Consider the following 57,098-nt stretch of genomic DNA (forward strand, 5'->3'; position numbering starts at 1 on the left):
GCCGTGGCGGGGGCGCGCCGCGGGAGGGGGCCGCCGTGCTGGAAGTGGATCGGGCGGCCGTAGCAGAAGCCGGCCTCGGGGTGGGCGTCCAGCAGAGCCGCCGCGCGGCTCAGCGCGCCCGGGACCAGGCGGTCGTCGGCGGAGAGGAGGGCGCAGTAGTCGCCGTCGGCCCACTCCAGCAGGCCCTCGTTGTAGGTGGCGATGTGTCCGCGGTTGGTCTCGTGGACGCGGACCTCGATGCGTTCGTCCTGCGCGGCGAGCTTGCGGGCGGCTTCGGCCGAGTCGTCCGGGGAGGCGTCGTCGATGATCAGGACCCGGACGTCGACGCCCGGCTGTTCGTCGAGCACGCTGCGGACGCAGTCCTCCAGGTAGTGGCCGTACTTGTAGCAGGGGACGACGACGCTGACGCTGCTCATGTCGGTGGGGCCAATCCCCGGGCGGCGGGGAGCCGGCGCGAGGGCCGGCTCCCCGCCGCCCGGTGGGTCGGAACGGAAGGGAACGATGGTGCGGCTTCAGGTGCGGGTGCGGCTCGGCCGCGGCTGGGTCAGACGAACACCGGCAGCGTCAGGCCCGGTTCGAGCCGTCCCGGCGTCCAGTCGGCGAACCGCGCGAACTTCGGGAAGTTCGCCGTGCCCGCCCCCGCGTGGTGCGGCAGGTGGGGACGCGGGTAGCCGGTGCTCAGCAGCCAGGTGCGGACTGCCACCTCGTGCCCGTGCCGGTCCTGCGCGGTGAGCGTGATCCGGTAGGCGACGCCGTAGGCCAGCGGTCCGGCGGGCCGGAGGGTGACCTGGTGGGTGGCCGGGTTGTAGCCGATGACGGCGGAGTAGCTGTCGTCGTCGGGCCAGTCCCCGGCGGACGGGGTGGTGCTGATGTCCGCGTCGACGGTGGCCGGGTCGGCGGTGGCGGGCAGGGTCGCGGTGAGCGGGTGCGCCGCGTCCACGATCCGGTCGGGCCCGGTCGTGTGCGCGCCCTTGCCGGAGCCGGACAGCGGCGCGGCCGACAGCGCGAGGCCCCCGGGCGCCGGCGCCGTCGCCGGGACCGCGGCCCCGGCGACGGTCGTCCGGCTGGCCACGCCACTGGTCCCGCTCGGCGAGAACACCGGGCTCACCCAGTAGTTGGCCGAGCCGGACGAACCGGTCGGGAAGGCCGAGGTGCTGCCGTAGGCGTAGACGCCGTTCGACGCGCCGCTCGCGTCGGCGGGGGCGCTCAGCGGGTAGGCCAGGTGGGCGCCGCTGAAGTAGCCCTCGTCGGCCGCGTAGTTGCCGTGCGGGGCGTGGTAGGAGACCACGTAGGTGGTGTTGGCGCTGATCGCGACAGGGGTCGCGAAGGTCAGCGTCTGCCAGCCCGAGGCGGTCTCGTTCGTGAAGGTGCCGGTGGCCAGGAGCGCCCCGGAGGACGACCAGAGGGTGCCGGTGTGAGTGCCGGTGTTGCCGGTGCCCTTGTAGAAGGTGACGCCGGTGACGTTGCCCGCCACGGCGGCCTGGAAGCGGGCGCCCAGCTCGAGGGAGTTGGGGTCGGCGGTGGTGTCGGGCGTGCCCGGCAACGCGGTCGACGGCCACAGCGTGCAGGGGCAGTTGGTCGCGGGCGGGGTCGCGCTGGTGGTGAACGTCCAGGTGACCGGGGCTGTCATGGCGTTGCCCCACAGGTCGGAGACCTGCACCGACGCCGTGTAGACGGTGTTCAGGGCGAGCTGCGTGGACGGCGTGAACGTCGCCACGTTGCCGGAGGTCACCGCGGCGGTCCCCGGGACGGCGGTGCCGTTGGGGGCCTTGACGGTGAAGGCCAGCGTGCTCTGGTCGACGCTCTCGTTGAACGTGGCCGACACCGGGCTGGTGATGGAGACGTTGGTCGCGCCGGAGGTGGGCGACTTCACGGTCACCGACGGCGGCGTGGTGCTGGCCGTCGAGGTGTCCAGCACCACGTCCACCCAGTAGTTGCTGCCGTTCGAGGCGGTCGTCGGGAACGCGCTCGTCGAGCCGTAGTGGTAGACGCCGTTGCTGCCCGAAGCTCCGCCGCTCTGCAGTTCGGTGAGCGGCGCCAGGCCCGCGCTCTGGTTGGTGAAGTAGCCGCCGTCGTAGGAGTAGCCGCCGCTGGGCGCGAAGTAGGAGGCGACGTAGGTGGTGTTGGGCTTGACCGGGATCGGGGAGGCGAAGTTCAGCTGCTGCCACCCGGACGCGGTCTCGTTGGTGAAGGTGCCGGTCGCCAGCAGCTGGCCGCTCGCGCTCCAGAGGTTGCCGATGTGCGTGCCGGTGTTGGCGGTGGACTTGTAGAAGCGCACGGCGGTGATGGAACCGGGGCTGCTGGTCTGGAACTTGACGCCCAGTTCGACCGCGCTGCCGTCACCGGCGTTGACGGTGCCGGGAACGGAGTTGGCGGCGAAGACGGAGCAGGGGCACGCTTGCGGACCGACGGTGAGCGGCACCGAGGCGACCGCCCCCACGTTGGCGCTGTCGTCCTCGGCGCGGACCTGGATCTGGGCCGAGCCCTGCGCGGTCGGCGTCCACGAGTAGCTCCACGAGGTGAGCCCCGTGGCGGGGTTCCAGGTGGTTCCGCCGTCGGTGGAGACCTCGACCCGGGCCACGACGCCCCCGCCGTTGTCGGCGGCCGTGCCGGTGATCGTGACCGGCTTGAGCGCCGGGACGGTGCTGCCGGAGGACGGGCTGGTCACGGTGACGGTCGGGCCGACGGTGTCGGTGGAGGCGCTGGCGGCGACCAGGCCGCTCTGCAGGGTCACCGGCTGGAGGCCCATGTCGGCCAGGATGTTGACGGTGGCCTGCTGCATCCGGGCGTCCGCGGTGACCACGGTCTGGCTGGGGTCGGAGGTCGGGACGTTGGTCAGGCCCCAGGACCACTGGACGGTGCCGGATCCGAAGACCAGGGCGTGCGAGGTCGGATCGCGGAACTCCACCAGGCTGTGGGTGGCCAGGCCGTTGCCGTAGTTGTTGCCCCAGTCCTCGCGCAGCGTCCCGTTCTCGACGTCCACGGTCGTCGAGGAGAGGTCGATCTCACCGCTCGGGCGGCTGGCGTCGGCCACGTCGCTGTCCCACTCGTAGCCGAGCGTGCCGGTCGGGAAGACGGCGGTCTGGGAGGGGGTGAGGTTCGCGACGGAGGTGTTGCGCCAGATGCGCAGCTTGGCGTAGTTGCCTGGCACGGTGATCGCGTCGCTGCGGTAGCCGTTGACCTGGAACAGGCTGCCGGTCAGCGCGTTCTCCGGCTCGTAGGGCTGGTTGTAGTTGGCGCTGGCCGGGTCCATCCAGGTGCCGGTCCAGGTGCCGCTCGGGTCCGCCACGCCGTCGGGCTGGGGGAACTCCAGCTTGGTCATCTTGTAGCAGACCAGGGTGCGGTTCGGCGTGTTGGAGCCGTCGACGCTGGGCGCGAGCCGGGTCTTCCAGAAGACCTCGTTCCCGCTGAAGAACGCCTCGTTGACGCCCGCCTTCCGGGCGGCCAGGACGTTGTCGTACTGGGCCTGGTTCCAGTACTCGTCGTGGCCGTCGGACATGAAGACCTTGTGGTTCAGCAGCAGTGAGCCGTTGGTCGACACGTCCAGACCCGAGACGTAGCTGACGTCGTATCCGTTCTGCTCCAGCCACGAGATCATCTCGTACTCGGAGCCGTACACGCCGTTGTCGCCGCCGATGTCCAGCGGACGGTTGTAGCTCACCTGGTAGGCGCGTCCGTCGGGCGCGGGTCCGTTGCCCTGGTAGAGGTTCTGGCCGCCCCACATGTTGTAGGCCTGCCAGGTCTCGTCGGAGGTCTGCACGACCATGGCCGAGTGGCTGGAGTCGTCGCGGACCACGAACGGGTACGGCATCAGGCCGTTGCCGTCCGTCTGGTCGAAGTTGGCGATGTACAGGCCCGATACCGCGTCGCTCGGCACCGTCCAGCTGGCCGTGACCGGCCAGGCCCCGCAGTCGACCAGCCCGGTGGTGGCGCTGGTGTTGCAGGACGCCACCTTGGTGGCGTAGTCGGCCGGGTAGGTCTGCGCGGCCTGGGCGGCGGTGGACATCTCCCGCGCGCCGTCGCCGCCGTAGTAGCCGAGCCGGTAGATCTCGACGTGGTACGAGACCGGCGACTGGATCTTGAACTGGATGGTGGAGCCCGGCGTCACGCTCTCCTGGGTGGAGAAGCCCTGGATGTCGCCCCACGCGTTGGGCGAGAACCAGTCCGACATCGGCGTGCCGGGCTTGGAGTTCTCGCAGACGATCGGGTTGGAGCCGGTCCCGCACGGATCGGAGACCGCGTGGGCCGCCGAGCCGGCGGCCAGCGGCAGGAGCAGGGCGGCCAGCGTCGCCAGCACGGCGAGCAGGCCGAGCCGGATGCGGGCTTGACTTCGTATGGGTCGGTTGCTTCGGACGGTGCGTTTCATGGTTTCCCCGGGGTACAGCAGCTCGTGCGGCTTAACGCGGAGGCGGCGTCAGGGCCCTGACGCCGTCCGCGCGATGACGACGCCTCCCGGCGTCGCGCGACCAGTTCTCCTCGATGTGGTGCCGTCGTGCGGTACTGCTGTGGTGCGGTGGAGCGGGTGCTGCGGTGGTGCGGCTTTTGCGGTGGAGCGGTGGTGCCGTGGTGCGTCCGTGCGGTGGTGCGCCCGTCAGCCCAGAGCGCCGGTCAGCGCGTCCACGACGCGGGCCTGCTGATCGGCGGTCAGGTGCGGGTGGAGCGGGAGCGAGAGGATCTCCTCTGCGGCCCGCTCGGCCTGGGGGAAGGAGCCTGGGCCGAGGCCCAGACGGGCGAAGGCCGGGGTGAGGTGCACGGGCGTCGGGTAGTGGATCGCCGCGCCGATCCCGGCCGCGTTCAACTTGCCCACGACGGCGTCCCGGTCCGCGCCGGGTACGCGCACCACGTAGAGGTGCCAGACGTGTTCGTTGCCCTCGGCGGCGGTGGGCGGCACGACCCTGCCGTCCGCGGCGAGCCCGGCCAGCAGCTCCCCGTAGCGGGCGGCCGCGTCCCGTCGCGCCTGGTTCCACCCGGCGAGGCGGGCCAGCTTGGCCCGCAGGACCACCGCCTGGAGACCGTCGAGGCGGCTGTTGAAGCCGGCCAGGTCGTGCCGGTACTTCACCGTGCTGCCGTGGTTGGCCAGCGACCTCACCGTGGCGGCGAGTTCGGGATCGTCGGTGAGCACCGCGCCGGCGTCGCCGTACGCGCCCAGGTTCTTGCCGGGGTAGAAGCTCGTCGCGGCGATCCCGCCCTGGCCGGGCGTGCGCCCGTTCCGGCTCGCCCCCTGGCTCTGGGCCGCGTCCTCGACGACGCGGACGTGCGAGGGAAGCGCGGCGGCGAGCTCGGCGGCAGGCGCCGGCTGGCCGTAGAGGTGCACCGGCACGACGGCGCGCGTGTCCGGGCCGATGGCGTCGAGGGCGGCGTCCGGGTCGATGAGGTAGCTGTCCGGCAGGCAGTCCACCAGCACCGGCACCGCGCCCAGGCGCGCGGTGGCGCCGGCGGTCGCGATGAAGGTGTTGGCGGGCAGCACGACCTCGTCCCCGGCGGTGACGCCCGCCGCGCGCAGCGCGAGTTCGACCGCGTCGGTGCCGTTGGCCACGCCCACACAGTGCGCGACGCCGCCGAACGCGGCGTACTCCCGCTCGAACGCGGCGACTTCCTCCCCGCCGACGAACGCGGTGCGGGCGAGCACGCGGTCGAACCCGGCACGGATCTCGTCCGCGATCTCGGCATGCGCCGCGCCCAGGTCGACGAGGTGGATCTGGTCCATCGGTCGGTACTCCTGTCGTATGGGGGAGTTGCACGATCCAGGGGCGCGAGGAACCGCGCGGTCAACCACTGATGGGCGGATGGCCCTGGGCGTTCGGTGTGCTTCCTCCCTGGGTGGCTTGCCGCGCCCCGCGGCGGAGCCGCAGATCGGAAGAGCCTCGCGCCCCTGGGAGGTGCAACTCGTTGAGGACTGGCTCGGGAACCGCGCGGAGCCTCCGGGCCGGGCTGCCGATCCAGACCTCGCCCGCCGGGAGGTCGTCCAGCAGCAGCGCGCCCAGGCCCAGTTGCGACCACGCGCCCACGCTGACGCCCTCGCGGACGAGCGCGCCCGCGCCCACGTACGCGCCCACGCCCACCTCGACGCCGCCGCCCAGGCGCACGCCGGAGGCGATCGTGGCGAAGTCCCCGACGATGTCGTCGTGCGTCAGCACGACCTGCGGCATCACGGCCACATGCGCTCCGAGCCGCACCGCCGCCGTCAGCGCGCAGTGCGCGAGCAGCACCGAGCCGGGGCCGACGGACGCGCTGTCCGCGACCGCCGCCGTGGGGTGGATCACCGTCGCGTACCGCTGCTCCGGCAGCCCGAGGCGGCGGACCAGCCGGGCACGGCCGGCCCAGTCGCGCGGGTTGCCGACGCAGACCACCACGGGCGCGTCGGGGTGGGCGTGCACGAGCTCGCTGCCGCCGAGGACCGGGACCCCGTCGACCTCCGTGCCGTGGCGGGCCGCGTCGTCGTCCAGGTGGCCCAGCACCGCGTCGGGGCCGTCGGCGGCGCGCGCGGCCTGCGCGGTCTCCCGCGCGAAGCCGCCCGCGCCGACGATCAGCAGGCCCTTCACCGCGGGGCCTCGCGGGCCAGCGCCTCGACCACGCGGTCCTGCTGCTGCTCCGTCATGGTGTGGAAGAGCGGCAGGATCAGCGAGTCGCGGGTGATCCGTTCGGTGACGGGCAGGTCCGCGTGCGGGTGGTCCGCGTAGGCGGGCTCCAGGTGGGCGGCCATGATGCCGCGCCGCGCTGAGATCCCGGCCTCGGCCAGACCGGCCAGCACCGCGTCGCGGCCCTCGGGCCAGCCGTCCTCCGGGAGCACCCAGTAGGACTGGAAGGTGGTCGTCCCGTGCGCGGGGTCGCGGACCGGTCGCAGCCGCGGCAACTCGGCGGCGAGCAGCGCGTCGTAGCGGGCTGCCAGCGCCCGGCGTCGCCCCACGACCTCGTCGAGCTTGCCGAGCTGGACCAGGCCGACCGCGGCCTGGATGTCCGTCATCCGGTAGTTGAAGCCGACCTCCAGGTACTGCTCCAGCACCGGGGTGCGGCTGGCGTGGCGCTCGGCGGCGGAGGCGTTCATGCCGTGCTCGCGCAGTCGCCGCAGCCGGGCGGCGACCTCGGCGTCGTCGGTGGTGACCATGCCGCCCTCGCCGGTGGTGATCACCTTGCGCGGGTGGAAGGACCAGGCCGCGAGCAGCGCGCCCGCGCCGACCGGGCCGCCGGCCACGGTCGCGCCGATCGCGCAGGCCGCGTCCTCGACGATCGCGACGTCCCACTGGGCGCACGCCTTGCGTACGGCCTCGACGTCCGCCGGCACGCCGCCCTGGTGGACCAGGACGACGGCGCGGGTGCGCTCGCCGCGCACGGCGGCGATCGTCTCGGCGGTCAGGTTGCCCGTCGCCAGGTCCACGTCGGCGAAGACGGGCTCCGCGCCGACGTAGCGGACCGCGTTGGCGGTGGCGATGAAGGAGAGCGAGGGCACCACGACCTCGTCGCCGGGCCCGAGGCCCAATGCGACGAGGGACAGGTGCAGCGCGGTGGTGCAGGAGCTGACGGCGACGCCGTGGGCGGCGCCGACCCGCTCGGCGAAGGCCTGCTCGAAGGCGGCGACGCGCGGCCCCTGCGCGACCCAGCCGGAGCGGACCGCCTCGGCGGCGGCCTGCGCCTCCTCCTCGCCGAGCCAGGGCACCATGACCGGGATCCGGTCCTGCGCCCCGCTCATGCCCCGGCCTCCGCCACCGCCGCTGCCGCGTCGGCGGCGCGCTCGGCGCGCCACCAGGCGACCAGGTCGGCGAGCCCAGTGCGCATGTCGATCTCGGCCCGGAAGCCGAGCCGCTGCGCCGCGTTCTCGATCTCCGCGAGCCGCCGCGTCACGCCGTTGACGGCGCGGGCCGGGCCGTGGACCGGGGCGAGGTCGGACCCCATGGCCTCCAGCAGGCCCTGCGCCAGCTGGAGCAGGCTGGTCTCGCTGCCGCTGGCGACGTTGAAGACCTCGTCGGTCAGCTCCGACTCCGCCGCCAGCAGGTTGGCGCGGGCGATGTCGCGGACGTCGACGAAGTCCATGGTCTGGGTGCCGTCGCCGAGGATCAGCGGGGGCTCGCCGGACTCGATCCGCTCCATCCAGCGGATCAGCACCTCGGTGTAGAGGCCGTGGATGTCCATCCGCGGTCCGTAGACGTTGAAGTAGCGCAGCGCCACGTAGTCCAGCCCGTACATGGCGTGGAAGCTGCGCAGCATGCCCTCGTTGAAGGCCTTGGCCGCGCCGTAGAAGGTGTCGTTGTTGTAGGGGTGGTGGCGCTCGGTGGTCGGGAAGGTCTCGGCGAGCCCGTAGACCGAGGCCGAGGAGGAGGCGACCAGCTTGCCGACGCCGGCCTGGACGGCCGCCTCCAGGACGTTGAAGGTGCCGTCGACCATGACCTCGTTCGCCAGCCGCGGCTCCTCCGCGCACTGGGTGATCCGGATGGCGGCGAGGTGGAAGACCAGCTCGGCGCCCTCGGTGGCCTTGCGGACGGTGTCGGCGTCGCGGATGTCGCCCTCGACGACCTCCACCACGCCGCTCGGCAGCGCGGTGGCCAGGTTGGCCATCCGCCCGCGCACGAAGTTGTCGAGGACGGTGACCTTCTCGGCCCCGTGCTGCACCAGCAGGTCGACCAGATTGGAGCCGATGGTGCCCGCTCCGCCCGTCACCAGGATCCGCTTGCCGCGTACGCTGCCCAAGTCGCTTTCCTTCATGAGGTGTTACCGGTGCTTTCGGTTCTGTTGCGCTGACTGCCGTCCAGTGCCCCGGCAGCCGTTCAGTGGCCCGTGCGCAGGCCGACGACCGCGCCGTGGAAGGCGAGGCTGCGGGACGCCGCCTCGAGGATGTCCAGCACCCGCAGGCCGGCCCGGCCGTCGGTGAGCGGCGGACGGCCGGTGGTGATCGCGTCGGCGAACTCCTCGACCATCGCGCGCAGCGCCTCCCGCTCGGCGAGCGCGGGCGCGACCATGTCGCCGGTGCGGTAGGAGACGAGCATGTCCCGCCGCTCCTCCGCGCCGATCTCCTGCGGCGCGGCGAGGTCGACGCCCCGGTCGAAGACGGCGATGCGCTGCGCCGGGTTGAGGTCGTCCCAGACCAGGGTGCGCTTGGCGCCGCCGACCATGGTGGTGCGCACCTTGGTCGGGGAGAGCCAGTTGACGTGGACGTGGGCGATGGCGCCGGTGCTCAGCTGGAGCGTCAGGTAGCCGATGCAGGCCTGGCCCGCGCCGATCGGGTCGGCGCCGTGGGCGGCCACCGCGACCGGCTGGACGTGCTCGGGCAGGATGAAGTCGAGGATGGACAGGTCGTGCGGGGCCAGGTCCCACAGCACGTCGATGTCCTTCTGCACCAGGCCCAGGTTGATCCGCACCGAGTCCACGTAGTGCAGCTCGCCCAGCTCGCCGCCGAGGACCAGTTCGCGGATCCGGGCCACGGCCGGGGTGTAGCAGTAGGTGTGGTCGCACATCAGGGTGAGCCCGCGCTGTTCGGCCTCCTCGACCAGGCGCAGACCGTCGGCGTAGGTGGCCGCGAGCGGCTTCTCCACCAGGACGTGCTTGCCCGCCTTGAGCGCCGCGAGGGCGACGTCGAGGTGGGTGCCGGCGGGGGTCGCCACGGCCACAGCGTCGATCTCCGGGTCCGCGAGCACCTCGCCGAGGTCGGCGGTGGCCTGGACGGTCGAGTAGCCGCCGAGGACCCGGCGGGCCCGGTCGACGTCCAGGTCGCACAGCGCCCGCAGCCGGAACCGGTCGCTGCCCTGGAAGTTGCGCACCAGGTTGGGGCCCCAGTAGCCGGCGCCGACGACGGCGACGCCCAGTGTCCGGCGCTCGCCCTGCGCCCCGGCGCTCACCGACGCTCCGCTCCGCTGCGCTTCGCTCTGCCGCGCTTCGCTCTGCTGCGGTTCGCCCTGCCGCGCTTCGCTCTGCTTCACCTGGGCGCTCCCCCTCGTCCGTCCGGATGCCGTGCTCTGCGATGAGTCCTGCGTGTGGCGCATCAGTAGGCCCCCGTCCCGCGCACCACGGCCGGGCCGGTGCGCCGCAGGATGTCCGCGTCCAGCGCGAGGGACCAGTTGTCGACGTAGGCCAGGTCCAGGCGGACGGCCTCCTCCCAGGGGAGGTCGGATCTGCCGCTCACCTGCCACAGGCCGGTGAGGCCGGGCTTGACCAGCAGCCGGCGTCGGATCTCGTTGGTGTAGCCGTCCGCCTCGGCGGGCAGCGAGGGACGCGGGCCGACCAGCGACATGTGTCCGGCCACCACGTTGATCAGCTGCGGGAGTTCGTCGATCGAGTAGCGGCGCAGCGCCGAGCCGACCCGCGTGATCCGCGGATCCGCCTTGATCTTGAACAGCAGCCCGTCGCTGTTCTGGTTGAGCTGTTCCAGCTTGGCTCTGCGCTGTTCCGCGTCCGTGTGCATGGTGCGGAACTTGAACATGGTGAAGTGGTTGCCGTACTGGCCCACGCGGCGCTGCCGGAACAGGGCCGGGCCGGCGCTGTCCAGCCTGACCACCAGCGAGACCGCGAGCAGCAGCGGCGCCAGGGTGAGCAGCATCGCAGCCGCCAGCGACCGCTCCAGCAGCTCCTTCGGGAGCCGCGCGCTTCGGCCCAGCTCCGGTGCGCGGACCCCGATCAGCGCCATGCCGTCGGCCACCCGCACCGAGAGCCGGGACGCGGCCACGTCCGTGAGCAGCGGCGCGACCAGGAAGTCGGCGCCCGCCGCCGCGGCGCTCCAGGAGAGCCGTCGCATGTCCGCCGCGCCGATCTGCGGCGTCGGGACCACGACGACCGCGCCGCTGTCGGTGTCGTGCAGGGCGTTCGGCAGCTCGTGCAGACCGCCCCACACGTGTTCGGCCCACGGGCCGAGGGCGCCTGCCTGCTCCGGGTCGGTCAGGCACAGGCCCGCGACGCTCAGGGCACTGGTGGGCGTCCCGCCGAGCCGGGGCAGCAGTTCGAGCAGCCCCTCCGCCGAGCCGATCACGACGGCGGCCCGGTGCCGCCGCTCGGCGGCGAAGCGCCGCAGCAGCTGTCGGCGCAGTACGAGTCGCACGGCGACCGCCACCAGGGCGACCGGGAGCGCCGCCACCATCATGGAGTGCAGGAAGTCGTCGTCCCGCAGCAGCAGCCAGTAGCAGCTGACCGCGACGGCCGGCAGCGCCACCGCGCCGCGCAGCACCCGGCGGAACTCCTCGGGCCCGGCGCCGAGCGTGTCCGGGTCGTAGGCCCGGTAGGCGCCCATGGCGAAGAGCCAGGCCGGCGGAAGCCCCAGGACCAGGGCCCAGTGCCGGTGCTGACTGTGGATCAGCAGACCTGCCAGCACGGCGGCCAGTGCGTCCGCAGCCAGCAGCGTTCGTCGATAGGTGCGCAGCCATTGGCGGCGTCGTGCGTTGCCCTGCGTGCGAGTGGTCTGGTGATGCCCGTGTGTAATCGGTCCGACGATCATGCACCCCCCCGGGATTCCGGCTCGTGCCTCAGCCCGCGTTGTCACATCCGAACTGGTCGAACAGCTGGATCTGTCGCCGTACAAGATGTCGTGCAAGAGTGGTGCCGAGGCCCGAGGGCCGTGTGCGCCCTCCCCAACCCCCTTGGGAACGGAATAGGTCAAGGGCTGGTAAACCCTGGCCTTACCGGCGCTCGCGCAGCAATCTAGAGCATGCGGACACAAGGACGGGAAAGAATCGGATACTTCGTGATTCTCGTGCCGCAAGTTCTGGCCATACTGCGTGTGTGATGTACGAGACTCGTGAAGACATCAGCCTGGTGATCCCCGCTCACAACGAGGAGCGGGTCGTGGGCCGCCTGCTCGACGCGCTGCTGGCCGAGGGCACGGACGGGTTCGACATCGTCGTCGTCTGCAACGGCTGCACCGACGCGACGGCTGCGGCCGCCCGCTCCCGTGGGCCGGCCGTGCGCGTCGTCGAACTCGAACAGCCGTCCAAGCACCGCGCGTTGAGGGTCGGCGACGATCACGCGCGCGGCTTCCCCCGGCTCTACGTCGACGCCGACGTGGTCCTGTCGGGGGCGGACGCGCGCCGGGTCGCGGCGGCCCTGCGGACGCCCGGCGTGCTCGCCACCGCACCGGAGCGGGAGCTGCCGCTGGCCGCCAGCGACTGGCGGGTCCGGGCCTTCTACCGCGTCTGGCTGCGACTGCCGACGGTCCGTCAAGGACTCTTCGGACGAGGCGTGGTGGCCGTGACCGAGGAGGGCCATGCGCGACTCACCGCACTGCCCGAGCTGATGGCCGATGACCTGGCCTTCTCCCTCGCCTTCCGGGCCGAGGAGCGGCAGGTGGTGCCCGAGGCGCGCGCGGTCATCCAGCCCCCGCGCAACTGGCCGGATCTGATGCGTCGTCGCATCCGTGCGATGACATCCAGCGCGCAACTGGAGCACCACCAGCGCGCGAGCGGCACACCGGCGCACGGCGACAGCGCCGAGAGCGCCCGCACGAGCCTCGGCGACCTGCGCACGCTGGTGCGCGCCGAGCCGCGCCTGCTGCCGTCCGTCGTGGTCTTCGCCGCCACCGCGCTCCTGGCCCGCCGCGCGGCGCGGCGGGCGATCCGCGCGGGCGACTTCGCCACCTGGCTGCGGGACGAGAGCAGCCGTTCCTGACCTTCCCTGCCCGTATCGCTTCTCCTGGGAGAGACCACACATGAGCGATTCCGTCAGCATCCGCGCCACCGCCCAGGTCGACCCCTCCGCCGAGGTCGGCGATGGCACCACCGTCTGGGACCTCGCCCAGATCCGCGAGAAGGCGGTCCTCGGCCGCGAGTGCATCGTCGGCCGGGGCGCGTACGTCGGCCCCGGCGTCCGGCTGGGCGACCGCGTCAAGCTGCAGAACCACGCCCTGGTCTACGAACCCGCCGTGCTGGGCGACGGCGTCTTCGTCGGGCCCGCGGCGGTGTTCACCAACGACCACTTCCCCCGCTCGGTCACCCCGGACGGCAGGCTCAAGCGCGGCGAGGACTGGGAGGCCGTGGCCGTGGTGGTCGAGGAGGGCGCGTCCGTGGGCGCGCGCTCGGTCTGCGTCGCGCCCGTCCGCATCGGCCGCTGGGCCCTGATCGCCGCGGGCGCGGTGGTCACCCGCGACGTCCCGCCCTTCGCCCTCGTCGCCGGCGTCCCCGCCCGCCGCATCGGCTGGGTCGGCCGCGAGGGCTCCCGCCTCACCGAAGCCCCCGACCGCCCCGGCATCTGGGTCTGCCCGGTGACCGGCGCGCTCTACCAGGAGCGCGACGGCCTGCTGTCCGAGCTCTGAGCCCCCCGCCCGCGCCGCAACCCCGCGGCGCGGGCCTACCCCCGGGGCTCGCGCAAGCTCTCAGCCGCGGGCCTTGGCGACCAGTTCCTGGAAGGCCGGCTGCCGCAGGGCGAGCGTCAGCGAGTCCTGCCAGTAGGGCTGGACCGCGACGCCCGCCTCGGCCCAGCGGTCGTGGGCGAGGACGCTGTAGCTCGGGCGCGCCGCCGGGCGCGGGAAGGCCGCCGTGGTGGTCGGGCGGACGCGCGCCGGGTCCAGGCCGGCCTCGGCGAAGACCGCGCGGGCGAGGCCGTGCCAGGTGGTGCGGCCCGCGGACGTGCCGTGGTAGACGCCGGGCGGGGCCTCGCCCCTCAGCGCCGAGCGGCCGAGGGCGATGAGTTGCCGGGCGAGCGGAAGCGTCCACGTCGGCTGGCCGTGCTGGTCGTCGACGACGTCCACGCTCGGCCGTTCGGCGGCCAACCGCAGCATCGTGGCGACGAAGTTCCCGCCGTGCTCCCCGTAGAGCCAGGCCGTGCGGACGACGTAGCCCGCCTGTGGCAGGCGCTCCGCGAGCAGCCGCTCGCCCAGCAGCTTGCTGCGGCCGTACGCGTTCGGCGGACCCGTCGGCGCGTCCTCCGGCTGCGGCTCCGGGGAGGCGCCCGGCAGCACGTAGTCCGTGGAGAGCTGGAGCAGCCGCGCGCCGCTGCTCGCGCAGGCGTCCGCGAGCAGCCCCACCGCGTGGCCGTTCACCGCCTCGGCGCGCGACTCCTCGCCCTCCGCGCCGTCGACGTCGGTGTACGCCGCGCAGTTGACGACGACATCGTGTCCGGCGACAGCGGCCCGCACCGCCGACGCGTCGGTGACGTCCAGGGCCGCGCGGTCCGCCGCGGTCACCCGGTCCTCCCCCGCCTGCGCCAGCGCCGCGCACAGGTCCCGCCCGAGCATGCCGCCGGCGCCGGTGACCAGCCAGCGAGCACCCGTGCCCGCTCCCCCCACAGCGGTCACCGCTCCGCCACCCGGTGCTTCAGCGGCTCCCACCAGGCGCGGTTCTCGCGATACCAGGCGACGGTGTCCGCCAAGCCCTGCTCGAAGCCGACCTGGGGCTCGTAGCCCAACTCGTGCCGGGCCTTGCCGATGTCGAGCGAGTAGCGCAGGTCGTGCCCCTTGCGGTCCTCGACGGGGACGACCCGGTCCCAGTCCGCGCCGGTCGCCTCCAGCAGCAGACCGGTCAGCTCACGGTTGGTGAGTTCGCGGCCGCCACCGAGGTTGTAGACCTCCCCGGCACGCCCCTTGAGCAGCGCCAGGGTGATGCCGCGGCAGTGGTCGGAGACGTGCAGCCAGTCGCGCACGTTGGCGCCCGTCCCGTAGAGCGGCACCGTGCCGCCGTCCAGCAGGTTCGTGGTGAACAGCGGGATGACCTTCTCCGGGAACTGGTACGGCCCGTAGTTGTTGGAGCAGCGGGTGACCACGACGTCCGCGCCGTGGGTGCGGTGGTGGGCCAGCGCCATCAGGTCGGCCGACGCCTTCGAGGCCGCGTACGGGGAGTTCGGCGCGAGCGGCCAGTCCTCCGTCCAGGAGCCCTCGGTGATCGAGCCGTAGACCTCGTCGGTCGACACGTGCAGGAACCGGCCCACCCGGTGCCGCCGGGCCGCGTCCAGCAGCACCTGCGTGCCGAGCACGTTCGTGGTGACGAAGGGCACCGCCCCGGTGATCGAGCGGTCCACATGGGACTCCGCCGCGAAGTGCACCACCGCGTCCTGCCCGGCGGTCACCTCGTCCACCACGGCCGGGTCGCAGATGTCGCCCTCGACGAAGGCGAACCCCGGATGCCCCTCGACCGGGGCCAGGTTGGCGCGCACGCCCGAGTAGGTGAGCTTGTCCAGGACGGTGACGCGCGCGCCGTGGAGCGGGGCCCCGGCCGCGGTGAGTGTCTGCCGGACGAACTCCGAACCGATGAAACCGGCGCCGCCGGTGACCAGAATCCGCATAGTGCCGTCAGCATAGGCAGAACCCCGGGCCGACCGGGCCGGAACGCCCGCGCGCGGCGGATGAACGTCCGGCGCGGTGGATGAACATCGCTCCGCATCCGGGGAACGGCCCTGATCGGTCATCAACTCCCGCTAGCGTGTGCGACATGCGCGGCATCCTTCTCGCGGGCGGCACCGGCAGCAGGTTGTGGCCGCTGACCCGATCCGTGTCCAAGCAGCTCATGCCCGTCTACGACAAGCCGATGGTCTACTACCCGTTGGCCACCCTGCTGATGGCGGGCGTCCAGGAGATCCTGGTGCTCACCGCACCCGACGACCAGGCGCAGTTCCGCAGGCTCCTCGGCGACGGCTCCCAGTGGGGGGTGCGGCTGGAGTACCGCGTGCAGGAACGTCCCGAGGGCATCGCGCAGGCGTTCGTCCTCGGCGCGGACTTCATCGGCGGCGAGGCCGTGGCGCTGATCCTGGGCGACAACATCTTCCACGGCAGCGGGCTCGGCACCCGGCTGGCCGAGAACAAGGGCCTGGACGGCGGCCACATCTTCGCCTACCAGGTCGCCGACCCGTCCGCCTTCGGCGTCGTCGAGTTCGACGAGACCGGCACGGTGCTGTCGATCGAGGAGAAGCCCGCCCGCCCGCGCTCCCGCTACGCGGTGCCCGGGCTGTACTTCTACGACAACGACGTCGTCGACCTGGCCCGGCAGCTGCGGCCCAGCGCCCGCGGCGAACTGGAGATCACCGACATCAACCGCGCCTACCTGGACCAGCGTCGGCTCCGCGTGAGCCGACTGGACCGCGGCACGGTCTGGCTCGACACCGGGACCTTCGAGTCGCTGGTCCAGGCGGCCGAGTACGTGCGCGTCATCGAGCAGCGCCAGGGCCTGAAGGTCGGGTGCGTCGAGGAGATCGCCTGGCGCATGGGCTTCATCGACGACGCGCGACTGGAAGAGCTCGCCCGACCGCTGGAACGCAGCGGTTACGGTACGTACCTGATGGACCTGCTGGCCTCCGGAGGCTCGTGATGAAGATCCGCCCGCTCGCCGTCGAGGGCGCCTGGGAGATCACCCCGCAGCAGCACGCCGACCCGCGCGGCAGCTTTCTGGAGTGGTACCGGCCCGACCGCCTGGCCGAGGCGGGCGTCCGCCCGTTCCCGACCGCCCAGGCCAACCTGTCCGTCTCCGCCGCCGACGTGGTCCGCGGGGTGCACTTCGCCGACGTGCCGCCGGGCCAGGCCAAGTACATCACCTGTGTGACGGGCGCCGCCTGGGACGTGGTGGTGGACCTGCGGGTCGGCTCGCCGACGTTCGGGCGGTGGGACGCGGTGCTGCTCGACACCGTCGACCGCCGTGCGCTGCACCTGGCGGAGGGCCTCGGCCACGCCTTCTGCTCCCTCACGGACGACACCACGGTCGTCTACTTCTGCTCCGAGACGTACGCGCCGCAGCGCGAGCACACCGTGCACCCGCTCGACCCCGACCTGGCCATCACCTGGCCGGTCCCCATCCCCCTTCTGTCCGACCGCGACGCCGCCGCGCCCAGCCTCGCCGAACTCCTCGCGGCCGGCCGCCTGCCCCGCTATGACGCCGGCGCGGGAAATTCGATGGCAGCGGCCTCCCCCAACTCCCTAACCTCGTCCCAGCGGACGTCGTAACGGCGGAAACGACGCAGACGCCCGCGCCGAGCGTCGAGTGCTGGGACACAACGGGGCCTGCAGGAGGGCCCCGCTGTCGGGCCCTCCAGGCCCTGGCCGGATGGCTCGCGGGGTTCGATTCCCTGGCGGCGCACCATCACATGAACCACATACGGGGGAACCGCGCATGGCCACCAAGCTGAACCAGATCATCGCCGTCGAGAAGGGCGTCAAGGCGAAGGCGTTCGCCGATCTGACGCAGGCTCATCACGACGTGCAGAAGGCCACGTTGCTGACCGGCATCGCCCGGACCTACCAGCCGCGCGACGAGGAGGGCGAGATGTTCCCGCCGGAGTCGACGCGGGTGCAGGTGCACGCGGAGGACGTGCTGCGCACCACGGCGGCCTCGCTGACCCGCCTGTTCGACGTCACCGCGACGAAGGACTGGGCGAACTGCGAGGCGCGCGCCGACGTGCAGGTCGACGGCCGGGTGCTGCTGGCGGACGTGCCGGTGAGCTACCTGCTGTTCCTGGAGAAGCAGTTGGTGGACCTGCACACCTTCGTCAAGAAGCTGCCGGTGCTGGACGCCGCCGAGTCGTGGAGCCAGGACGAGTCCACGGACAGCTGGCGCACGGAGCCGGTGAAGACCAACCGCACCAAGAAGGTCTACCGCAACCACGTGAAGGCGGAGGCCACCGAGAAGCACCCGGCCCAGGTCGACGTCTACACCGAGGATGTGACGATCGGCTACTGGACCACGGTGAAGTTCTCCGGCGCGCTGCCGGCCCGGCGCGTCAACGAGCTGCTGGAGCGGGTCGAGAGGCTCCAGCAGGCGGTCAAGTTCGCACGCGAGGAGGCCAACGGCACGGAGGTGCGGGACCAGCGGATCGGTGACGCGGTCTTCGGGTTCCTCTTCGCGTAATCCAAAAAAGACTCCCCGCCCCCAGTGGGCGGGGTGCGCCAGGAGCGCAAGCTGAAGCTGAAGCTTGTCGTGACGAACGCGGTACAGAGGAGGTTCGAGTCCTCCCCCCGGCACTTCGCGCCGGGGTAGCCCAACAAAGGTAGAGGCGCCGCGATCAATCTCAGACTCTCGCTCCAGACTCAGCATCCGCCACCCGGCGTCGGATCGACCGAGTGCGGGCAGCACTCGCCGGATGCAGGTTCAACTCCTGTTCTCCGCTCCATCGTGCGGAGGTAGTTCAAAGGTAGAACACGGCGAACTGAGAATGACCCGCACTCTTAAACGTGCCGACGCCACCGGAGGTGGCACAACGAGGCCCGGGAGCCGGATATGCTCCCGGGTCTCACTGATGCACTGATGCGCTGACGCTTTTCAGCCCCGGGCCCAGCACTGGACCATGGTGAACGTCGTGCCGCGCCGCTCGGGCGCGGCGAGCTCCGTCTCGGCCTCCGCCAGCAGGGCGTCCAACTCGCCGGGATCGGTGAAGGCGACCAGACGCTCGCGCAGCACCTCGGCCATGTCGAGCGGCATGCGCAGGTAGGGGTGGCCGGGCGCGAGCTCCAGCACCTCGGTGCGGACGCGCGGGTTGAGACCGCGCGCGTGCAGCAGCTCGGGAAGGGCGCGGCCCGCGTCCATGTCGCCGCCGGACGTGCGGAACACCTGGGCGAGCAGTTCGATGACGCGCTGCGCGGCCGGCGCCGGAGCCTCGAAGCGCCAGGTGCGGCAGTCCGGCTCCTCCAGCGCGAGCACACCGCCCGGTGCCAGCAGCGCCAGATGGCTGCTGAGCTGCTCCTCCGCCCGTCCCAGCGGAGCCAGCATCAGCCGCGCGTGGACCAGGTCGAAGCCGTGCCGCTCCAGCCTGGAGACGAACAGGTCGTCCACCAGCAACCGCACGTTGAGCAGCTTGTCGCGCTCGGCGACGCCGGCGGCGCGTTCCAGCAGCGCCTTGTCGATGTCGGAGCCCAGCACCGAACCGGTCTCGCCCGCCCAGGAGCTCAACAGCCGCAGCCAGCCGAGGGCGCCGCAACCGACGTCGAGGGCGCGGCGGCCGTGGCCGTCGGGGCTGATCTGCTCCAACAGCCTTCGCCCGGCCGGCTCCCAGACCTCGGACTGGAGCAGCAGGCGGTCAAGCTCCAGCTCCCTGGCTCGACCAGCCGCACCGGACTGACCAGCCTGACCAGCCAACAGGTAATCGCTCATCGCGTCCCCAACCCGAACCCTCGGCACCGGCGGTCCAACCGTAGAACCGTAGCAATCCGGCCGCCTGACCGGGCGGCATCTTGACACAACTCCGACCTGTCGGGGCGAAGGGCCGCCGGCCGCGTCACCGGCAGGCCGCGGCGAGCCGGGTGAGCCCGAGGATCGCGTCGACCGTGGGTGTGGGGACGTCGACCGCTCGGCCGATCTCGCGCACCGCGCCGACCAGTGCGTCGAGCTCCAGCTCCCGTCCGGCCTCCATGTCCTGGAGCATCGAGGTGCGGAACGCGCCCAGCTTGCGGGTCACCACCGTGCGGTCGTCCGGGGTCTCGCCGATCGGGCAGCCGATCCGGGCGCCGATCTCGGCGGCCTCGCGCATCGCCGCGTGGCAGAAGGCCAGCACGAGCTCGTCGTCGATGATCCGGTCGGCGGTCGCGCGGGTCAGCGCGGAGACCGGGTTGGTGGTCATGTTGCCCCAGAGCTTGTACCAGATGTCCGCCTGGATGGACTGGGACCCGGTGGCGTCCAGTCCGGCGCCGCGCATCAGCTCGACCAGCGCGGCCAGGCGCTGCGAAGCGGTGCGGTCCGGCTCGCCGAGGATGAGCCCGGTCCCGGCGACGTGCCGGACCAGGCCGGGCTCGGGCACGGCGCAGCTCATGTGCACCACGCTGCCGACGACGTGCCGCACCGGGATCGCGGCAGCGGTGCGGCCGCCGGGGTCGACGGAGTCGAGCGAGCGGCCCTCGCACGGTCCCCCGAAACCCTCGAAGAACCACCACGGCACTCCGTTGAGCGCCGGGATCACGACCGTCTCCGGCCCGAGCAGCGGCGTCACCGCCGGCAGCACGGCGGGCAGCGCCTGCGCCTTCACGGCGAGCAGCAGCAGGTCCTGCTCGCCCAGCGCCGCGAGGGACGCCGGGTCGGCGGAGTCGGCGAGCGCGGCGACCGGCGCGCTCAGCAGCGTTCCGTCCGCCTCGCGCACCCGCCAGCCGTGCTCCGCCAGCGCCGCGTGCGTCGCGCCGCGCGCGACCGCGCTCACGGCCGTCCCCACACTGGCGGCGGCCAGCCGCGCTCCGATGAACCCGCCGATCGCGCCCGCGCCTATCACTGTGATCCGCATGGCGTGAACCTACCCGCTGCGGCAGACGCTCTCCCCCGGAAACGGGGGGCTCGGAGGCCGCGCGCCAGCGCGTCAGCGCGACGGCGTCGGCAACCGGTCGGCGACGGTCCGGTCCGCGAAGCCGGAACTGTCCCGTCCACGTGACCGCCGACAGGCGAACGCCTGACGGCAGGGCCTCCGGCCGGGCAGCGCCCGAGAGGGTCGGGGGCGGGCGGGCACGCCGGTCACCGCCGCAGCCCTATCCGCGCACGCGCTGCCGCCGCGCCGGGCCCGCGCTCCGGCAGAGTTCAGCCAGGCGGGACGCGAACTCTCAGCCGCCGCAGTGAAACCCCCGCACCCGCTGCCGCCAGGCCCGGCCCGCGCCCCCGCAGAGTTCAGCCAGGCGGGACGCGAACCCTCACCGGCCGCAGCGAAACCCCCACACCCGCTGCCGCCAGGCCCCGCCCGCACTCCGGCAGAGTCCGGCCAGTCCGGCACGAACCCTCAGCCGCCGCAGCCTTAGCCACGCACGTGCTGCAGCCAGGCCGGGCGGCCGGCCAGGGTGCGGGCGCGCTTCGCCGCCTCGGCGGCGGCGAGTTCCTCCGGGGTGGCGAAGCAGCGCGGGATCCACTCCTCGGAGCGGGCGACGCGTGCGGCCAGGTGCCGCACGTAGGCGTCCCGCAGCGCGTCGGGGCTCGGGAAGCCGGGCTCGGGCGCCAGCCACTCGTCCGGGACCTCGGCGACGACCTCGCGCAGCAGCGCCTCGGTGACCAGCGGCGCGAGCACGCCGTCGGCGGCGAGCACGTCCGGCGCGTAGCCGCCGAGGGCGTGCGTGGACAGGTCGTACGCCTTGCCCACCGCCTCGTCCGCGCCCTCCCAGCGGTGATGGAAGATCAGCGCCGCGCCGTGGTCGATCAGCCAGAGCCGGCGGTGCCAGACCATCAGGTTCGGGTTGCGCACGGTCCGGTCGACGTTGCCGACCAGGGCGTCGAACCAGACCACGCGGCCCGCCTCCTCGGAGGTGAGGTCGACGCCGTCCTGGCCGGGCGTGAAGTCGGTGGCCCCGGGCAGGTAGTCCATGCCGAGGTTCAGCCCCTCACTGGCCCGGTGCAGGTCCTGGACCTCCTGGTCCGGCTCATGCGCGGCGACGGCCGGGTCGAACCGGACCAGCACCAGCTCCGGCACGCGCAGGCCCAGCCGGCGCGCCAGCTCCCCGACGATCACCTCCGCGACCAGCGCCTTGCGCCCCTGCGCGGCGGCGTGGAACTTCACCACGTACGTCCCGTAGTCGTCCGTCTCCACGACGGCGGGCAGCGACCCGCCCGTGCGCAGCGGCTCGACGTAGTCGAGCGCGGTCACCTCGGCGAGTTCGCCGTGCGCGGCCATCGTCTCCGCCTCCCTCCGTCCGCAGAGCCATGAACCCGTCCCCACCAGCAGATCCACCCAGTCAAGCATCGGTTGCCCTCGTCGTGCGCGGTCGGCCTCTCCCGCCGAGGCCGGCGAGCAGCCGCCCGAGGGTGTCCACCTCGGCCCCGGTGCAGGCGGCCGTGAACCAGTCCTCGGCCACCTCCTCCGCGCTGGCGGTCATCTCCTCCAGCAGTTCCCGGCCGGTCCCGGTCAGCGCGGCGTACGCGACCCGCGCGTCGCGCGGGTCGCTCTCCCGCTCCACCAACCCGATCCGCTCCAGCGGCCCCAGCGCCCTGGTCACCCCGGACGCGGTCAACCCGAGCGCGGCGGCGAGGTCCACCCGCCGCATGCGCCCGCGCTCGGCGGCGCCGAGGTGCAGCAGGATCTGGAGGTCGGCATAGCTGACGCCGTGCCGGTTGGAAAGGACGGAGTCCAGCTGCCGCACCAGCGCGCCGTGCGCGCGGGTGAGCCGCAGTGCGGTGTCGAGCGGGTCGCGCATGGCCCGAACGCTAACAGAAACTTGAGGAGTCAAGTACTGATTAAGTTGTGGCCCCGCCGCGTGGGCGCGACAAGCCACCCACGCAGGCGGAGCCCCGAACGCGCAGGGCCGTCCGCACGGGGTGGTTGCTCGCGCAGCTCCCCGCGCCCCTGGGGGTGCAACCAACTCAGAGTGCAAAAAAAGGAAAGGCCCGCCCCTCCGCCCGCGGAGCGGGGGGAGGGGCGGGCCTTGTGCCGGGTGTCAGCCGCGGAGCGTCGCGCCCACGCGGGTGGCGGCCTCGGCGACGGCCGACTCGCGGGCGGCGGAGGCCTCGTCCGCCGTCAGGGTGCGGTCCGCCGCACGGAAGCGCAGCGCGTAGGCCAGGGACTTCCTGCCCGCGCCGATGCTCTCGCCCCGGTAGACGTCGAACAGCCGCAGTGATTCCAGCAGCTCGCCCGCGCCCGCGCGGAGCGCCGCCTCGACGTCGGCGGCCTTGACCGCGTCGTCGACGACGAGCGCCACGTCCTGGGTCGCCACCGGGAAGGTGGAGATCTTCGGGCCCTCGGCCTTGACCGCGCCGCCCGCCGTCAGCAGGTCCAGGTCCAGCTCCATCGCGCAGGTGCGCTCCGGCAGGTTCAGGGCCTTGACGACGCGCGGGTGCAGCTCGCCCGCGTGGCCGACGAGGACCTCGCCGACGTACAGGCCGGCGCAGCGGCCCGGGTGCCACGGGGTGTGCTGGTCCTGGCGGACCGTCAGCTCCACGCCGGCCGCGTCCGCGACGGTGCGCGCCGCCTCGACGGCGTCGGCCCAGCTCCACGCCTGTGCCTTGCCCCACCAGCCCTGCGGGTCGCGGTGACCTGCGAACACCGCGCCGACGCGGTGCGGCTGACGCGGCAGGGCCGCGTTCAGCTGCGCGATCTCGTCCTCGGTGGGACGGCGGTCGACCGGCAGACGCGGCGCGTGGTACAGCGTCTCCGCCGTGCCGTCGACGCGGAAGACGCGGCCGAGCTCGAACAGCGCCACGTCCGTGGTGCCGCGACCGACGTTGCGGTGCAGCGCGCCGAGCAGGCCCGGCAGCAGCGTGGTGCGGAGCGACGGCTCCTCGTGCGAGATCGGGTTGGCGATCTTCACCGTCTCGCGGCGCGGGTCGCCTGCCTCGATGCCGAGGGCGTCGAGGACCGCCTCGCCGATGAACGGGTAGTTCTGCACCTCGACCTGGCCGGCCGAGGCCAGCGCGACGCCGATGCGGCGGCGCAGGCGCTGAGCCTCCGTCAGGCCGCGGCCTGCCGGGACGTTCGGCAGCGTGGAGGGCAGGTTCTCGTAACCCTCCAGGCGGATGACCTCCTCGCAGAGGTCGTTCGGGTCGGTCAGGTCCGGCCGCCAGGTCGGCGGGGTGACGACCAGCACGTCCGTGCCGACGACCGTGCAGCCGACCTCCTGGAGGCGGCGGACGACGGTCTCGCGGCCGTACTCCTGGCCCGCGACGCGGTCCGGAAGATCGGCGGCGATGGCGATGGAGTGCACCGGGCGCGGCGCGACGATGTCCGTCACACCCGCCTCCGCGGTGCCGCCCGCGACCAGGACCAGCAGGTCCACCGCACGCTGCGCGGCGGCCTTGGTGGCCTCCGGGTCGACGCCGCGCTCGAAGCGCTTGGCCGCCTCGGAGGGCAGCTTGTGGCGACGCGCGCTGCGGGCGATGGAGACCGGCGTGAAGTGCGCGGCCTCGATGACGATCTCGGTGGTGCCGGTGACCTCGCCCGTCTCCGGGTCGACGGCGGCGTCGGCGATCTCGGTGCCCGCTCCGCCCATGACGCCGGCGATGCCGATCGGGCCGGAGTCGTCGCAGATCAGCAGGTCCTCGGCGTCGAGGGTGCGCTCCACGCCGTCCAGCGTGCGCAGCTTCTCGCCCGCCGTCGCGCGGCGCACGGTGATCGCGCCGTCGATGCGGTGCCGGTCGTAGGCGTGCAGCGGCTGACCCATCTCGAGCATCACGTAGTTGGTGATGTCGACGGCCAGCGAGATCGGGCGCATGCCCGCCTTCTGGATCCGGCGCTGCATCCAGATCGGCGACTTCGCCGCCGGGTCCACGCCGACGACGCTGCGCGCGACGAAGCGGTCGCACCCGGTCTGGTCCTCGACCTTGACCGGCGGGCCGTACGAGTTGGCCGGCGGCACGTCGATCAGGGCCGGGTCGCGCAGCGGCAGGTCGTAGGCGATGGCCGTCTCGCGGGCGACGCCGCGCAGCGACAGGCAGTAGCCGCGGTCGGCGGTGACGGCGATGTCCAGCACCTCGTCGACCAGCTCCAGCAGCTCGATCGCGTCGGTGCCGGGCTCGTACTCCGGCGGCAGCACGATGATGCCGTCGTGGTCGTCGCCCATGCCCAGCTCGCGGGCCGAGCAGATCATGCCCTCGGAGGTCTTGCCGTAGGTCTGGCGCGCGGCGATCGGGAACGGACCGGGCAGCACGGCGCCGGGCAGCACCACGACGACCTTGTCGCCGACGGCGAAGTTCCGCGCGCCGCAGACGATGTTCTGCGGCTCACCGGTGCCGTTCGCGTCGCCGACGTCCACCTGGCAGTAGCGGATCGGCTTCTTGAACTCGGTCAGCTCCTCGATCGCGAGGACCTGGCCGACCACCAGCGGGCCCTTGAGGTCGGCGCCGAGCAGCTCGACGCCCTCGACCTCCAGGCCGGCGCGGATCAGCTTGGCCTGGATGTCTCGGCCGGTCTCGCCGGCGGGGAGGTCGACGTACTCCCGCAGCCAGGAAAGCGGGACGCGCATCAGATCTCCATCCCGAACGGGAGGGTGAAGCGCACGTCACCCTCGACGATGTCTCGCATGTCCTCGACGTTGTGCCGGAACATGAGCATGCGCTCGATGCCGAAGCCGAACGCGAAGCCGCTGTACTTGTTGGGGTCGATGCCGCAGGCGACCAGCACGCGCGGGTTGACCATCCCGCAGCCGCCGAGCTCGATCCAGCCCTCGGAGGAGCAGGTCCGGCAGGGACGGTCCGGGTTGCCGACGGACTCGCCGCGGCAGACGAAGCAGACCATGTCCATCTCGGCGGACGGCTCGGTGAAGGGGAAGTAGTTCGGTCGCAGGCGGGTGGAGATGCCCTCGCCGAACAGCGACTGGACCATGTGGTCGAGCGTGCCCTTGAGGTCCGCCATGGTCAGGCCCTCGTCCACGGCCAGCAGCTCGACCTGGTTGAAGACCGGGGTGTGCGTGGCGTCCAGCTCGTCGCTGCGGAACACGCGGCCGGGGCAGATCACGTAGACCGGCGGCTCGGCGGCGGCCAGCAGCGAGCGGATCTGCACGCCGGAGGTGTGCGTGCGCAGGACGACGGAGTCGGCGTCCTTGAGGAAGAAGGTGTCCTGGGTGGAGCGCGCCGGGTGGTCCGGGCCCATGTTGAGCGCGTCGAAGTTCAGCCACTCGGCCTCGACCTCGGGGCCCTCGGCGACGGAGTAGCCCATGGCCGTGAAGACGTCCATCAGCCGCTCGGCGAAGGTCGTCAGCGGGTGCCGGCCGCCGCGCGGGGCGCGGTCGTAGGGCAGCGTGACGTCCACGGCCTCCTCGACCAGCACGCGCGCGTCGCGCTCGGCCTCGAGCTCGACCTTGCGCCCGGCGAGGGCCTTGTTCACCGCGCCACGGGCGGCACCCACACGCTTGCCGGCGTCCGCCTTCGCGGCGGGCGGCAGGGCGCCGATCTCACGGTTCGCGAGCGCGAGCGGGGAGCGGTCACCGGTGTGTGCGACCTTCGCCTCGTGCAGGGCGTCGAGATCGGTCGCGGCGGCGAAGGCGGCGATCGCCTCGTCGCGAAGGCGCTCGATCTCCTCCGGCTTCAAGGCCTCGACCTCCACGGGGTCGTACGACTTGTTGGGTGCGGACATCTCTCTCTTCCCGTTTTGCGGCGACGCGCGGCCAAAAATGAAGTCTAGTGGGTTGCCGTAGGCAAACGGTTCGCCGCCTCAGGGGCGCGAGGCAGTGCTGACATGCGGCTGCGCCACGTGGCGCGACAAGCCGGCGCTTACGCCAGAACCTCGGGAATCCCGGGCGGCAGAATAAATCGGAAACTCGCCCCGCCCTCGGGCCCGCGGTCGACGCGGATCGTTCCGCCGTGCGCTTCGACGATGCCCTTGACGATGTAGAGGCCCAGGCCCGTGCCGCCGCGCTTGCTGCCGCGCCAGAAGCGGGTGAAGACGCGCGGGATCGACTCCTCGGGGATGCCCGGCCCCTGGTCGCTCACCGTCACCGCCGTCCCTTCGCGCACCCGGCCGGAGGCCTCCTCGGACTTCGCGGGTTCGACGTCGATGGTGACAGTGCCCTCGCCGTGCCGCACGGCATTTTCCAGCAGGTTGCCGAGCACCTGGTCGATCTTGTCCGCGTCCGCCCACAGCTGCGGCAGCGGCTCGCCGACGCGCACCGCGAAACGTTCCTCCGGAACGCCCGCCGCGACCAGCCCGTCGACGTGCCGGCGCACCGCCGTGTCCAGGCGGACCGGCTGACGCCGCACCTCCAGGCGGCCGGAGTCGATGCGGGAGATGTCCAGAAGTTCCGCGATCAGGCGGGTGACGCGGTTCGCGTCCGCGTCGACCGTCTCCAGCATCAGCTTCTTCTGGTCCTCGGTGAACCGCTCCCACTTCGCCAGCAGGGTGGCGGTGAAGCCCTTGACACTGGTCAGCGGCGAGCGCAGCTCGTGGGCGACGGTGGCGATCAGTTCCGCGTGGCTGCGCTCGGTGCGGCGGCGGGCCTCGGTGCCCCGCAGGGCGACGACGACGCGCTGCACCGGCCCGCACCCCTCGCGCACGTAGCGGGCCGAGACCAGGACCTCCCGGCCGCCGGGGCCGGGCAGCAGCAGGTTGCGCTCGGGCTGCCGGGTGCGGATGTCGAGGCCGCCGTAGGGGTCGGTGAGCTGCCACCAGCGGCGGCCCTCCAGGTCCTCCAGGGGCAGGGCCTCGTCCAGCGGGCGGCCGAGGACCGCGTCCGGGGCGAGGCCGGTCACCCGGGCCGCCGCGCGGTTGAAGACGACCACGCGGCCGGTCTCGTCGGCGACCAGCAGACCGTCGGGCAGCTCGTCCGGGTCGAGCGAGACGGACGAGGAGGTTCCGGACGCGACACGCTGCCGCGGGAACTGACTCTTCATCGTCTCGCCTCCTCCCCCGACCCCCGGATGGTCACCCTAGCGAAGACGGCCCTACCCGCGGCAGTCAGGAGCGACACCCTCCGGGCGCACGCTGGGCGCGCGCGGAGGCGTAGAGGCAGACGGCGGCGGCCGTGGCGAGGTTCAGCGACTCGGCGTGGCCGTGGATCGGCACCCGCACCACCTCGTCCGCGAGCTTGCGGGTGGCCTCGGGCAGGCCCCACGCCTCGTTGCCGAAGAGCCACGCGGTCGGGGCGCCGAGGGTGCCCTCGTCCAGCTCCGCGTCGAGGTCGCGCTCCCCCGCGCCGTCGGCGGCCAGGACCCGGATGCCGGCTTCGCGCAGTCCGGCGACGGCCTGCTCGACGGGCACGCCGACGGCCACCGGCAGGTGGTAGAGGCTGCCGACGGAGGCGCGCACGGCCTTGGGGTTGTAGAGGTCGACGGAGGCGTCGGTCAGCACGACGGCGTCCGCCCCGGCCGCGTCGGCGGTCCGCAGCACCGTCCCGGCGTTGCCGGGGTCGCGGACGTTGGCGAGCAGGGCGACCAGCTTGGGCCTGCCGGCCAGGACGGCCTCGAAGGAGGTGTCGACGAAGCGGCAGACGGCGACGATGCCCTGCGGCGTCACCGTGTCGCAGACGGCGGCGATGACCTCGTCGGTCGCGGTCAGCACCGGCACCCGCTCGGCCCGGGCCCGGGAGAGGACGTCGGCGTGGCGCTCGGCCGCCTCGAGGGTGGTGTAGATCTCCACGACGGAGTGGCTGCCGTCCGGGAGCGTGCCGAAGTCCACGGCCTCGCGGACGGCCTGCGGGCCCTCGGCCAGGAAGCGTCGCTCCTTGCCGCGCTGGGCTCGGCGGGAGAGCCGCCGGGCGGCGTTGACCCGGGGCGAGCGCAGCGAGGTGAGCTCGGGCTGGGACGACGGGTGCGGCAGGGACATCGCGGTGATCATCACTCCAGGAGCAGCCGTGAGAGGCGCGGAACGGGTCGGGCCCGCAGGAGGTCTCCCCCTGCGGGCCCGGTTGCTTCCACCCTGCGGGTGGGAGGTGCTACTGCGCTACCGCGGCAGCTCAGGCGGCGGCGTCGGCCTTCGGCGCGTTGACGTCGGCCGGCAGCGCCTTGCGGGCGGCCTCGACCAGCGCCTCGAACGCGGCGGAGTCGTTGACGGCCAGCTCGGCCAGCATCTTGCGGTCGATCTCGATGTTGGCAGCCTTCAGACCCTGGATCAGGCGGTTGTAGGTCATGCCGTTCGCGCGGGCGGCCGCGTTGATGCGCTGGATCCAGAGCTGACGGAAGTCGCCCTTGCGCTTCTTGCGGTCGTTGTAGTTGTAGACGAACGAGTGGGTGACCTGCTCCTTCGCCTTGCGGTACAGGCGCGAGCGCTGGCCACGGTAGCCGCTCGCCATCTCCAGGATGACCCGGCGCTTCTTGTGGGCGTTCACTGCCCGCTTGACGCGTGCCACGTTATTACTCCTTCAAAGGGACCGCGGTGGTAGTCACACGGCCCGGTTACGAATGTGGTCGAAAGGATCAGCGAGCCCCGAAGGGCGGCGATCACTTGCCGAGAAGCTTCTTGATCTTCTTCGCGTCGGCGGGGGCAGCCTCGACGGTGCCGGCCAGACGGCGGGTCAGCGTCGACGACTTGTGCTCGAGCAGGTGACGGCGACCGGCGCGCTGGCGCAGGACCTTGCCGGAGCCGGTGAGCTTGAAGCGCTTGCTGGCACCGGAGTGCGTCTTGTTCTTCGGCATGTCGCCGTACTCTCCTCGTCGGTCCGCTCCCGCCCGTCCGCCGTGCGGCGGGCCGAGCGGGAGCGCTTCGTTTCTGACAGGGACTCTCCGGGTGGGAACTCGGAGAGCCGGGTGGTGCAGGCGCGTCCGGCGATCAGCCGGCCGCGGCCTCCGTGCCGGCCGGGGCCGGCGTCTCGGTGTCGTCCGCAGCCTCGGGCTGCTCCTCCACCGGTGCCTCGACGGCCTCGTCGGTCACGTCGTCGACCTCGTCGGTCACATCGTCGACCTCGTCCGCTCCGCCCTGGCGACGCGGGGTGACCCCCGCCTGCGCCGCGGCCTTGCGGGCGGCCTGGGCCTCGCGGGCCTCGGCCATGGCTTCGGTCTTCTTCTTGTGCGGACCGAGAACCATGATCATGTTGCGGCCGTCCTGCTTCGGCGAGGACTCGACGAAGCCGAGATCCTGGACGTCCTCCGCCAGACGCTGCAGCAGTCGGAAGCCCAGCTCGGGGCGGGACTGCTCACGGCCACGGAACATGATCGTGATCTTGACCTTGTCGCCCTGCTTGAGGAACCGAACGACGTGACCCTTCTTGGTCTCGTAGTCGTGCGGGTCGATCTTCGGCCGGAGCTTCATCTCCTTGATCACCGTGTGCGCCTGGTTCTTGCGCGCCTCACGGGCCTTCATGGCCGACTCGTACTTGAACTTGCCGTAGTCCATGAGCTTGCACACCGGCGGGCGTGCGGTGGCAGCGACCTCGACCAGGTCGAGGTCGTACTCCTGCGCGAGCTCAAGCGCCTTGGCAAGCGGCACAATGCCGACCTGCTCGCCGCTAGGACCGACGAGTCGCACCTCGGGGACGCGAATCCGGTCGTTGATGCGGGGCTCGGTGCTGATGGATCCTCCTCGGTTGCACCCGCGGCCTGCCGGGCGGCAGCCGCGTTCGCTGGCTGGGTACCGCCACACAGAGCTTCATTCGTGCCGCGGTACCTGTTGACAGTGCACCGCGGGCACGAAAAAAGCCCCGCATGACGCGCAGGCGGAGCTCCATGGCACAACCGACGGTGCGGAACGGCTGCCACGACAGCGGCAACGACGAACCACATCGTCTGGACCATTGACCCGACGACCGCGAGGTCGATGCGGGTGGGAAGTCGGAGCCTCCACTTGCGGGCCGGGACTGCGTCAGCCGTAGCGGCGGAGCGGTACCTGGCCGGTCTCAGTCTGCAAGCATAGCAGCGTCACGCGATACCGCAGAATTCCCGCTCGCGGGGGTGGTTCCGGCAGACTGAGGCCCATGAGCGACGCTACCCCCTCCTCCCAGTCCCCCGACTTCGACGACCTGACCCGCGACATCGCCGATGTCCCCGCGGTCGAGGTCATCACGACCGTCGCCGTCCACCTGATGAGCGCGGCGGCGGTGAACCTGGGCCTCGCGGAGGGCGGCGAAGCGCACAAGGACCTCGACGAGGCCCGCAAGCTGATCACGGCCCTGGCGGGCCTGGTGACCGCCGGCGCGCCGGAGATCAGCAACTTCCACGCGGCCCCGCTGCGGGACGGCCTGAAGTCCCTCCAGTTGGCCTTCCGTGAGGCGTCCCTGGTCCCGGACGCCCCGGGCGCGGGTCCGGGCGAGAAGTTCACCGGGCCGGTCTACGGCTAGGCCACGGCGATGTCCCGCCCGGGCATCGGCTCCGCGAGCGCCCTCCGCCATTCCGGCGCGCCGAAGCCCTCCGGGAAGTACTGCGTCTCGTGCACGACCTGCCCGTGGGCGAACTCCATGATGCTCACGGAGTAGGTGGGCACCCCGTCGTAGGTGATGACGCACTCGCTCACCCACAGACGCCCGCCGCCGCTGATCCGCTGGACGGTGAAGTGCCGGGCGGCGGGGTGCCCACCGCGTTGCGCCGCGATCGCCGCGCGGCCGCGGAACCGCTCACCCGACTGGGGATAGTCGAGGATCGCGTCCGTGGCGTAGACGGCGTGCTCGGACTCCGTGTCCCCGCGTTCCGAGGCCTGCCAGTGTTCCTCGATGGCGGACCTGATCCGTCTGTCGGCATCCATCGCATGGTCCCTTCGGCGGGCGACGCGGCTCGGCGCCTGCCTCCACGCTCGGACCGCGAGCCCCCGCCCGCAAGTGGATCCGGGTCCGCAGGTGGATCCGGCTGACCGGCGCCTCAGGCCCGCGTGTAGAAGGGGTCCGCCGGTTCGTTGCCGCCGGGGACGACGACCGCCAGGTCGAGGCCCCGGTCGAGACGGATCCGCAGCAGCGCGCTCTCGGCGAGGCCTGCGGCCACCGCCTGAAGGGCGTCCGGCGCGGCGTCCGGGGCGACGATGAGGACCAACTGGGCGTCGGCCTGGCCGCCGGCGAGCAGGTGGGCGCGCAGGACCACCGGGTGTCCGCCGAGGATCGCGCGCAGTTCGTCCGCGACGTCCGGGTCGCGCAGCGCGGCGACGTGGGCGCGACCCTCCGCGACCGCGCGCAGCGCCGCGCCGCTCAGTTCGAAGAAGACCGGGCCCGCCAGGTCGATCAGCAGGGCGTCCGCCTGCTCGGACCAGGCCGCCTGGACGGCCTGGGACGCGGGGACGGGCGCGGGGCGCGCGTCCGCGCGCCACGCGGCCAGCGCCGCCAGGGAGGTGAACGCGGGAAGCCCCTTGCGGCCGTCCGGGGCCTGGATCGTGGGGACGGCCATGTCGCTGGTCTTCTCGTGCTTGTGGCCGTGCTCGTCCGTCTCGACCTCGCCGAGGACGGCGACGATGGGGACCATCAGCCGCGCGGTCGCGAGCAGCGCCAGCACCCGCTCCTCGTGCTCGGGCGTCCGCTCGGACGCGTACGCCGCGAGCGCCGCCGCCAGCTGAGGGTCTGCCGATCCGTCGTCACCCGCGAACCCCGGGTCAGGGATGTTCTTGCGCTGCACCCCGCGAGCCTACGCGACGCGCGCGGCGGCACCCGGCGTCGGGTCAGAAGTCCCGGTACGGGGTGGGCCTGGTCAGGCCCCAGATGATGAAGAGGTCGATCCCCATCACGACGATGGCCCAGAACGGGTAGTACGGAAGCCACAGGAACTGGCCGACCAGGCTGAGCGCGGCGATGACGACGCCCGCCCAGCGGGCCCACCCCTGGTGGGCCAGGAGTCCCGCGCCGACCAGGGATGCGGCGATGCCGAGGCCGATCTGCACCCAGCCCCAGCCGGTCAGGTCGAACTGGTAGAGGTAGCGGGCCGTGGCGAGGTAGACCTTGTCCTTGGAGACGGCGCTGGCACCCTGCAGGATGCCCAGGATCCCGTTGATCAGGAGCAGGACCCCGGCGAAGAAGTACGCCGCCGCGGCCCCGCCGCCCCCACGACCGGAGGGCCTGGATCCCGCCTCGCTGGATGTGGCTGCCATCGTGAACCTCCTCGGTGAGGTACCGCGACGCGCACGACCGGCCCCGCCGAATCGCGGACGGCGGTGTCACGCCACGCGTCGGCCTCCGAACGGCGCGCGCACCTGCCAGCCTCCGGCGGTCACCTCGGCCCCGCCAGCCAGGCGGGCTGTCCGGGTGGACCCGCCCGCCTGGTCCGGAGGGGGGTTCAGCTGGTGCCGGGGGCCTGCCCGCCGCCGAGGGAGCCGCCGGAGAAGTCGGCGACACCGGAGACGATCTGGTCCATGACCGAGACGCTCGGCGCCTTGCTCGCGATGTCGAAGCCGAGGTGCAGGGCGATCAGCTTGTCGCCCGCCTTGTCGGGGAAGACGACCGTCTCCACCGTGCCGTTGTTGCCGACCTTGGCGTCGACCTGCCAGCGGACCAGGTAGCCCGAGCGGCCCGCCACCGTGACGGCCTTCTGCTCCAGGACCTGGTGGCCGGTCACGTCGCCGTAGGACTCCTTGACGGCCGCGGTGATGTCCTGCTCGGCCGCAGCCTGCGCGCCGGTGCTCACGGGGGTCTTCAGGGCCTCGGTGTTGGCGCCCGCGTACGAGCAGGTGTTGCCCGAGCTGCCGCTGGAGCCGGCGCAGGTGTAGCTGCCGTAGGAGCCGGAGGCGAAACCGTCGGTGGTGGTGCCGCCGGTCCAGCCGCTCGGGAGCGGGATGCTGATGCCGTCGACGACGTCCACCGCGAGGTTGGCCCCGGAGCCGGAGCCCGAGCCGCCGCCGCTCCGGCCTCCGCCGCCGTTCTGGTTCTGGTTGCCGCCGCCGTTCGAGCCGCCGTTGCCGCCGTTGCCGCCGCCGAAGGGGTTCAGCCCGTCGCCGCCGTTCTGCCCTCCGCCGCCGTTCTGACCGCCACCGGCGAACGGGCGGGTGCTCGCGGCGGTGCTGCTCTGGCCGTTGCCGTCCATCGCGAAGTAGGTGACGAGTGAGCCGACGCCCATGCCGACGACCGCCGCCACCGCGCCGACCAGCAGCGGGCCGGGGCGGCGGACGCGCTTGGCGGCCGGAGGCTCGCCGGAGATGAACACCGGGGTGTCGGCGGCTCGGGTGCTGACGGTCCATTCAGAACCGTTCCACCAGCGTTCGCCCGGATTGTCCGAGTCGGCGGGCTTGGGGTCCGGGTACCAGCCCGCGGGCGGGGGCGCAGTCTCACTCACATCCGGCACCGTACCCGGAACGCGATAAGCATCCGATCAGCCTGCGCTGTCGGTTCGGGTGATGTCGGTCGAGTCGGTCCGGAATCGAGTCAGTCCAGGATCACGTGCGGGACGAAGCGCGCGTACTCGTCCGTGATCAGCCCGGCCGACTCGCGGATGCCCAGCCCCGCCGGCTCGCCGTCGACGACCCAGGCGCCGAGCACGGTGCGGTTGCCGTCGAAGTCGGGCAGCGGCGCGAACTCCTGCCAGCAGTAGCGCTCCCCCGCCTCCGGCTGTGGCCCCGGACCGGTCCCGTCGGTGATCAGCACGCCCGCGCCCTCGCGGCCCAGCAGCGGCTTGGCGACGTGGCGGACCAGCTCGCCGGGACCGTCGAGGCGGGCGGGCAGCAGGTTCGGGTGGCCGGGGTTGAGCTCCCACAGGATCGCCAGCAGCGCCTTGTTGGAGAGCAGCATCTTCCACGGCGGCTCGATCCAGCAGGTGCCGCCCGCGCCGCCGCCGAGGTCGGCGGTGTCGACGACGTGGCCGCCGAAGGCGTCGCCCGCCAGCCACTCCCACGGGTAGAGCTTGAAGACCGTGCGCATGAAGCGCAGTTGCTCGTCGACGAAGCGCCGGGAGAGCGAGTCCCAGCCGATGTCCTCCATGGCGATGGGGACGGTCGTCAGCCCGGCCTGCTGGGCGGTCTCCAGCAGGTAGGCCGTGGTCAGCTGGTCCTCGCCGAGGACGTCGACGCGCGAGTGGGCGAAGTGCACCGGACCGGGCGCGAGCAGGTGGGCCTGGCGGCGCCAGGCGTCGACGAGGCGCTCGTGGATCGAGTTCCACTGGTCCGCGCCGGGGAAGCGCTCCTCCATCCAGAACCACTGCGGGCCGGCGGCCTCCAGCAGGCTGGTCGGGGTGTCGGCGTTGTACTCCAGCAGCTTGGCGGGGCCGGCGCCGTCGTAGCGCAGGTCGAACCGGCCGTAGAGGCTCGGCTGCCGGTCGCGCTCCCACCACGAGCGGCGCACCAGGGCCGCCAGGGTGGGGTCGGTGATGCCGAGCTCGCGGAACCGGTTGTTCGCGACGATGTGCTCGGCGGCCTGGAGGCACAGCTCGTGCAGTTCGGCGACGGTCTCCTCCATCGCCTCGACCTCGCCGAGGGAGAAGGAGTAGTACGCGGACTCGTCCCAGTACGGGCGCAGGCTGTCGTCGGGGTAACGGGTGAGCGGGTAGACGAGGCCCTGCTCCTCGACGATCCGCTGCCAGTCCGGGCGGGGGTCGATCACGTGACGCTGCATGACGGCCGCTCAGCCCCCGCCCGAACCGTCGCCGTGGCCGCCGAAGCCACCCCGGCTGATGCCGTGGCCGGAGCCGCTGCCGTCGTCGCTGCCGCCGCTGCCGCGCGAGCCGGAGCCGTAGGAGCGGTGGTAGCCGTGGACGTGGGTGGAGTCGCCCCCGGCCGCGTACCACTGGTAGCGGTCGGTGTCGGCGTACCCGTGGCCGGCGGCGTTGTTGCAGAGCTTGTCCGCCACGGTCTTGTAGTTCGTCGTGTCGACGCACCGCTCGTCGGCGTGACCGGAGCACGAGGTGAGCGCGAGCGCCAGGGAGCCCACGACGGTGAGGGTGACGGCCTGGGACCTCTTGCGGGCGGGTCTGTTGCTGTCCGATGCCATCGTCGTGCGCCTCTTACCTCTCCTTTACCGAACCTGGGACGGCGGCGATTGTAGCCACCGTCCCAGGTGACGGATCCGGAGGCCCCGGGCCTACAGCGGCGTCACGTACGCGCCGGAGATGCCGCCGTCGACGAGGAACTCGGCGGCGGTGATGAAGGCGGAGTCGTCGCTGGCGAGGAAGGCGACCGCGGCGGCGATCTCCTCGGCGTGCGCGAAGCGGCCGACGGGGATGTGCACCAGGCGGCGCGCGGCGCGCTCCGGGTCCTTGGCGAACAGCTCCTGGAGCAGCGGGGTGTTGACCGGGCCCGGGCAGAGCGCGTTGACGCGGATGCCCTCGCGGGCGAACTGCACGCCGAGCTCGCGGGACATCGCCAGCACCCCGCCCTTGGAGGCGGTGTAGGAGATCTGCGAGGTGGCCGCGCCCATCTTGGCCACGAAGCTCGCGGTGTTGATGATCGAGCCCTTGCCCTGCCGCTGCATGTACGGCAGCGCGGCCTTGCAGCACAGGTAGACGGAGGTGAGGTTGACCTCCTGGACCCGGCGCCAGGCGTCGAGGCCGGTGGTGAGGATGGAGTCGTCGTCGGGCGGCGAGATGCCGGCGTTGTTGAAGGCGATGTCGACGCTGCCGTAGGTGTCGAAGGCCGTCTTGAACAGCGCCTCGACCTGCTCGGCGTCGGTGACGTCGACCTGGACGAAGGTGCCGCCGACCTCCTCGGCCGCCGCCTTGCCGGCGGTCTCGTCGACGTCGGCGCAGACCACGTTCGCGCCCTCGGAGGCCAGACGGCGCGCGGTGGCCAGGCCGATGCCGGAGCCGGCGCCGGTCACGACGGCGGTGCGGCCGACCAGGCGGCGGCAGACGATCTCTTCCTGCTGGTTGGTCACGGCTCTTCCTATTCCTCGGTGCTGATGAAGACGTTCTTGGTCTCGGTGAAGTGCGCGAGCGCGTCCGGGCCGAGCTCGCGGCCGAGCCCCGACTCGCCGAAGCCGCCGAAGGGCGTCCAGTAGCGCACGGAGCTGTGCGAGTTGACGGACAGATTGCCCGCGTTGACGCCGCGGGCCATGCGCAGCGCGCGGCCGATGTCCCGCGTCCAGAGGGAACCGGAGAGGCCGTAGCGGGTGGCGTTGGCCAGGCGCAACGCGTCGGCCTCGTCGGTGAAGGGCAGGACGACGGCGACCGGGCCGAAGATCTCCTCGGTGGCGGCCCGGCTGCCCGGGTCGGTCGGCGCGAGCAGGGTCGGGGCCTGCCAGAAGCCGGGGCCCTCGGGGGCGCTGCCCTGGGCGAGGACGGGCACGTCCTCGGTCAGGTAGGAGCGGACGCGCTCGCGCTGGACGGCGGAGATGAGCGGGCCCATCTCGGTGGCCGCGTCGCGCGGGTCGCCGACGCGGACGGCCTCGATCGCGGGGGCGACCAGGTCGAGGAACTCGTCGTAGACCTCGCGCTGGACCAGGATGCGGGTGCGGGCGCAGCAGTCCTGTCCGCTGTTGTCCAGGAAGGACATGGGCGCGGCGGCGGCGGCGCGGGCCAGGTCGGCGTCGGCGAAGACGATGTTGGGGCTCTTGCCGCCGAGTTCGAGGGTGACCCGCTTCAGGCGGTCGGCGCAGCGGGCCATGATCTGCTTGCCGACGCCGGTGGAGCCGGTGAAGACGATCTTGCGCACGCCGGGGTGGTCGACGATCGCCTGCCCGGTGATCCGGCCGTGGCCCGGCAGCACCTGGAACAGGCCCTCGGGCAGTCCGGCGTCCAGGGCGATCCGCTCCAGCCGCAGCGCGGTGAGCGGGGTGGTCTCGGCGGGCTTGAGCAGGACGGCGTTCCCGGCCGCCAGCGCGGGGGCGACGCCCCAGGCGGCGATGGGCATCGGGAAGTTCCACGGCGCGATGACGCCGACGACGCCGATCGGCTCGTGGAAGGTGACATCGAGGCCACCGGCCACGGGGATCTGGCGGCCCATCAGCCGCTCGATCCCGCCGGCGGCGTATTCGAGCAGGTCACGGGCGTTGCCCGCCTCCCAGCGGGCGTTGCCGAGGGTGTGGCCCGCCTCGGTGACCTCCAGGTCGGCGAGCTCGTCCACCGCCGCGTCCACGCCGTCGGCGAAGCGCCGCAGCAGCCGGGCGCGGTCGCCGGGAGCGAAGGAGACCCAGCTCTCCTGGGCCTTCACGGCACGTTCGACCGCGGCGTCCACCTGTTCGGATGACGTGGTCGGGATTTCGGCGACAAGCTCCTCGGTGGCGGGATTCAATACCCGCAGAACATCGGAGAGAACGTCAGTCATCTTCTTCACGGCTCACATGCGCTCGAAGGAGCGGTAGCGCTCCCAGTCGGTGACGGCGGTGTCGTAGGCGTCCTGCTCGACCTGCGCCATGTTGGCGTAGTGCTGGACGACCTCGGGGCCGAAGGCCGCCTTGGCCAGGTCGCTGCCCGCCCACAGCTCGGCCGCCTCCCGCAGGGTGGTCGGCAGGTGGGCGTAGTCGGCCTCGTAGGCGTTGCCGGTGCAGGGCTCGGGCAGTTCGAGGCGCTGCTCGACGCCGTGCAGGCCGGCGGCGATCATCGCGGCGACGGCGAGGTAGGGGTTCACGTCGCCGCCGGGCGCGCGGTTCTCGAAGCGCAGCGAGGGCCCGTGGCCGACGACGCGGAGCGAACAGGTGCGGTTGTCGCGGCCCCATGCCACCGCGGTCGGGGCGAAGGAGCCGGGGCGGAACCGCTTGTAGGAGTTGATGTTGGGAGCGTAGAGCAGCGTCAGCTCGCGCATGGCGGCGAGCTGACCGGCGAGGAAGTGCCGCATGAGGTCGCTCATGTGGCCCTTTCCGTCGGCGAAGGCGGCCCGGCCGTCGGCGTCGCGCAGCGAGAGGTGCACGTGGCAGCTGTTGCCCTCGCGCTCGTTGTACTTCGCCATGAAGGTGAGCGCCATGCCCTCCTGCGAGGCGATCTCCTTGGCGCCGGTCTTGTAGACGCTGTGCTGGTCGCAGGTGGTCAGCGCGTCGTCGTAGCGGAAGGCGATCTCGTGCTGGCCGAGGTTGCACTCCCCCTTCGCCGACTCGACGACCATGCCGGCCGCGCCCATCTCGTTGCGGATCCGGGCCAGCAGCGGCTCGATCCGGGCGGTGGCGAGCAGCGAGTAGTCGGCGTTGTACTGGTTGGCCGGCGTCAGCCCGCGGTAGCCGCGCTCCCACGCCTGCTCGTAGGTGTCGCGGAAGACGATGAACTCGAGCTCGGTCCCGGCCCAGGCGGTCAGCCCGAGCTCGGCGAGCCGGTCCAGCTGCTGTCGCAGGATCTGGCGCGGCGAGGCGGCGACGGCCGTGCCGTCCTCCCAGGCCAGGTCGGCGGTGACCAGCGCGGTGCCGGGCTGCCAGGGCAGGCGGCGCAGCGTGCGGAAGTCGGGCTGGAGGACGAAGTCGCCGTAGCCGCTCTCCCAGGAGGCCATCGCGTAGCCGTCGACGGTGTTGAGCTCCACATCGACGGCGAGCAGGTAGGCGCAGCCTTCGGTGCCGTGTGCGACGACCTCGTCGAGGAAGTGGCCGGCCGCGAAGCGCTTGCCCTGCAGCCTGCCCTGCATGTCCGTGAAGGCCACGGCTACGGTGTGGATCTCTCCTGACGCGATGAGATCGCGCAGCGCGTCGAGGCTCAGCAGTCCCCGGCGGGCGGGCGCGTGAGAAGTCATGAGTAGTGCCTCCGGGTGCATCTGGACCGGGTCGGGCGCTTTAAAGGTATGGCCTTGTACCATTGGAAGGGAAGGGGGTGCCATGATCGAAAATGGCGCGTCGAGCGAGGCGGCGGCCCAGACGGCCGGCGATGCGGATCCGTACGCCGCCGTGCTGCGGCCTGTCCGCTCCGGCAACACCTTCGAGGAGACGGTCGAGAAGGTGCTTCAGCTGATCCGGCTCGGCCTGGTCCCGGTCGGCGACCGCCTGCCGCCCGAACGCGAGCTCGCCGACCGCCTGCAGATCAGCCGGGTCACGCTGCGCGAGGCCCTCAAGGTGCTGCAGGACGCCGGCGTCCTGGAGGTCCGCCGCGGCCGCTACGGCGGCGCGTTCGTCCTCGCGCCCGCGCCCTCGCCCGCCGCCGCGAGCGGCGGCGAGGAGCTGCGCCGTCGCGTGGAGGAGCTGGGCGACCGCCTGGAGGACACCCTGCTGTTCCGTCAGGTCCTGGAGCTGGGCGCGGCCGAGCTGTGCGCGGAGCGCACACCGAGCGGCGCGGAGGCGGACCGCCTGCGGCAGTTGCTGGCGGAGACGGGCGCGGCGTCGCTGGAGGAGTACCGCCGCCTGGACACCCGCCTCCACCTCGCCATCGCCGAGCTCAGCGGCAGCCCGTCCGTCGCCGCGCAGTACGCGGCGGTCCGTGCGACGGTCAACGACCTGCTGGACTGCATCCCGCTGCTGCCCCCGAACCTGCAGCACTCGCAGCGCCAACACGAGGAACTCGTCGACGCCATCCTCTCCGGCGACGGCCCGCGCGCCCGCGCGTCCATGCACGAACACCTCGCCGGCACAGCCGCCCTGCTCCGCGGGTTCCTCTCATGACGGCGACCCTGCGGCCCCTCAGGGACGCGAGGCTCTGCCAACCTGCGGCTCCGCCGCGTGGGGCCACTCGCCCTGGGCCACGTGCAACAACCCTCATCCCTCGACTGACGGAGGTCCTCTCGTGCCACGCCCGCTGATCGGTGTCACCACGTATGTCTCGCACGCCTCCTGGGGCGTCTGGCACGACGCCCCCGCGGAGCTGCTCCCGCGGCAGTACGCCGCGCTGGTGCGGGCCGGAGGGGGGCTCGTAGCCATGCTGCCGCCGGACGAGGCGCCGGACGCCGCCGCCGAGGCGGTCTCGCGGCTCGACGGAGTCGTCATCGCCGGCGGACCGGACGTGGCCCCCGCGCGCTACCGCGCGCCCGCCGATCCGCACACGCAGACCCCGGACGCCGACTCCCTCGCCCGCGACGCCTGGGAGTCCGCGCTGATCCACGCCGCCATCGAGCAGCGCGTGCCGCTGCTCGGCATCTGCCGCGGCATGCAGCTCCTGAACGTGGCGCTCGGCGGCACCCTGACGCAGCATCTGCCCGACGTGCTGGGCGGCAGCAAGGATCACTCGCCCGTCCCCGGCGTCTACGGCCGCCACATCGTCTCCGCCGTGCCGGACACCCGCACCGCCGGGATCCTCGGCACCGAGAAGCTCGACGTCCCCACCTACCACCACCAGAGCGTCGCGACGCTCGGCACGGGCCTGCGCGCCTCCGCGTACGCCCCGGACGGCACGATCGAGGCCCTGGAGGCGGTCGCCGCCGACTCGCCCTTCCTCCTGGCCGTCCAGTGGCACCCGGAGCAGGACGACGACCCGCGACTCGCCCAGGCCCTGGTCGCCGCGGCGACCGCACACTGATCGCGGGGAAACTCCGAAACCGCCTCGCCAGGCCGGTCCGGGCGGACCAGACTGTCCGCATGCCGACGACCAACAGCACCGACAGCGGCGCAGCGCAGTCGCAATCGCCGTCACCGTCCAGCCCGACCGGCCCGGCCGAGCCGTCCGGCCCCGCCGAAGCGTCCGGCGCGACCGCCCCCGCCACCCCGTTCCACTCGCTCGACGCCTACCTCGCCGTCCCCCGCGTCGGCGCGCTGGAGCTCTCGCCCGACGGGAGCCGGCTCGTCGTCTCCGTCGCCGAGCTCTCCACGGACCGCACCCGGTACGTCTCCGCCCTGTGGGAGCTCGACCCGCAGGGCGAGCGACCCGCGCGGCGGCTGACCCGCTCGGCGAAGGGCGAGTCCTCGCCCGGCTTCCAGGCCGACGGGACGCTGCTCTTCCTCTCCACCCGGCCGGTCGCCGACCCCGGCAAGGACGAGCCGGAGGACTCGGAGGCGGCGCTGTGGGCGCTGCCGGCGGACGGCGGCGAGGCACGTCGCCTGCTGACCCGTCCGGGCGGCGTCGGCGCCTACGCCGCCGCCCGCGCGGCCGACCGGATCGCCCTCGTCTCCGGTCTGCTGCCGGGCGCCGCCGACGCCGAGGACGACACGAAGCTGCGCAAGGCGCGCAAGGAGGCGAAGGTCTCGGCGGTCCTGCACGAGACCGCGCTGGTGCGCTACTGGGACCACGACCTCGGCCCGGACACCCCGCACGCCTTCACGCTCTCCGGCGCCGACCTCGACGCCGCAGGCTCCGCCGGCTCGACCGACTCCGCCGCCGACACGTCCGGGACCACCGCCCTGCCGGTCGTCGACTGCGGTCCCACGCAGACCTACGATCCGAGCGTGGCGCTCTCGCCCGACGGCTCGCTGGTCGCCTTCGGCGTCCTGACGCCCTATCCGGGCGGCGAGTTCCGCGACGCGATCGTGATCGCCGACGCGGCCACCGGCAAGGAACTGCGCCGGATCGGCTCCCCCGACGGGCAGTTCGGCGACCCGGTGTTCACCGCAGACTCCCGCTCGCTGTTCTGCCTGCGCTCCACGCCCGGCGACTGGGACGCGAGCAGCGACACCTCGCTCTGGCTGGTCCCGGACGTCTCGGACGCGCAGGACCTCGGCCACGACGCCGCGCCGGGCTTCGACGAGTGGCCCGGCGGCGTGACCGTCTCGCCCGTCGCCGGCGACACCGTCGTGTACTTCGTCGCCGACCAGCTGGGCCGCTCGCCGATCTTCCGCCTCGACACCGCCGACGGCACGCTCACCCGGCTGACCGCCACGGACGTCTCCGGGGCCTACACCCACCTCCGCGTCTCCCCTGACGGATCGACCCTGTTCGCGCTGCGCAGCGCGATCGACTCCCCGCCCACGCCGGTCCGCCTCGACGCCGCGCTGCCGGACCAGACCCCGACGGTGCTGCCCGCGCCGGGCGACGTCGGCGCGGTGCCCGGCCGCCTGGTCGAGGTGGAGACCACCGCCGAGGACGGGCAGCCGCTGCGTGCCTGGCTGGTCCTGCCGCAGGGCGCCTCCGCCACGGACCCCGCGCCGTTCCTGCTGTGGGTCCACGGCGGCCCGCAGATGAGCTGGAACGCCTGGACCTGGCGCTGGAACCCGTGGGTCGCCGCCGCGGCCGGCTACGCCGTGCTGCTGCCGGACCCGGCCCTGTCCACCGGCTACGGCCAGCACATGCACGCCCGCGGCTGGGGCGACTGGGGCGGCGCGCCGTACCGGGACGTCATGGCGCTGACCGACGCGGCCCTGGCGCGCGAGGACGTGGACGCGGGCCGTACGGCGATGATGGGCGGGTCGTTCGGCGGCTACATGGCCAACTGGATCGCCACCCGGACGGACCGGTTCAAGGCCATCGTGACCCACGCGAGCCTGTGGAACCTGGACGGCTTCGCCGGCACCACCGACGCGCCGTTCTACTGGCGGCGCCACTTCGGTGACCCGCTGACGCAGCGGCAGCGCTACGAGGACACCTCGCCGCACCGGCACGCCGCGAAGATCCGCACGCCGATGCTGGTGGTGCACGGCGACAAGGACTACCGGGTGCCGATCAACGAGGCCATCGCGCTGTGGAGCGACCTGACCCGGTTCGATGTGCCGGCGAAGTTCCTGTACTTCCCCGACGAGGGCCACTGGGTCCTCAAGCCCAACAACGCCAAGGTCTGGTACAGCACGGTGCTGGCCTTCCTCGCCCACCACGTGTTGGGCGAGGAGTGGCAGCGCCCCGAGCTGGTCTGACGGCCCTTCCCCTGTCCGGGCCGCCCCCCTCCGGACCCGACGAGGTCACACCGGGAAGGTCACCCCGGTGAGCTCCTGCGACACCGTCCACAGCCGCTGCTGCGCGGCGGTGTCGTAGGAGGCGGGGGTGGACCGGACCAGCTTTGGCGCGCCGCGCATCTGCTGGAAGCCGCTCGGGCCGTAGTACTGCCCGCCCTGCGCCTGCGGGTCCGTCGCGGCGCGCAGGGAGGGCAGCGCGCCCTGTTCGGCGGGCTGCGCGAAGAACGGCTCGACCAGGACCCGGTTGGCGGGCTGCATCCACGCGGGCAGATGCCGGGTCAGCTCGGTGCTGGAGTAGCCGGGGTGCGCCGCGACGGCGACGGTCCGCGCACCCGCGGCGTCGAGGCGGCGCTGCAGCTCGTAGGCGAAGAGCAGGTTGGCCAGCTTGGACCGGCCGTAGGCGGTGATGCGGTTGTAGCCCCGCTCGGACTGCAGGTCGTCGAAGTTCACCCCGCCGCGCGCGAACTGGTGCGCAAGGCTCGCCACGACGACGACCCGCGAGTCCGGCACCTCCAGCAGCCGGTCCAGCACCAGGCCGGTGAAGGCGAAGTGCCCGAGGTGGTTGGTGCCGAGCTGGAGTTCGAAGCCGTCGGCGGTCCTGCCGTAGGGCGGGAACATCACCCCGGCGTTGTCGACGAGCAGGTCGATCCGGTCGAAGCGCTCGCGCAGCTCGGCAGCCGCCTGGCGCACGGAGGCGAGCGAGGCCAGGTCGAGCGCGAGCAGCTCCGCCTTGCCGCCGCCCTGCCGGCCGACCGTCTCGGCCGCGGCGGCGGCGCGCTTCGGGTCGCGGCAGGCGAGCACGACCGTGGCGCCGCGCGCGGCCAGCACCTTGGCCGTCTCCAGTCCGAGGCCGCTGTTGGCGCCGGTGACGACGGCCACCCGGCCGGTCTGGTCGGGGACGTCGGCTGCATTCCAGGCCATCGCGGGCCCTCCGGATTCGGGACGATTCGGGATGCGAGAAAGTGAACACTGTTCACACTGGGCTGCGCCCGATAGTGCTCCCACCTCCACGCGGTGTCAAGCACGGCGGCTCGCAGGCGGTGCCAGGCAGGAGGTGTCAAGCAGGCGGTCCAGTGCAGCTCAGGCCGCGTCCAGCGCGGTCCTGTCGGCGGGGTACGGCAAGATGAGCCCATGAGCCGAACCGCGCCGGGCGCCGCCGCTGCGCCCACGCTGATGCTGCTGGACTCCGCCAGCCTCTACTACCGCGCCTACTTCGGCGTGCCCGACTCGGTCCGCTCCCCGCAGGGCGAGCCGGTCAACGCGGTGCGCGGCCTGCTCGACTTCATCGCCCGGCTCGTCGCGGACCACGCCCCCGACCAGCTCGTGGCCTGCATGGACGCGGACTGGCGCCCCCAGTGGCGGGTCGACCTCATCCCCAGCTACAAGACCCACCGCGTCGCCGAGGACCCGGCCCTCGCCGAGGCCGGGGAGGAGGAGACCCCGGACAGCCTCTCCCCGCAGATCCCCGTCATCACCGCCGTCCTCGACGCCCTCGGCATCGCCCGCGTCGGCGTCCCGGGCTACGAGGCGGACGACGTCATCGGCTCCTTCACCGCGCGTGCCGCCGGCCCCGTCGACGTCGTCACCGGCGACCGGGATCTCTTCCAACTCGTCGACGACGCCCGCCAGGTGCGCGTGCTGTATCCGCTCAAGGGCGTCGGCACCCTCCAACTGACCGACGACGCCCTGCTGATGGAGAAGTACGCGGTGGCCGGCGCCCAGTACGCCGACCTCGCCGCCCTGCGCGGCGACCCGAGCGACGGCCTTCCCGGCGTCCCCGGCGTCGGCGAGAAGACCGCCGCCAAGCTGCTCACCCAGTTCGGCGACCTCGCCGGCATCCAGGCCGCCGCCCTCGACCCCGCCGCCAAGCTCACCCCGACCCAGCGCAAGCGCATCATCGAGGCCGCCGACTACCTCGCCGTCGCCCCCGAGGTCGTCCGCGTCGCCACCGACATCCGCCTCCCCGACGTCGACCCGACCCTGCCCACCGAGCCCCTCGACCCGATGGCCCTGGAGTCCCTCGCCTCCCGCTGGGGCCTCGGCAGCTCCCTCCAACGCGTCGTCGACGCCCTCGCGCAGCACGGAAAGCACAGCTGACGAACCCGCCGCCGACGGCGCTGTCAGTGGCAGTCACCACAATGAGCAGCATGACGAAGCCTTCCGTATCCGCGCCCGCTGTCGACCTTGCCGATGAGGCCGCCTACCTTGACGCCGTCGCGCAGGCACGGAAGGCCGCCGACGCCTACTACGGCTCCGGCGAGTCGGGCATGGACGACGACGCCTACGACCGGCTGCTGCGCGGCATCACCGCCTGGGAGGACGCGCACCCGGGGCAGATCGCGGCCGGCTCCCCGTCCCAGCAGGTCGCAGCGGGCGTGACCACAGGCGACGTCGCCCACACCGTGCCGATGCTGAGCCTGGGCAACGTCTTCTCCGGCGAGGAGCTCTCCGCCTGGGCCGGGTCCCTGGAACGACGGCTGGGCGGGGAGGCGGTGGCCGGCTGGGCCGTCGAGCCCAAGCTCGACGGCGTCGCCCTGGCGGCCCGCTACCGCGACGGCCGACTGGTGCAGCTGGTCACCCGCGGCGACGGGACCACCGGCGAGGACGTCTCCCACGCCATCGACGACATCACCGGCCTCCCGACGACCCTGAGCGAGCCGCTCACGATCGAGGTCCGCGGCGAAGTCCTCATGACAGAAGCCCAGTTCACCGCCGCCAACGAGCAGCGGACCACGCACGGAGCCACGGCCTTCGCCAACCGCCGCAACGCCTCCTCGGGCTCGCTGCGCGCCAAGGACCGGGCCTACCGGATCGCGCAGACCTTCTTCGCCTACGCCGCGCTGACGGACACCGAGCACACCAGCGACCCCACCCTCGCCGGGCTCACGCACACCCGGCTCATCGCCCGCCTCACCGCCCTCGGCCTGGGAACCACGTCCGGCACGCCCGTCGCCACGACGGCCTGCACGACCCTGGACGACGTGATGGAGCGGGTGCGTCAGATCGGCGCCCTGCGCGCGGAGCTCGACTTCGAACTCGACGGAGCCGTGGTCAAGGCCGACGGCCCCGCCGACCAGGGCCGGGCGGGCACGGGCTCGCGGACTCCGCACTGGGCGACCGCCTTCAAGTTCCCGGCCGCCCAGAAGATCACCGTGCTCCGCGCCGTGGAGTGGAGTGTGGGCCGCACCGGGGTGATCGCCCCGCGCGCCGTCCTCGACCCCGTCGACGTCGCCGGCACCACCATCACCTACGCCACCCTGCACAACCCGGCCGACATCACCCGCCGCGGCCTGATGCTCGGAGACCACGTCACCGTCTACCGCGCCGGCGAGGTCATCCCTCGCGTCGAAGGGGCGGTCACCAGTCTGCGCACGGGCGACGAGCAGCCGATCGCCTTCCCCGAACGCTGCCCGCGCTGCGGCTCGGACATCGACCGCAGCCAGGAGCGCTGGCGCTGCGCGCGCGGACGTGCCTGCGGCCAGGTCGAGGCCATCCGCTACGCCGTCGCCCGCGACGCGCTCGACGTCGACGGCCTCGGCGAGAAGATCATCGTCCAACTCGTCGACAGGAACCTGATCGAGGACTTCGCCGACCTGTTCACCCTCACCCGCGACCAGCTGCTCACCCTGGATCGCATGGGCGACAAGAGCGCCGACAATCTGCTGGCCGCCATCGAGACGGCGAAGACCAAGCCGCTCAACCGCGTCTTCTGTGCCCTCGGCGTCCTCGGCACCGGCCGCTCCATGTCGCTGCGCATCGCCGCGCACTTCGGCTCCATGCAGGCCGTCCGCGCCGCCGACGCGGTCGCCCTGGAGCAGGTCGACGGGATCGGCGGCGAGAAAGCCCCCGTCATCGTGGCGGAGCTGGCCGAGCTCGCCCCGCTCGTCGACAAGCTCGTCGCCGCAGGCGTGAACATGGAGCAGCCCGGCTTCGTCCCGCCCGCTCCCGCAGACCCCGATGCCGACGCGGAGGCGGAGACGCAGACGGAGACGCAGGCGCAGACGCAGACGAGCGCCGAGAAGGGAGGCGCGCTGCCGTTGGCCGGGATGACCGTGGTGGTGACGGGCGGGATGACCGGGCCGCTCGCGGACCTCTCCCGCACCGAGATGAGCGAACTGATCACCCGGGCAGGAGGCCGCGCGTCCTCCAGCGTCTCCGCCCGCACCCACCTCGTCGTCGCCGGAGACAAGGCCGGCAGCAAGCTCGACAAGGCAAAGGCCCTGGGCATCGAAACCCTCACACCCGAGGAGTTCGCCCAGCGCCTCGCTGATCTCACCAGCTGATCGCGGCCGCCACCGGCAGGTGGTCGCTGCCGTCGGCCGGCAGGACGCGCGAGCTCTTCGGTGTGACGCCGCGGACCAGGATCTGGTCGATCCGCACCACCGGGAACTGCGCCGGCCAGGTGAAGCCGAAGCCGTCCCCGGCCGTGGCCTGGGTCGAGTGGAGCTGTGCGGTGAGCGCGGCGAGCGCCCGGTCGTCCGTGGTGCCGTTGAGGTCGCCGAGCAGCACGACCCGGCGACTCGGATCGGCGGCGATCGCCCTGCCGAGCGCCTGCGCGCCGATGTTCCGCGAGACTGTCCAGTAGCCGCCCCTGGGCATCAGGCGGACGGACCCCAGATGGGCCACGTACACGGTCAGCGGCCCGTGGTCGGTGGCCACGGTGGTGCGCAGCGCACGGTTCGCGGCCGCCTTCCTGTCGGCGGCCTTGGTCGCCGCCAGAGGCCCGTAGTCCACGATGTCGATCTGCTGGGTGTCCGACAACGGCAGCTTGCTCCACAGTCCGACCGTGCCCTGGACCGTGCGGTAGGGGTACGTTCCCGCCAAGCCCTTCTCGTACAGCGGCGCCGACTGCGGGGTCAGCTCCACCAGAGCCAGCACCGTCGCGCCGGAGGCGGCCAGGTCGCGTGCGGTGCGGGCCGGGTCGGGATTGCCGGCGTTGACGTTCTGCTCGGCGACGGTGAGGTCGCCGCCCGGGCGGGCCTTGTCCTCGAGCAGCCCGCCGAAGAGGTTCAACCACACCAGGACCGGCAGCAGCAGCGCGACCAGCGCGGAGGCGGAGCGGCGCCACAGCGCCGCCGCCAGCAGCACCGGGACGCAGACGCCGAACCACGGCAGCAGGGTCTCCACCAGGCTGCCGAGGTTCCCGCTCCACCGGTTGGGGATCTCCGCGTGCAGCAGCATGAGCAGCCCGAGCAGCAACGCCGACGCCACGAGCAGCTTGCCGCGCTTCCAGGGCTCCGGCCGCGAGACGGTGCGTACCGCACGGCGGACGCGGGCACGCCGGCCCCCGCCGCCGGTCTCCGGATTGACTGTCTCCGAGGCGCCTGTCTCCGAGGCGTCTGTCTCCGAGGCTTCTGTCGTCCGTGCTGATGGCAGGGGGTGGCTCATGCCACCAGTCGACGCGAGGCGGTGTTGTCGGGACGTATGGGATTCCCGATACGTCGACGATATGCGCCGACTCGTAGCATCGAGTGCATGCGCGTGCTGATCGTCGAGGACGAACCCTTTCTGGCCGAGGCCGTCCGCGACGGCCTGCGCCTGGAGGCGATCGCGGCCGACATCGCGGGTGACGGCGACACCGCCCTGGAGCTGCTCGGCGTCAACGCCTACGACATCGCCGTCCTCGACCGCGACATCCCCGGGCTGTCCGGTGACGAGATCGCCAGGCGCATCGTCGCCTCGGGCAGCGGCATGCCGATCCTCATGCTCACCGCGGCCGACCGCCTCGACGACAAGGCCTCCGGTTTCGAGCTCGGCGCGGACGACTACCTCACCAAGCCCTTCGAACTCCAGGAGCTCGCGCTCAGGCTCCGTGCGCTCGACCGCAGGCGCGCCCACAGCCGACCGCCCGTGCGGGAGATCGCGGGCCTGCGGCTGGACCCCTTCCGCCGCGAGGTCTACCGGGACGGCCGCTACGTCGCGCTCACCCGGAAGCAGTTCGCCGTGCTCGAGGTCCTCGTCGCCGCGGAGGGCGGCATCGTCAGCGCCGAGGAGCTGCTGGAACGCGCGTGGGACGAGAACGCCGACCCCTTCACCAACGCCGTGCGCATCACCGTCTCGGCGCTGCGCAAGCGTCTCGGTGAACCGTGGATCATCGCCACCGTGCCGGGCGTCGGATACCGCATCGACCGCACCGACCGCACCGACGCACCACCCGGACCCGGGCGGGAACGGAGCGGACGTGGATAGGCGGCCGGGTCCGAGCGTCCGTCTGAGACTCACGCTCAGCTATGCCGGGTTCCTGATGCTGGCCGGTGCCCTGCTGCTCGCGGCCGTGTGGGTCTTCCTGCTCCGCTACGTCCCCGAGCGCGCTTTCATCGTCCCCGGCTCCACCGGCGCACCCATCACCGCCGTCTTTCCCGTCCGGTCCAGCCTGCTGCACGTGTTCGCGCCGAGGGCGGCGGCGGTTCTGGCGTTCCTGCTGGCGTTCGGCCTCGTGGGAGGGTGGATCCTCGCCGGCCGGATGCTCGCGCCGCTGTCCCGCGTCACCGACGCGACGCGCCTGGCCGCGACCGGGTCGCTCTCCCACCGGATCCGGCTGCCGGGCCGCAGGGACGAGTTCCGCGAACTCGCCGACGCCTTCGACACCATGCTGGCACGGCTCGAAGCCCACGTCGGCGAGCAGCGGAGGTTCGCCGCCGACGCCTCGCACGAGTTGCGCACGCCGCTGGCGATCTCGAAGGCCGTTCTCGACGTCGCCCGCGCCGATCCGGACCGCGACGTCGGCGAAGTCCTCGACCGCCTGCACGCCGTCAACACCCGCGCGATCGACCTCACCGAGGCGCTGCTGCTGCTCAGCCGCGCGGAGCAGCGGTCCTTCCAGCGCGAGGACGTCGATCTGTCCCTGGTGGCCGAGGAGGCCGCCGAGACGCTGCTGCCCCTCGCGGAGAAGCGCGGCGTCGCCCTCGAGACCTGCGGCGAGATCACGCCCGTGCGCGGTTCGCACGCGCTCCTCCAGCAGCTGACCGTGAATCTGGTGCACAACGCGATCGTCCACAATCTGCCCGAGCAGGGCCTCGTGTGGGTGAGCACCGACGTCCGCGCTGACGGCGGTGCGGTGCTCACCGTCGAGAACACGGGCGAGCGGGTGCCCCCGGAGCTGGCCGCGACGCTCACCGAGCCGTTCCGGCGGGGCACCGAGCGCGTGCACAGCGACCACGCGGGCGTGGGCCTCGGCCTGGCCATCGTCCGGACCATCGCGCAGGCGCACGACGGAACGCTCACCGTCACCCCACGCCCCGTCGGCGGGCTCCGCGTCACCGTCGAGCTGCCCGCGGCCGACCCGCAGCGCGCGGATACGTGACGTCAGGTACCTCGACGTGACGACAGGAGACGGCAGCAGCCCGCCTCAGCCGCCGAGGGCGTGGACCATCGCGACGACGGCGCGCATCTGCGGGGCGGACTTGACCGCGAAGTCGGGTCCGTCGTAGCCGAACCAGTCCCAGCAGCCCTGCGGGTTGACGGGCAGGAGGCTCGAGATCGCCTGCGGGTAGAGGATCACGAGGTCGTTCGTGTCGGCGTAGGTGTCGAGGTTCCCGTGGTCGGCGAAGGCCGTGCCGAGCAGCTGCTGCGCGGAGAGGCAACCGTGCAGGGCGACGACCAGGCGGCACGGCGCGCCCGAGGCGCACGCGGGCGGGACGTAGAGCTGGCCGGTCGTGTCCATGGACAGGAAGGGTCCGTAGCCGCCCGGGACGTAGGCGTTCTGGTCGAAGTGGACGAGGGTCCCGCGCGGGGCGCCGGTGTTGGGCGGGTTCACCTGGCCGAGCCACGCGGTGAGCATCTCGCCCTCGGGATCGTCACCGCAGTCGTTGAGGAACGGCGGCGAGGTCAGCGGGCAGGGCACGACGCCGTCGGGCGTGGGCCAGGAGTGGCCGGCCGGGTCCCAGTCGTGAGTGGTCGTCACCGCGCCGAAGTGCCGGTAGAAGTCGACGCCCGCCGCGGAGACCAGCGGGTTGACGATCGGGTCCAGGGTGCCGTGGTAGGTGTAGACGGGCAGTCCGTCGAGGTTGGCGAGCGGGTCGATCAGGCCCTGCGCCGCCCAGGTCGCGGCCTGCCGTTCGAGCGTGCCGACGCCGAGTCCGAGATCGCAGGTGGCGAACTGGATCACGTCGCCCTGGCCGCAGTCGTAGGGCCCGGCCGCGATGACGCCGACGCCGCGGAAGGTGCCCGAGTAGGCGACCTGGAGCTGTGTGGCCATGAAACCGCCGGAGGAGACGCCGGTGACGTAGTCGGCGGTGATGTTCAGACGCGGCAACGGCGGCGCGTCGGCCTCGGCCCGCGTAGGCGCGGCGAGACCGAGGGTGGCCAGGGCCGCCGCCGCGAGGACGGCGGCCATCGTGCGCAGGCGCAAGCGGAGAGGGCGGACCGGGTGGGCAGGGCGGGCAGGGCTGAGCAGAGAGCGGAGCTTCCTTGGCACGCGGACTCCTTCGTCGCGGTTCCCGTGGACGCGTTCCAACCAATCGATTGATTGGTTCTGCTGTTCGCCCGTTACCATCCGGCTTCCGCGCTACGGTGTCAACCGATCGATCGGTGGGAACGGAGACGACGTGGACGCACCCGGCTGGGAGTACCGGCGCGTGGTCGCGGTGGCGGCCGTGCTGCCGGTCGGCGTCACCCCGCCGGGCACCAAGGGGCGCATCCTGCGGGCCGGACTGGAACTCTTCGCCGAGGCCGGCTTCGCCGGCACCTCGATCCGGCGGATCGCCGCCGCCGTCGGCATCAACTCGGCCACCCTGTACGCGCACTACCCCTCCAAGGAGCACGTCCTGGCCGAGCTTGTCCGGATCGGGCACCAGGAGCTGCACGACCGCCTGAGCGAGGCCGTCGCACGAGCGGAGGACGACGGCGCCGCCGCGCGACTGACCGCGCTGGTGCGCGCCCATGTGCTGGTGCACACCGACTTCCCCCTCCTGGCCGTCGTCACCAACAGCGAACTGCACGCGCTGTCGCCCGAACTCGCCGCCCCGTCCCTCGAGTTGCGCACCGACTGTCGCCGCCTGCTGCTCGATGTCCTGGAACGCGGGTCCTGGGAGGGCGAGTTCGCCGTCGAGGACCTCCGCCTGGCTGCCACCGCGATCAGCGCGCTCGGCGTGCAGGTCGCACACTGGTTCGGTCCCGACCAGAGTTACGGCCGCGAGCAGGTCGCCGACCAGTACGCGCGCTTCGCGCTGCGGATCGCCGAGGCCCGCGCCGCACCGGCGTCCCTCCCCGTCCATCCCGTCCATCCCCGCCGAACCGACGAACGCCCGGAGAGAGCATGAAGCGCATCCTGTTCGACGACGAGCACCAGGCCTACCGCGAGAGCGTGCGGGCCTTCCTGGACAAGGAGGTCGTGCCTCGCTACGCCGAGTGGGACCGGGCCGGCATCGTGCCGCGTGAGCTGTTCGCAAGCCTGGGCAGCCTGGGCGCCTTCGGCATCGCGGTCCCGGAGCGGTTCGGCGGTGCGGGCGTGCCCGACTTCCGCTACAACGTGGTGCTCCAGGAGGAGGCCGCACGGCTCGCGGTCTCCCCGGCGCTCCTCGGCCCGGCGCTGCACGCGGACGTCTGCCTGCCGTACTTCCTGGACCTCACCACCGACGAACAGAAGGCCCGTTGGCTGCCGGGCATCGCCTCCGGCGAGCTGATCACCGCCGTCGCCATGACCGAGCCCGGCACCGGCTCGGACCTCGCGGGCATCCGCACCAAGGCCGTCCGCGACGGCGACCACTACGTGATCGACGGCGCGAAGACCTTCATCACCAACGGCGTCAACGCGGACCTCGTGGTCGTCGCCGTCCGCACCGGCGAGCACCCGCACCGAGGCCTGAGTCTGGTCGTCGTCGAGCGCGACACCCCCGGCTTCGAGCGCGGCCGCAAGCTGGAGAAGATCGGCCTGCACGCCCAGGACACCGCCGAGCTGGTCTTCACCGGCGCCCGCGTGCCCGTGGCCAACCTGATCGGCCAGGAGGGCGAGGGCTTCTTCGGCCTCACCCGCAATCTGCCGCAGGAGCGGATCTCCGTCGCCGTCTCCGGTCTGGCCCAGGCGACCGCCGCGTTCGAGTGGACGACCGCCTACGTCCGCGAGCGCAAGGCGTTCGGCAAGCCGATCGGCGCCCAGCAGGTGATCCGGCACCGCCTCGCCGAGCTCGCCACCGAGATCGAGATCGCCCAGCACTACCTCGACCGCTGCGTCCTCGCCCTGAACGACGGCGAGCTGACGGTCGTGGACGCCGCCAAGGCCAAGTGGTGGTGCACCGAACTCCAGGGCCGGGTCGTCGACGCCTGCGTCCAACTCCACGGCGGCTACGGCTACATGCTCGAGTACCCGATCGCCCGTGCCTGGCAGGACAGCCGGGTGACCCGGATCTACGCAGGCACGACGGAGATCATGAAGGAGATCATCGGCCGCTCCCTCGACCTTGGCCAATGACCTGTCAGATGTCTTTGGCACGTGCTAACTTCGCGCGCGATGCACCGCTGAGATCGCGGGGCCGGCCGATCTGCCGGCCGCGAGGGGGAGAGCCAGGGTGAGCGTCACCGCACAGCGCGCTGCGGAGGAGTTCCTCAACCGGACCATGTGGCAGCGGGAGGGGCGACGACGGCCCGACCCGTTCGTCGCCCTGCTCGCCCCGCGCGGTTCCGGCAAGAGCGCCATGTTACGGATGCTGTCGCAGGAGTGCGGAGGCAGCGTCGTCCACAGCATCCTCGACTGTGCCACGCTGCCGAAGGGCGACGACGTCATACCGGTGGCGGCCAACCGGATCGCCTTCGACATGACCCGCGCCTGGCAGCACCTGCGGCAGCCGCCGAGCTTCCACCGCTTCCGGCTCGCCTATCTCGCGCGCGACGTACCCGCCCTGCCCGCGGACCGCACCCGGGCCTTGCAGGAGATGGGCACGCGGATCCAGGAGTACGCCGACAGCACCCGGGCCGGCCGGGCCTCCGCCCGCACCGCCCAAGCCGCCCAGCAAGGGCTGGACCTCGCGGCCGACCTCACCTCGTCGACGCTGCCGGGTCTCGCCAAAGTCGTTCCGCCGGCCCGCGACACCGCCAAGGCGCTCACCCGGCTGCTCTCCCAGAGGGCGTCACTCCTGGGCGTGCGCAAGGGGATCGGCTACCACGGCCGCACCCGCTCGGCGGAGTCCGCCGACCCGATCGACGCGCTCATCGCGCTCAGCCAGGCCCGGCCCAAGGACGCGGCGGCCGAGCTGATGGACGCACTGGTGGCCGATCTGGAGGCCAACGCCCAGAAGGGCACGATCCCGGTCAGCTGCCACTGCCGGATCCCGGCCGACCCGGCCGACCGGCACGGGCGCAGCCGCCATCACCACGCGTGGGTCCTGCTCGTCGACAACGCCCAGACCGAGTCCGGCCGCGCGTTCCTCGCGGCCCTCGCCGCCGCGCGGCAGCGGCGCGCCTCCTCCTCGTCCGTCGCCGTCTCCAACGGCGACGGCAGCCACGCTCCGGGCCCTGACCCGCTGCTGGTGATCGCCGCGTTCAACCAGTGGCAGGACGAGTGGCGCCACCACTGGCTCGAACCGTGGGCGACGGCCTCCCCGGGCGCACACCGCGCCGCGATCCCGACGTTCTCCCAGGTCAACCGCGCCCACTGGGAACCTCCGTCCACGGCCGGGTCAGCCGCCGCCACGGCCACGGCCACGGCCACCGCCACAGCCGCTGCCGCAGCCGCAAGCGCCTGGTTGCCCGTGTGGCTCGACGGCGCCCAGCACAGCGGATCCCCGGGAACGCCTCGGTCCGCCCGGAACGGCGGCCCGGTGGACGAGGCGACCGGCCTGTTGTGCGCGGGCCACCGGGGCGGACGGCAGGCGTTCGAGGACGCGCTGGACCAGGACTCCGGGCACCACCGCCTACCGCACCCCCGCCCACTCGGGGCGCTGATGCTACGGAACACCGACCACGAGGGTCGCGTCGCTCCGCTGTGGCGGCACGGGCTGGCGCACCTGTCGGGCGAGATCGACGTCCCCGACCGGCACTGGGTCAACCTGCCGGACACGGTGGCCGCGGCCGCGTACCTGACGGACCCGCGCGCCGTGGAGGACGCCCGGTTGCCGGCCGAGGTCCCGGGCCTGAACGGCACGCTCCAGTCCCTGCGCAAGCACCTGTGGGTCAGCGCGGTCACGTCGACGCCGGCGGAGGCGCGGACGCGCGACGTCCGGCGTGCGGTCCTCCATCCTTGGTTGCGAGAGTGCCTGCTGGCCGGGCTCGCCTACGCCGACAGCCTGCCGGGCCCCAACCCGCCCGGCACGACGACCTGGCCGAGCGCGCCGAACGACACCTGGCGTCGTGCCTTCCAGCGGCTCCGACCCCCGGACGCGGCCGCCGACAGACAGCTCTTCCACGATCTGGCGCTCCACCAGTTCGACGGCGTGGCACGCGTGATGGCCGCGACCTTCGACCAGGACCGGCACTCCGTCTGGGTCGAGCGACTGTGGTACGTCACCTCGGCGCCCACCGCGCTGCCGCTGCACGAGACGGTCCGGTCCTCCTACGAGCGGCTGGTGGACCAGCCGCGCTGGCGCACCGACGTCGAGGCGCCGACGGCCAAGCTGGTGCTGCTGCTCTGGCTCTACAACGACCCGCTCACCGAGGCCGACGGGTACTGGGACGAGCAGATCGCCCAGGCCTTCCGCGGGCTCGCGGGCCGGTCGACCCAGTCGGACGTCGACGCGCTGCTGCAAGCCGCCGCCAGGTTCTCGCACTAGCCCGGCCGGGCCCAACCCTGCGTGCCCGCGCGGCCGGACCATCCGTCGTCCCACACCACGGAGCCCTCATGCCTCCCGTGCAGCCCCGCTTCCCGATCGTCTGGAAGCACCCCGTCGTCTCCTTAGTCGTCGCGTTGCTGGCGACATCCGCCCTGGTCCTGGCCGGGCTGCGGATCGCCGACGCCGTGGACTCGGCCCCGATCGCCTGCGGCCCCGGCATGGAGCTGGTGACCTCGCCGCTCTCGTGCGTCGGCGTCGACCTGGACGGCGGACCGTTCGCGAAGCAGGAGCCGGCGCGGCTGCAAGCCCTGCGCGACGAGGTGAACGCCGCCGACGCGCAGGTGAAAGGCTCCTCCTACGTGACCGTGGTGCTGCTGCTCGACTTCTCACCCGTGAGCGGGGTCGACACCGTCACGTACGACAGCCTCTACCCCGTCCTCGAAGGGGCATTGACGGCGGTGTGGCGGGCGAACCACACGGCGGCCTTCGGCAGCCCCGCCCTTCCCGTCAAGCTCGTCCTCGGCAACATGGGCAGCCGGTACGGCTCCTGGCAGTCCGCGGTGAAGCTGATCGCCGACAACGCCAAGGCGCAGCACATCACGGCCGTCACCGGCCTCGGGCAGAGCACCGACGAGACCAGGGCGGCCGCCGCCTGGCTCTCCGACGACGCGCACCTGCCGGTGATCGGCGCGACGGTCACCGGCGACGACATGAACACCGAACCGCAGTCCGCCGGCGGCGGCCCGATCCACGACTTCTTCCGCGTGTCCACCACCAACTCCGACTCCGTGAAGGCGGCAGCGGCGTTCGTGACCGGCCTGCGCCCCTCCCCCTCGTCCATCGCCATCGTCCAGGACAACACCTCCAGCGACGACTACGTCTCCACCCTGGTGAAGGCCGCCGGCAGGGACCTCGCCGGTCCGGGCCGCACGATCACGCCGCTGCCCTTCACCTCGCCGTCGCCCACCGACCAGAAGCTCTCCTCGGGCGTCAGCCGACACGACTACCTGGTCCAGCAGTTCACGCTGATGCACGCCAACCTCTGCCAGGCCGCGCCGTCGCTCGTCTACTTCGCAGGCCGCGGGGACGACCTGGACGCCTTCGTGGAGACCTGGGTCCAGCAGGGGACGTGCGGACTGAACAACCTCGCCGTCGTCTCCGGCGACGACGCCGCGACGGAGATCGGCGACCCGACCGTGGACCAGGCGATCGCCGCCCGCAAGATCTCGCTCTACTACACAGCCCTGTCGAGCTCCGACGAGTGGCAGCGGATCGGCTGCTCGGCGGCTGCCGCCCAGAACTACGAGCAGTTCCGGGCGGCCTTCACCGGGCAGCCCGACCGCTGCACCGGCCAGCGGCTCGTCGGCGACGGCAAGGCGGCGGCGCCCGCCTACCGCGCGGACGATCTGAACAGCGGTCATGCCATGCTGACGCACGACGCGGTGGTCGCCGCGGTGTCGGCGGCGCGCGCCGACCTGAACGCGTTGGCCGATCCGGAGTCACAGGTCGGCATTCTGGACCAGATGAACTGCACCCACATGATCCCCGGCGCCAGCGGATGGATCGCGTTCGGGCCCGACGGCAACCCGCTCGACCGACCGGTGCCGGTGGTCCGGGTGGGCGGGGACGGCACCACGTCGACGGTGCAGCTCACCTGGCCGGGCGGGACACCGCTGCTGCAGAGCCCCGTTCGCGGCCAGACCGGAGCC

Annotated in this window: 50 protein-coding genes (1 of these 50 running past the window's edge); 17 read left to right on the forward strand and 33 right to left on the reverse strand. The window is 72.6% G+C overall.

Going from position 1 to position 57,098, the window contains the following annotated elements; all coding sequences use genetic code 11:
• From TR50_RS48645 to TR50_RS11220, 8 genes are all read right to left on the reverse strand, one after another.
• A partial coding sequence (locus TR50_RS48645; protein ID WP_236654379.1) for a glycosyltransferase family 2 protein occupies positions 1 to 416 on the reverse strand: 416 nt, incomplete at its 3' end.
• A gap of 128 nt (positions 417 to 544) precedes the next feature.
• On the reverse strand, positions 545 to 4,366 hold the full coding sequence (locus TR50_RS11190; RefSeq protein WP_063775052.1) for a DUF4082 domain-containing protein: 3,822 nt from the start codon (positions 4,364 to 4,366) through the stop codon (positions 545 to 547).
• Between the two features lie 225 nt (positions 4,367 to 4,591).
• Positions 4,592 to 5,707, reverse strand: a complete 1,116-nt coding sequence (locus TR50_RS11195) for a DegT/DnrJ/EryC1/StrS family aminotransferase (protein WP_042418616.1) — start codon at positions 5,705 to 5,707, stop codon at positions 4,592 to 4,594.
• Positions 5,708 to 5,768: 61 nt separating this feature from the next.
• A complete protein-coding gene (locus TR50_RS11200) occupies positions 5,769 to 6,542 on the reverse strand; it encodes a NeuD/PglB/VioB family sugar acetyltransferase (RefSeq protein ID WP_084700099.1) in 774 nt (257 codons plus the stop codon).
• Positions 6,539 to 7,687, reverse strand: coding sequence for a DegT/DnrJ/EryC1/StrS family aminotransferase (locus tag TR50_RS11205; protein WP_042418912.1), 1,149 nt, complete (start codon positions 7,685 to 7,687; stop codon positions 6,539 to 6,541). The genes TR50_RS11200 and TR50_RS11205 overlap by 4 nt, the downstream gene beginning before the upstream one ends.
• The gene (locus TR50_RS11210) at positions 7,684 to 8,682 is read right to left on the reverse strand and encodes an NAD-dependent epimerase/dehydratase family protein (RefSeq protein ID WP_236654380.1); all 999 of its coding nucleotides are present in this window, start codon (positions 8,680 to 8,682) and stop codon (positions 7,684 to 7,686) included. Before TR50_RS11210 ends, TR50_RS11205 begins: the two co-directional genes overlap by 4 nt.
• A gap of 77 nt (positions 8,683 to 8,759) precedes the next feature.
• Positions 8,760 to 9,908, reverse strand: coding sequence for a Gfo/Idh/MocA family protein (locus TR50_RS11215; RefSeq protein WP_236654381.1), 1,149 nt, complete (start codon positions 9,906 to 9,908; stop codon positions 8,760 to 8,762).
• A gap of 62 nt (positions 9,909 to 9,970) precedes the next feature.
• A complete protein-coding gene (locus TR50_RS11220) occupies positions 9,971 to 11,413 on the reverse strand; it encodes a sugar transferase (RefSeq protein WP_084700103.1) in 1,443 nt (480 codons plus the stop codon).
• A gap of 287 nt (positions 11,414 to 11,700) precedes the next feature.
• Here TR50_RS11220 and TR50_RS11225 point away from each other — a divergent pair, with 287 nt between their 5' ends.
• On the forward strand, positions 11,701 to 12,579 hold the full coding sequence (locus tag TR50_RS11225) for a glycosyltransferase family 2 protein (protein ID WP_042418621.1): 879 nt from the start codon (positions 11,701 to 11,703) through the stop codon (positions 12,577 to 12,579).
• Positions 12,580 to 12,619: 40 nt separating this feature from the next.
• A complete protein-coding gene (locus TR50_RS11230; protein ID WP_042418624.1) occupies positions 12,620 to 13,222 on the forward strand; it encodes an acyltransferase in 603 nt (200 codons plus the stop codon).
• 60 nt (positions 13,223 to 13,282) lie between these two features.
• On the opposite strand, the gene rfbD is transcribed toward TR50_RS11230, so the two are convergent.
• Positions 13,283 to 14,143 carry a dTDP-4-dehydrorhamnose reductase gene (gene rfbD, locus TR50_RS11235; RefSeq protein ID WP_042418929.1) on the reverse strand — a complete coding sequence of 287 codons (861 nt, stop codon included), beginning with the start codon at positions 14,141 to 14,143 and terminating at the stop codon, positions 13,283 to 13,285.
• A 56-nt stretch (positions 14,144 to 14,199) separates the two neighbouring features.
• Positions 14,200 to 15,186 (reverse strand): dTDP-glucose 4,6-dehydratase, encoded by a 987-nt coding sequence (gene rfbB / locus TR50_RS11240; protein ID WP_042418627.1) that lies wholly within the window; start codon positions 15,184 to 15,186, stop codon positions 14,200 to 14,202.
• 146 nt (positions 15,187 to 15,332) lie between these two features.
• Between rfbB and rfbA the strand changes: the two genes are divergently transcribed.
• The 3 genes from rfbA (at position 15,333) to TR50_RS11255 (ending at position 17,735) form a co-directional block, all read left to right on the forward strand.
• Complete coding sequence (gene rfbA / locus TR50_RS11245) at positions 15,333 to 16,205, forward strand: glucose-1-phosphate thymidylyltransferase RfbA (RefSeq protein ID WP_042418932.1); 873 nt, start codon at positions 15,333 to 15,335, stop codon at positions 16,203 to 16,205.
• Positions 16,205 to 16,834, forward strand: a complete 630-nt coding sequence (locus TR50_RS11250) for a dTDP-4-dehydrorhamnose 3,5-epimerase family protein (RefSeq protein ID WP_042418630.1) — start codon at positions 16,205 to 16,207, stop codon at positions 16,832 to 16,834. The genes rfbA and TR50_RS11250 overlap by 1 nt, the downstream gene beginning before the upstream one ends.
• A gap of 166 nt (positions 16,835 to 17,000) precedes the next feature.
• Positions 17,001 to 17,735, forward strand: coding sequence for a DUF7873 family protein (locus TR50_RS11255; RefSeq protein WP_042418634.1), 735 nt, complete (start codon positions 17,001 to 17,003; stop codon positions 17,733 to 17,735).
• Positions 17,736 to 18,146: 411 nt separating this feature from the next.
• On the opposite strand, the gene TR50_RS11260 is transcribed toward TR50_RS11255, so the two are convergent.
• The 11 genes from TR50_RS11260 to infC form a co-directional block, all read right to left on the reverse strand.
• Positions 18,147 to 18,974, reverse strand: a complete 828-nt coding sequence (locus TR50_RS11260; protein WP_084700107.1) for a class I SAM-dependent methyltransferase — start codon at positions 18,972 to 18,974, stop codon at positions 18,147 to 18,149.
• 124 nt (positions 18,975 to 19,098) lie between these two features.
• Positions 19,099 to 20,091, reverse strand: coding sequence for a 2-dehydropantoate 2-reductase (locus TR50_RS11265; RefSeq protein ID WP_042418638.1), 993 nt, complete (start codon positions 20,089 to 20,091; stop codon positions 19,099 to 19,101).
• A 498-nt stretch (positions 20,092 to 20,589) separates the two neighbouring features.
• The gene (locus TR50_RS11270; protein ID WP_042418642.1) at positions 20,590 to 21,456 is read right to left on the reverse strand and encodes a HipA family kinase; all 867 of its coding nucleotides are present in this window, start codon (positions 21,454 to 21,456) and stop codon (positions 20,590 to 20,592) included.
• Positions 21,457 to 21,517: 61 nt separating this feature from the next.
• Positions 21,518 to 21,976, reverse strand: a complete 459-nt coding sequence (locus TR50_RS11275) for a MarR family winged helix-turn-helix transcriptional regulator (protein WP_042418645.1) — start codon at positions 21,974 to 21,976, stop codon at positions 21,518 to 21,520.
• Between the two features lie 240 nt (positions 21,977 to 22,216).
• On the reverse strand, positions 22,217 to 24,736 hold the full coding sequence (gene pheT, locus TR50_RS11280) for a phenylalanine--tRNA ligase subunit beta (protein ID WP_042418648.1): 2,520 nt from the start codon (positions 24,734 to 24,736) through the stop codon (positions 22,217 to 22,219).
• A complete protein-coding gene (pheS, locus tag TR50_RS11285; RefSeq protein ID WP_042418649.1) occupies positions 24,736 to 25,845 on the reverse strand; it encodes a phenylalanine--tRNA ligase subunit alpha in 1,110 nt (369 codons plus the stop codon). The genes pheT and pheS overlap by 1 nt, the downstream gene beginning before the upstream one ends.
• Positions 25,846 to 25,982: 137 nt before the next feature.
• Positions 25,983 to 27,098 (reverse strand): sensor histidine kinase, encoded by a 1,116-nt coding sequence (locus tag TR50_RS11290; RefSeq protein ID WP_042418651.1) that lies wholly within the window; start codon positions 27,096 to 27,098, stop codon positions 25,983 to 25,985.
• A gap of 64 nt (positions 27,099 to 27,162) precedes the next feature.
• A complete protein-coding gene (locus TR50_RS11295) occupies positions 27,163 to 28,029 on the reverse strand; it encodes a TrmH family RNA methyltransferase (protein WP_042418935.1) in 867 nt (288 codons plus the stop codon).
• A 130-nt stretch (positions 28,030 to 28,159) separates the two neighbouring features.
• Positions 28,160 to 28,552 (reverse strand): 50S ribosomal protein L20, encoded by a 393-nt coding sequence (gene rplT, locus TR50_RS11300; RefSeq protein ID WP_042418653.1) that lies wholly within the window; start codon positions 28,550 to 28,552, stop codon positions 28,160 to 28,162.
• A gap of 91 nt (positions 28,553 to 28,643) precedes the next feature.
• Positions 28,644 to 28,838, reverse strand: a complete 195-nt coding sequence (gene rpmI / locus TR50_RS11305) for a 50S ribosomal protein L35 (RefSeq protein WP_042364316.1) — start codon at positions 28,836 to 28,838, stop codon at positions 28,644 to 28,646.
• Between the two features lie 133 nt (positions 28,839 to 28,971).
• Positions 28,972 to 29,781 carry a translation initiation factor IF-3 gene (gene infC / locus TR50_RS11310; protein ID WP_084700109.1) on the reverse strand — a complete coding sequence of 270 codons (810 nt, stop codon included), beginning with the start codon at positions 29,779 to 29,781 and terminating at the stop codon, positions 28,972 to 28,974.
• Positions 29,782 to 30,112: 331 nt separating this feature from the next.
• On the opposite strand from infC, the gene TR50_RS11315 reads away from it, so the two are divergent.
• Complete coding sequence (locus TR50_RS11315; protein WP_042418657.1) at positions 30,113 to 30,475, forward strand: DUF1844 domain-containing protein; 363 nt, start codon at positions 30,113 to 30,115, stop codon at positions 30,473 to 30,475.
• Here the strand turns inward: TR50_RS11315 and TR50_RS11320 are convergent.
• The 9 genes from TR50_RS11320 to TR50_RS11360 all read right to left on the reverse strand — a co-directional run bounded on the left by TR50_RS11320 (position 30,472) and on the right by TR50_RS11360 (position 38,679).
• Positions 30,472 to 30,876 (reverse strand): nuclear transport factor 2 family protein, encoded by a 405-nt coding sequence (locus TR50_RS11320; RefSeq protein WP_042418662.1) that lies wholly within the window; start codon positions 30,874 to 30,876, stop codon positions 30,472 to 30,474. The two genes, TR50_RS11315 and TR50_RS11320, sit on opposite strands and share 4 nt — an antisense overlap.
• Before the next feature lie 113 nt (positions 30,877 to 30,989).
• Positions 30,990 to 31,730 carry an SseB family protein gene (locus TR50_RS11325; RefSeq protein WP_042418665.1) on the reverse strand — a complete coding sequence of 247 codons (741 nt, stop codon included), beginning with the start codon at positions 31,728 to 31,730 and terminating at the stop codon, positions 30,990 to 30,992.
• A gap of 43 nt (positions 31,731 to 31,773) precedes the next feature.
• Positions 31,774 to 32,199, reverse strand: coding sequence for a DUF7144 family membrane protein (locus TR50_RS11330; protein ID WP_042418668.1), 426 nt, complete (start codon positions 32,197 to 32,199; stop codon positions 31,774 to 31,776).
• A 185-nt stretch (positions 32,200 to 32,384) separates the two neighbouring features.
• Positions 32,385 to 33,377, reverse strand: a complete 993-nt coding sequence (locus TR50_RS11335) for a DUF2510 domain-containing protein (protein ID WP_042418671.1) — start codon at positions 33,375 to 33,377, stop codon at positions 32,385 to 32,387.
• An 89-nt stretch (positions 33,378 to 33,466) separates the two neighbouring features.
• Complete coding sequence (locus TR50_RS11340; protein WP_042418674.1) at positions 33,467 to 34,648, reverse strand: glutathionylspermidine synthase family protein; 1,182 nt, start codon at positions 34,646 to 34,648, stop codon at positions 33,467 to 33,469.
• A gap of 9 nt (positions 34,649 to 34,657) precedes the next feature.
• The gene (locus TR50_RS11345) at positions 34,658 to 35,023 is read right to left on the reverse strand and encodes a hypothetical protein (RefSeq protein ID WP_042418677.1); all 366 of its coding nucleotides are present in this window, start codon (positions 35,021 to 35,023) and stop codon (positions 34,658 to 34,660) included.
• Positions 35,024 to 35,113: 90 nt separating this feature from the next.
• The gene (locus tag TR50_RS11350) at positions 35,114 to 35,905 is read right to left on the reverse strand and encodes a 3-oxoacyl-ACP reductase (RefSeq protein WP_042418679.1); all 792 of its coding nucleotides are present in this window, start codon (positions 35,903 to 35,905) and stop codon (positions 35,114 to 35,116) included.
• Positions 35,906 to 35,913: 8 nt separating this feature from the next.
• Positions 35,914 to 37,293, reverse strand: coding sequence for an aldehyde dehydrogenase family protein (locus TR50_RS11355; RefSeq protein ID WP_042418938.1), 1,380 nt, complete (start codon positions 37,291 to 37,293; stop codon positions 35,914 to 35,916).
• 12 nt (positions 37,294 to 37,305) lie between these two features.
• Complete coding sequence (locus TR50_RS11360) at positions 37,306 to 38,679, reverse strand: glutamine synthetase family protein (RefSeq protein ID WP_042418683.1); 1,374 nt, start codon at positions 38,677 to 38,679, stop codon at positions 37,306 to 37,308.
• A gap of 82 nt (positions 38,680 to 38,761) precedes the next feature.
• Between TR50_RS11360 and TR50_RS11365 the strand changes: the two genes are divergently transcribed.
• The 3 genes from TR50_RS11365 to TR50_RS11375 all read left to right on the forward strand — a co-directional run bounded on the left by TR50_RS11365 (position 38,762) and on the right by TR50_RS11375 (position 42,649).
• The gene (locus tag TR50_RS11365; RefSeq protein WP_084700113.1) at positions 38,762 to 39,538 is read left to right on the forward strand and encodes a FadR/GntR family transcriptional regulator; all 777 of its coding nucleotides are present in this window, start codon (positions 38,762 to 38,764) and stop codon (positions 39,536 to 39,538) included.
• A gap of 121 nt (positions 39,539 to 39,659) precedes the next feature.
• Positions 39,660 to 40,388, forward strand: a complete 729-nt coding sequence (locus tag TR50_RS11370; RefSeq protein WP_042418687.1) for a gamma-glutamyl-gamma-aminobutyrate hydrolase family protein — start codon at positions 39,660 to 39,662, stop codon at positions 40,386 to 40,388.
• A gap of 59 nt (positions 40,389 to 40,447) precedes the next feature.
• Entirely contained in the window at positions 40,448 to 42,649 is a 2,202-nt protein-coding gene (locus TR50_RS11375) for a S9 family peptidase (RefSeq protein ID WP_084700115.1), read from the forward strand.
• A 45-nt stretch (positions 42,650 to 42,694) separates the two neighbouring features.
• Here TR50_RS11375 and TR50_RS11380 read toward each other — a convergent pair whose 3' ends face one another.
• Positions 42,695 to 43,609 (reverse strand): oxidoreductase, encoded by a 915-nt coding sequence (locus TR50_RS11380; protein WP_042418689.1) that lies wholly within the window; start codon positions 43,607 to 43,609, stop codon positions 42,695 to 42,697.
• A 252-nt stretch (positions 43,610 to 43,861) separates the two neighbouring features.
• On the opposite strand from TR50_RS11380, the gene TR50_RS11385 reads away from it, so the two are divergent.
• Both TR50_RS11385 and ligA read left to right on the forward strand, forming a co-directional pair.
• Positions 43,862 to 44,785, forward strand: a complete 924-nt coding sequence (locus tag TR50_RS11385; RefSeq protein WP_042418946.1) for a 5'-3' exonuclease — start codon at positions 43,862 to 43,864, stop codon at positions 44,783 to 44,785.
• A 41-nt stretch (positions 44,786 to 44,826) separates the two neighbouring features.
• Positions 44,827 to 46,971, forward strand: coding sequence for an NAD-dependent DNA ligase LigA (gene ligA, locus TR50_RS11390; protein ID WP_439654212.1), 2,145 nt, complete (start codon positions 44,827 to 44,829; stop codon positions 46,969 to 46,971).
• On the opposite strand, the gene TR50_RS11395 is transcribed toward ligA, so the two are convergent.
• Positions 46,961 to 48,076, reverse strand: coding sequence for an endonuclease/exonuclease/phosphatase family protein (locus TR50_RS11395; protein WP_084700117.1), 1,116 nt, complete (start codon positions 48,074 to 48,076; stop codon positions 46,961 to 46,963). The two genes, ligA and TR50_RS11395, sit on opposite strands and share 11 nt — an antisense overlap.
• An 87-nt stretch (positions 48,077 to 48,163) precedes the next feature.
• On the opposite strand from TR50_RS11395, the gene TR50_RS11400 reads away from it, so the two are divergent.
• Together TR50_RS11400 and TR50_RS11405 are read left to right on the forward strand one after the other, a co-directional pair.
• Positions 48,164 to 48,877, forward strand: a complete 714-nt coding sequence (locus TR50_RS11400) for a response regulator transcription factor (protein ID WP_042418697.1) — start codon at positions 48,164 to 48,166, stop codon at positions 48,875 to 48,877.
• Positions 48,870 to 49,991 (forward strand): sensor histidine kinase, encoded by a 1,122-nt coding sequence (locus TR50_RS11405; RefSeq protein ID WP_042418700.1) that lies wholly within the window; start codon positions 48,870 to 48,872, stop codon positions 49,989 to 49,991. Before TR50_RS11400 ends, TR50_RS11405 begins: the two co-directional genes overlap by 8 nt.
• A 45-nt stretch (positions 49,992 to 50,036) precedes the next feature.
• On the opposite strand, the gene TR50_RS11410 is transcribed toward TR50_RS11405, so the two are convergent.
• Entirely contained in the window at positions 50,037 to 51,038 is a 1,002-nt protein-coding gene (locus tag TR50_RS11410; RefSeq protein ID WP_152648352.1) for an extracellular catalytic domain type 2 short-chain-length polyhydroxyalkanoate depolymerase, read from the reverse strand.
• Between the two features lie 196 nt (positions 51,039 to 51,234).
• Between TR50_RS11410 and TR50_RS11415 the strand changes: the two genes are divergently transcribed.
• The 4 genes from TR50_RS11415 to TR50_RS11430 form a co-directional block, all read left to right on the forward strand.
• Entirely contained in the window at positions 51,235 to 51,948 is a 714-nt protein-coding gene (locus TR50_RS11415; protein WP_063775053.1) for a TetR/AcrR family transcriptional regulator, read from the forward strand.
• A complete protein-coding gene (locus tag TR50_RS11420) occupies positions 51,945 to 53,096 on the forward strand; it encodes an acyl-CoA dehydrogenase family protein (protein ID WP_042418705.1) in 1,152 nt (383 codons plus the stop codon). Before TR50_RS11415 ends, TR50_RS11420 begins: the two co-directional genes overlap by 4 nt.
• 97 nt (positions 53,097 to 53,193) lie before the next feature.
• Positions 53,194 to 55,389 (forward strand): hypothetical protein, encoded by a 2,196-nt coding sequence (locus TR50_RS11425; RefSeq protein WP_042418708.1) that lies wholly within the window; start codon positions 53,194 to 53,196, stop codon positions 55,387 to 55,389.
• Between the two features lie 68 nt (positions 55,390 to 55,457).
• Positions 55,458 to 57,098, forward strand: partial view of an ABC transporter substrate-binding protein gene (locus TR50_RS11430; RefSeq protein WP_042418721.1) — the 5' portion only. The gene runs 21 nt beyond the window's last position; 1,641 of the gene's 1,662 nt are visible here — the first part of the coding sequence; its start codon is at positions 55,458 to 55,460; the stop codon falls past the right edge of the window.

This window comes from Streptacidiphilus anmyonensis, from assembly GCF_000787855.1.
Lineage (GTDB): Bacteria > Actinomycetota > Actinomycetes > Streptomycetales > Streptomycetaceae > Streptacidiphilus > Streptacidiphilus anmyonensis.

Coding starts and splice junctions, on each gene's coding strand:
- TR50_RS11290 (WP_042418651.1), bottom strand. CDS start 27,098: ATGAAGAGTCAGTTCCCGCGGCAGCGTGTCGCGTCCGGAACCTCCTCG.
- TR50_RS11250 (WP_042418630.1), top strand. CDS start 16,205: ATGAAGATCCGCCCGCTCGCCGTCGAGGGCGCCTGGGAGATCACCCCG.
- TR50_RS11420 (WP_042418705.1), top strand. CDS start 51,945: ATGAAGCGCATCCTGTTCGACGACGAGCACCAGGCCTACCGCGAGAGC.
- TR50_RS11355 (WP_042418938.1), bottom strand. CDS start 37,293: ATGACTGACGTTCTCTCCGATGTTCTGCGGGTATTGAATCCCGCCACC.
- TR50_RS11230 (WP_042418624.1), top strand. CDS start 12,620: ATGAGCGATTCCGTCAGCATCCGCGCCACCGCCCAGGTCGACCCCTCC.
- TR50_RS11345 (WP_042418677.1), bottom strand. CDS start 35,023: ATGGCATCGGACAGCAACAGACCCGCCCGCAAGAGGTCCCAGGCCGTC.
- TR50_RS11375 (WP_084700115.1), top strand. CDS start 40,448: ATGCCGACGACCAACAGCACCGACAGCGGCGCAGCGCAGTCGCAATCG.
- TR50_RS11190 (WP_063775052.1), bottom strand. CDS start 4,366: ATGAAACGCACCGTCCGAAGCAACCGACCCATACGAAGTCAAGCCCGC.
- rpmI (WP_042364316.1), bottom strand. CDS start 28,838: ATGCCGAAGAACAAGACGCACTCCGGTGCCAGCAAGCGCTTCAAGCTC.
- TR50_RS11315 (WP_042418657.1), top strand. CDS start 30,113: ATGAGCGACGCTACCCCCTCCTCCCAGTCCCCCGACTTCGACGACCTG.
- TR50_RS11360 (WP_042418683.1), bottom strand. CDS start 38,679: ATGACTTCTCACGCGCCCGCCCGCCGGGGACTGCTGAGCCTCGACGCG.
- TR50_RS11365 (WP_084700113.1), top strand. CDS start 38,762: ATGATCGAAAATGGCGCGTCGAGCGAGGCGGCGGCCCAGACGGCCGGC.
- ligA (WP_439654212.1), top strand. CDS start 44,827: ATGAGCAGCATGACGAAGCCTTCCGTATCCGCGCCCGCTGTCGACCTT.
- rfbA (WP_042418932.1), top strand. CDS start 15,333: ATGCGCGGCATCCTTCTCGCGGGCGGCACCGGCAGCAGGTTGTGGCCG.
- TR50_RS11295 (WP_042418935.1), bottom strand. CDS start 28,029: ATGTCCCTGCCGCACCCGTCGTCCCAGCCCGAGCTCACCTCGCTGCGC.
- TR50_RS11395 (WP_084700117.1), bottom strand. CDS start 48,076: ATGAGCCACCCCCTGCCATCAGCACGGACGACAGAAGCCTCGGAGACA.
- rfbB (WP_042418627.1), bottom strand. CDS start 15,186: ATGCGGATTCTGGTCACCGGCGGCGCCGGTTTCATCGGTTCGGAGTTC.
- TR50_RS11255 (WP_042418634.1), top strand. CDS start 17,001: ATGGCCACCAAGCTGAACCAGATCATCGCCGTCGAGAAGGGCGTCAAG.
- TR50_RS11195 (WP_042418616.1), bottom strand. CDS start 5,707: ATGGACCAGATCCACCTCGTCGACCTGGGCGCGGCGCATGCCGAGATC.
- TR50_RS11380 (WP_042418689.1), bottom strand. CDS start 43,609: ATGGCCTGGAATGCAGCCGACGTCCCCGACCAGACCGGCCGGGTGGCC.
- TR50_RS11270 (WP_042418642.1), bottom strand. CDS start 21,456: ATGGCCGCGCACGGCGAACTCGCCGAGGTGACCGCGCTCGACTACGTC.
- TR50_RS11330 (WP_042418668.1), bottom strand. CDS start 32,199: ATGGCAGCCACATCCAGCGAGGCGGGATCCAGGCCCTCCGGTCGTGGG.
- pheT (WP_042418648.1), bottom strand. CDS start 24,736: ATGCGCGTCCCGCTTTCCTGGCTGCGGGAGTACGTCGACCTCCCCGCC.
- TR50_RS11265 (WP_042418638.1), bottom strand. CDS start 20,091: ATGCGGATCACAGTGATAGGCGCGGGCGCGATCGGCGGGTTCATCGGA.
- TR50_RS11260 (WP_084700107.1), bottom strand. CDS start 18,974: ATGAGCGATTACCTGTTGGCTGGTCAGGCTGGTCAGTCCGGTGCGGCT.
- pheS (WP_042418649.1), bottom strand. CDS start 25,845: ATGTCCGCACCCAACAAGTCGTACGACCCCGTGGAGGTCGAGGCCTTG.
- TR50_RS11340 (WP_042418674.1), bottom strand. CDS start 34,648: ATGCAGCGTCACGTGATCGACCCCCGCCCGGACTGGCAGCGGATCGTC.
- rfbD (WP_042418929.1), bottom strand. CDS start 14,143: ATGCTCGGGCGGGACCTGTGCGCGGCGCTGGCGCAGGCGGGGGAGGAC.
- TR50_RS11400 (WP_042418697.1), top strand. CDS start 48,164: ATGCGCGTGCTGATCGTCGAGGACGAACCCTTTCTGGCCGAGGCCGTC.
- TR50_RS11320 (WP_042418662.1), bottom strand. CDS start 30,876: ATGGATGCCGACAGACGGATCAGGTCCGCCATCGAGGAACACTGGCAG.
- TR50_RS11275 (WP_042418645.1), bottom strand. CDS start 21,976: ATGCGCGACCCGCTCGACACCGCACTGCGGCTCACCCGCGCGCACGGC.
- TR50_RS11220 (WP_084700103.1), bottom strand. CDS start 11,413: ATGATCGTCGGACCGATTACACACGGGCATCACCAGACCACTCGCACG.
- TR50_RS11225 (WP_042418621.1), top strand. CDS start 11,701: ATGTACGAGACTCGTGAAGACATCAGCCTGGTGATCCCCGCTCACAAC.
- TR50_RS11205 (WP_042418912.1), bottom strand. CDS start 7,687: ATGAGCGGGGCGCAGGACCGGATCCCGGTCATGGTGCCCTGGCTCGGC.
- TR50_RS11385 (WP_042418946.1), top strand. CDS start 43,862: ATGCTGCTGGACTCCGCCAGCCTCTACTACCGCGCCTACTTCGGCGTG.